The following is a 57671-nucleotide window of genomic DNA, read 5'->3' as shown; positions in this document are numbered from 1 at the left end:
GTGTCGGCTGAGGTGGGGGAGAGCGCTCAGCCCGCAGTGGCGAGCAGGGCCTGGGCCTTTTTTTCCACCAGACCGGCGCCCATGACCAGCATCTGCGGGAGGTCGAGCTGGTCCTGGGCTGACGCAGGCCCCAGATGCTCATCCCCCTGCCACAGCTCGTTGGCGACGATTCTGCGATCCAGGCCGCGTTGGGGGGCGGTGAGTGCCTGGTTGCCGACCTGCAGCCAACGTCCGGTGCGGATGGGGGCTTTGGAGGTGTATAGCGTCAGGCCGAAGCCGTCCGGCAGGTCCGCGGGCATGTGCACTGAGTTGACGGTCGTGGCGTAGAGCCCAAGCAGGAGGGTGTCTTTGTAGCGCTGCGACACATACAGGACCTTGGCCGGCCGAAAGCCCTGGGCCAGGGGAATCAAGACAATGTCACCGACTGCGGTTTTTCCGGGCTTCATCAAGGGGGCTCTTCAAGCGGGTGGCGCAATGGGTGGGTTCAGGACACCGATTGCAGAAAGCGTGTCAGGTGCTGCGCCGCCTGGTCCGGGGCAGCCTGCAGCAGGCAATGGGGGCCGTCGAGGGTGACGATCTGCGCGTCCGGCCGCAGGCGTGCCACCGTTTCGCTGGCGCTGGCCGGCACCAGAAGGTCTTGGCCGGCCCGCAGGTACAGCACAGGGACACGGCTGGCAGCCAGTGCCTGACTGACATCCACCTCCACCACCGCTTTGAGCCGGGCCTGCATCACCCGTGGCGCGACCTGGGCCACGGCCTTGGCCAGCGCCTGGCGCAGAGCCGGCGTGGCGAAGCGGCCGAGCAGGACTTTGCTGATCGGCGCCAGCGGTGCCCGGGCCAACGGCAGCAGCTTGAGCAGGAAACTCAGGCGTCCCAGGCGGGGTCGCGGATTGCGCACGAAGGTGCAGCACAGCACCAGGCCCTTGAGCAGTGGCGTGTTCGTGGCGGCAATGGCCACGGCGATCGGGCCGGAAAACGACTCGCCGAGCACTACGAACGGTCGCGCCTGGGGCAAGGCCTGGCGCACCAGGGATTCCAGGGCCGGGTAGTCCAGGGGCTGGTCGCTTGGATAGCGCAGCACAATCACCTCGAAGCGCCCATCCAGGGCGGCAAGCAGCGGCTGAAAAAGCTCTCCGGTGCCGTCCATGCCGGGCAGCAGGATCAGCGCCGGTGCGAGGGTATCAGTCATGGGTATCGCGGTCCTTTGCGGGCGGTTGTTGCAGGCGCTCGCGGGTGGGCGTCGAGCGCGCGCAGCATAACAGGCTGAAACGCTTCCCGGGCAAGGCGCGCGCCGCACATTGACGATCGCGCCCGGAGCCTTGGGGGCGATGCACAGGCGGGTGACCGATGGGGGTTCGGCAGCGCAGTTTTTCACAATTTTGAGTTAACTTTTGGTTACAGAATGTGGCTAAATTGCCAACCAATGGCCAGATGCCAATGAGTGAGGCGGTTCCATAACCTGCCTGCAGACTGCGCTTTTTTAATTCAGACGCTGCAATTTGCCCTTCAACCATCGGTTTGCAGGGGCGCGGCATTTTCTTTTCTGACGTGTGACGATTTCCGTGAAACTCATTATTGCTGCTGTTTATGTTCTCTCTATCGCCTACGTCCACCTGCGCGGGCGTGTGCGCCATAAGCTGGGCCGCCAACTGAGTGATCACTCAAGCTTCCTGGCCCCGATCAACTGCTTGCTCTACCTGTTTTCGAAGAACCCCAACCGTCCCTACCTGGACCCGGCCCAATTCCCCGAATTGCAGGCGTTGCAGGAGCACTGGGAAGAAATTCGCGCCGAAGGCCAGAACCTGCTCAGGGCAGGGGAGATCAAGCGTTCGGACACCTATAACGACCTGGGCTTCAATTCCTTTTTCAAAAGTGGCTGGAAGCGCTTCTACCTCAAGTGGTATGGCGACAGTCACCCGTCGGCGATGAAGCTCTGCCCGCGCACCACCGAACTGGTGCAAGGCATCGGCTCGATCAAGGCCGCGATGTTTGCCGAATTGCCGCCGGGCTCCAAGCTGGTGCGCCACCGCGACCCTTACGCCGGCTCCTATCGTTACCACCTGGGCCTGGACACGCCGAACGATGATGGCTGCTACATCAATGTCGACGGCGAGAGCTACTCCTGGCGTGACGGCGAAGCGGTGATGTTCGACGAGACCTACATCCACTACGCGGAAAACACCACCCCGCACAATCGCATCATCCTGTTCTGCGACGTCGAGCGGCCGATGAAGTACCGCTGGGTCGCGGCCTTCAATGCCTGGTTCAGCCGCACGGTGATGGCCGCTGCCGGCTCGCCCAACGATGCCGGGGACAAGACCGGTGGCCTGAATCGCGCCTTCAACAAGCTGTACAAGATCCGCCTGCGCGGCAAACAGCTGAAGAAGCGCAACCGTACGCGCTATTACCTGGAAAAGTGGGCCATCTTCGGCGGCCTGCTGTTGCTGTTCATCCTGATCTGACCCCGCCCCGGGCGCCTGCACCCTCGCTGCAGGCGCCGCTGCCGCCCCTCGTCTCAGGGGGGACTGGCGCCCAGTTGCTGCCACATTTTTGCGCTGATCCGCTGCCGATGGGCATAGCCGGCCCAGGGGTCGTGCTTGAGGGTTTCCAGGCGTTGCCAGAGGGTGCGGATGTCCCATTGCTGGGCGCTGCGCAACCCTGGCAGTTCATCGCGGCTGATGGGCACCGACACCGGCAGGCCGGGCCTGGCCCTGACCGAATAGGCCGCCACGGTGCTGGCGCCACGGGCGTTACGCAGGTAGTCGACGAATATTTTCCCGACGCGGTTCTTCGGGCCCATGGTGGCGCTGATCCGCTCAGGCAACTGCTGCGCCATAAAGTGCGCGATGGCCTTGGCGAAGGCCTTGACCGTGGCCCAGTCATGGACCCGCGCCAGGGGCACGATCAGGTGCATGCCCTTGCCGCCACTGGTTTTCAGAAACGCCTGCAGCCCCAGTTCGTCGAGCACTGAAAGGGTCAACTGGGTCGCTTCGAACATGGTTTTCCAGGGCAGGGCCGGGTCCGGGTCAAGGTCCAGGACAAACTGGTCCGGGGTGTCGATGTGCTCGGTGGTAGCGCCCCAGGTGTGCAACTCGACCGTGCCCATCTGCGCGGCACCGATCAGCGCCGGCAGGCTGTCGATTTCCATCAGGCGTGCATGGCCGGGGTCCAGGGCCGGGTCCAGGTGCTTGATGTGGGGGATGGCCAGGTGTTCGGCGTGTTTCTGGAAGAACTGCTCGCCCTCGACCCCTTCGGGGGCTCGCAGCAAGGACACCGGGCGCCGCCGCAGGTGGGGCAGGATCCAGTCACCGATGCTTTGGTAGAACTGGGCCAGCTCAAGCTTGGTGGTGCCGCTGCGGGCATCGATGACCCGTTCCGGGTGAGTGATGCGCACCCCGGCGACGCTGTCCGGGGGCTGGCTCGGGGTGCTGTTGTCCGCTGGGGCTTGTTGCTCCCTGGGGGCTGGCGCCTGTTCGCGAACCACCTGGGTCGCCGGTTTGTCGCTGCGCAGGGCAATAAAGGCGGCCTGGCGCACCAGGTCTTCACGGGTCCACTCGGCAAACTCCACTTCGCCCACCAGTTGCGGTTCGATCCAGTGCACGCCCCGGGCCTGGGCCGCGGTCAGTGGCTTGGCCAGGGGCGAGGCAGGGCGCTCCAGTGGCTGCATCTGACCGTGCAGCTGTTTGAGCATGGCCTGGTTGAACCCGGTGCCCACGCGCCCGGCGTAGACCAGCCCGGACGTGGCGTACACCCCCAGCAGCAACGCACCAAAGCCGCTGCGCGAGCCTTGAGGGCGGGTGTAGCCGATGATCACGAATTCCTGGCGCAGGCGGCATTTGAGCTTGATCCAGTCCGGGCTGCGCCGCGACACATAGGGGCTGCCGGCGCGCTTGCCGATCACCCCTTCCAGGGACAGGGCGCAGGCGCTCTCGAAAATATCCTGATGGTGGGCAGCGAAGGCCTCGGAGAAACGCAGCAGCTTGCTGTTCTTGCGCCCCAGGGCCTGTTTGAGCAGGGCTCGACGCTCTTCCAGCGGTGTCTGGCGCAGGTCGGCGCCTTGCAGGAACGGCGCGTCGAACAGGTAGTAAATAATGTCCAGGCTGCGGCCGATGTCGAAGGCGCTCTGCAAGGCCTGGAAGTCCGGCAGGCCCTTGTCGTTGAGCACCACCACCTCGCCATCCAGCCAGCTGTCGCGCAACTTCAGCGCCGCCAGGGCCTTGGCCTGCAACGGCAGGCGCGGAGTCCAGTCATGGCCGTTGCGGGTCAGCAGGCGCACCTGGCCTTTTTCGATCCGCGCCATGATCCGGTAGCCGTCGAATTTGATCTCGTAGCGCCAGTCGCCGTTGGGTGGCTGTTCAGCCAGGGTCGCCAGCTGCGGTGCCAGGCGTTCGGGCAGGGCCGTGGCGGCCGCTGTGGCGCGCGTGGATTGTTTGGCTTTGGGCGCGGACTTGGGCGTACTCCGGCCGGCACCGACCGTGGCCTGGCTGATCACGCTTTTAGGCAGGTCTTGGAGGACATCGTATTCATCGGCGGGGCGGGCTTGCGCGTCGTTTTCCTTGATCAACAGCCACTGCTGTTTGTCGCCACTGCCGCGTAAATGGGTGCGGACCAGGGCCCAGTCACCTGCCAGCTTCTCGCCGATCAGGCGGAACTTGAGCTTCCCAGCCTGGTAGCCGGCCTGCGGATCGCCATGGGGCTGCCACACGCCATGGTCCCAGACGATCACATCGCCGGCGCCATATTGGCCGGCGGGGATGCTGCCCTCGAAATCGCGGTAGCTCAGGGGGTGGTCTTCGACCTGTACGGCCAGGCGTTTCTGGGTCGGGTCCAGGCTCGGGCCCTTGGGCACCGCCCAGCTTTTCAGGGTGCCGCCCAGCTCCAGGCGAAAGTCGTAATGCAGGTTGCGTGCATCGTGTTTCTGGATCACGAAACGCAAGGCCGAGGCCCCCTGCCTGTCCTTGGCCGACGGCGCGTCCGAGGGCTCGGAGGTGATGTCGAAATTGCGTTTGCGGCTGTATTCACTCAGGGGTCTGGCCATGACGGACTACCTTGTGCTGCGCGCCTATGCGAGGTTCGGGCGAGGTTCAGGCGCGGGTCTTGTGCGTGGACTTTTTGCTGGGGGCTTTCTTGCTGGCGGGTTTGGCCGGTGCGCGCCGGGTGGCCGGTGTGGCGGATTTGGCCGAAGCCTTGACGCTGGGCCGCGAGCCGAGGCTGCGCTTGAGCATTTCGGTGAGGTCGATAATGTCGGCGCTTTTGCGTTGCTCCTCGCCGGCCTGGGTCTCGACGTCCTCGATCTTGCCGGCGCGGGCCTTCTTCTCCACCAGGGCGTTGATCTTGTCCTCGAAGCTGTCGCGGTACTGCTCGGGCTCCCAGTCGGCGCTCATGTCTTGCACCAGGCGCTTGGCCATTTGCAGTTCACCTTTGGCCAACTGCGGCTGGGTGACGTCGGCCCCCAGTTCGAGTTCGTCGAGGCTGCGCACCTCGGCCGGCCAGCGCAGCATCACCAGCACCAGCGCCGACTCCAGGGGCATCAGTGCCGCCAGGTGCTGGCGGGTGTGCAGCACCACGTGGGCGAGGGCGACCTTGTCGGTGCTGGTCAGGGTTTCGCGCAGCAGCGCGTAGACCTTGCCGCCGCGTTTATCCGGAGCGAGGAAGTACGGGGTGTCGATGTTTTGCAGGGGGATCTGCTGGCTGTCGACGAAGGCAAAGATATCGATGGTCTGGGTCGACAGCGGGTGCGCCGAGCGGATTTCCTCTTCGCTGAGCACCACATAACGGCCTTTCTCGTATTCCACGCCCTTGACGATGTGTTCCTTGGTGACTTCCTTGCCGGTGACTTTGTTCACGCGCTTGTAGCCCACCGGGTCCATGCTGCGCTGATCCAGCCAGTCGAAGTCGACCCCGTGGGACGCCGTGGCCGACACCAGGGCCACCGGGATATGCACCAGACCAAAACTGATCGCGCCCTTCCAGATTGCCCGTGCCATGGTCGTCGCCTCTGCAGTGTGAGTCTTCAGGTGACCTGCGGCGTTCGGCAAAAGTTTCGCCCAATAACGCGCGGCGATTCCCGGATGATTCTCGGACCCGGGCGGCTCCGGATATTCGGTGTTACATGTTCTGACGGATTATTTAATTAACAAAGGCGAACCCCGGGCGTAGCGTGGACTCGAAACTGATATCTGCTTGCTATCAACGAGGGCCCTATGAACAGACTGATGGGATGCCTGGCCGCGCTCACCCTGGCCGCATGTGCCAGCGCCACGCTGCAGGCCGCGCCACAGGCCACTGCTGGCGAAGCGAGATTATTGCTGGCGCAGAGCCTGCCCAATAGCGGCAACGACAACCCCTACAACAGCCCGACGCGCCGGGCCAACCCCAATAGCATGCAGGGCACCCAACCCAGTGCCCCGGCCATTCGCGGGCCGAACACCGTTCCGGTGCCGCGTCCACCGACCCTGGAAAACGGCGGCATCGGCAACGGCTACCCACGCACCGGCACCCCGCCCAGAGCCAATCCGCAGCCCCAACCCGGTAGCCGTGACCCTCAATCGAATGACAGACGCTGAGCGCTGCCGAGGACGTTGACGGTCCTTGGCGCGCCGGACTTTCAAGCAACGGAAGGAATAGTGCATGTTGCGTAAAACTCTCCTGGCCACGTTCTGCGCCAGTGTTTTCCTGACCACCGTACCCGCCGCCTCGGCTGCCACCGCGCAGCAATACGCCAGCGAGCAGGGCACCCTCAGCGTGACCCCGATCACCCAGAACCTCGATCATCCCTGGGCCCTGGCCTTCCTACCGGACAGCCAGGGCATGCTGGTGACTGAGCGCCCCGGTCATCTGCGGCTGGTCAACGCCGACGGCCGGGTATCGGCGCCACTGACCGGCGTGCCGCAAGTCTGGGCCAAGGGCCAGGGCGGCCTGCTGGACGTGGTGCTGTCGCCGGACTTCAAGCAGGACCGCATGGTCTACCTGTCGTACGCCGAGGGCGGTGGCGAAGGCGGCACTGCCGGCACGGCGGTGGGCCGTGGCCGGCTGTCCAGTGACCTGAAGAGCCTGGAGGGGTTCCAGGTGATCTTCCGCCAGGAACCCAAACTCTCCACGGGCAATCACTTCGGCTCGCGGCTGGTGTTCGACCGTGACGGCTACCTGTTTATCACCCTCGGTGAAAACAACGATCGGCCGACCGCCCAGGACCTGGACAAGCTGCAAGGCAAGGTCGTGCGCCTCTTTGCCGACGGCAAGGTGCCGGACGACAACCCCTTCGTCGGCCAGAGCGGCGTGCGTCCGGAAATCTGGTCCTACGGCCACCGCAATCCCCAGGGCGCGGCCCTCAATCCCTGGAGCGGCACCTTGTGGGAGAACGAGCACGGGCCCAAGGGCGGCGATGAAATCAACATCATCGAGCGCGGCAAGAACTACGGCTGGCCCCTGGCGACCCACGGCATCAACTACTCCGGCCAGCCGATCCCCGAGGCCCAGGGGCAGAGCGCACCGGGCACCGTGGCCCCGCACCATGTCTGGGAGAAGTCCCCGGGCATCAGCGGCATGGCGTTCTATGACGGTGACCGCTTCAAAGCTTGGCAGCACAACGTGTTTATCGGCGCCCTGGCTTCGCAGGAGTTGATTCGCCTGCAATTCGACGGTGAGCAGGTGGTCCATGAAGAGCGCCTGCTCGGCGAACTCAAGGCGCGCATCCGCGATGTGCGCCAGGGCCCGGACGGTTACCTGTATGTCTTGACCGACGAGGACAAGGGCGGGTTGTACCGCGTCGGCCTGAACTGACTGCCAGCAGCGCCCAGGCCAGGCTCACGGCTGGCCTCCGGCGCCTGTGCCGGGCGGGGCGTACAGCACCACCGCTGCCCGCAGCTTGCTGCTGCCGAAGCTGCACATCTTGGCGAACTCGGCATGGCTCACCGGCAAGTGCTGGCAGTCCACGGCCTGGCGATGCTGGCTGTGGTCGATGTCCGGGTCGTGCAGGTAGACAAAGTCCGAGTCACAGTCGGTGACCATCACCCAATGCGGCGCCTTGGAGCGGGTCAGGCGATAACTGCTGATCAGCACCAGGGGCTGCCCGCCGTCGTGCAGCAGGCGCGGCAGGTCCAGCGGTCCGCCCAGCACTTGCTGCACCGAACTCTGGGCCAGTTGCGCGCAGAACTCTTCGTGCACCAGGCGCATGACGTCCTTTTTACCCTCGTCGCGCACGCCGTTGAGAAACAGCGGGCCCACGGTATTGACCTGTAACCGCACCCGAAAACCCCGCTGCCAGGCCGCCAGCGCCAGGCCCTGAGGGCTGCAGCCGCCGTGGCCTGCGGTCATGAACACGGTGGTGGCCTCACGCCAGATCTGCAGTTCTTCGCGGCGCTCCAGCAGCCGGCCGGGCTGCAGGGCGCCCATGGCCATCAGCAGGCAGGCCGGGCCGCAGGTGAAGTCGGTGGTCTGGGGGTAGTAGGGCACGCGGATGTTGCGGGTTTCGCGGTGCTGCAGGATGCGTTTTTCCAGGCGCAGGGCGTCGGCGTGGTCCTGGTAATAGTCGTGGATCAGGGCGAAGCGCCGATAGCCGTTGCGCTCGTAAAGGGCAATTGCCGACGGGTTGTCGCTGCGCACCTCCAGGCGCAGGTAGGCGCAGTCATGTGCCAGGGCCCGTGCCTCGATCTCTTGCAGCAGGCGCTGCCCCAGGCCCCGGCCCCGTGCCTGCACGGCGATGGCAATGGAATACAGGCGTGCCAGCGAAGTGCCGCGATGAAACAGCACCAGGGCGTAGCCCTGAATGCTTCCCAGGTGTTCGGCGACGATCAACTGGCCGTGGGCCCGGCTGATCATCCATTGGAAGCTGCGCGGCGTCAGCCGATCGCTGGTGAAACATTGCTGTTCCAGCGCCAGCAGACTGGGCAGGTCGTCGAGGGTTGCAGTGCGAAAGACAAGATCCATATAACCGCCGTAAAAGTTGCGTAATGAAACGGGACTTTTAAAAAACTTCATGCTTAATAGAAACGGTCTTGTTCTTCAGCGGATCAATCACTATGTCAGCGGTACAGGGTCAATGGCGTGAAGTATCCGAGCAAAGTTTGCCGGAAACAATAACGACAACTGCTTATTTTTCCGAGGCGGCTAGAACTTCCAGCCAGCTGGTTATTATTGTCGAACGCAAGGAAGACTGGGCTTCCTACTTCCCCAGCGAAGACCTGGTCACGGCTCAGGAATATCTTGAGCAAACCCGGGGCAACGAGCCGGGCAAGCGGGTTCAGGTGATCAACCTGTGCCGCAGCTACAAGTACCTGGGCCATGGTTACTACTGCTCGTTGCTGGCCGAGGCGCGGGGCCATCGGGTGATTCCTTCGGTGCGAACCATCAGCGAGTTGACCCGTAAATCGCTGTATGGCCTGGCCTTGGATGACCTGGATAAAACCCTGGAAAAGGCCCTGAGTAATCATGCTTACAGTGACACTGAAGCCTTTACCCTGACCTTGTACTTCGGCAAAAGCAGTATCGAGCCATTGCAGGATCTGGCGCGTCAGTTATTCGAGTTGTTTCCCTGTCCCATACTCTTAGTTGAGTTCAAGAGAACTAACGGCTGGCACATTGAAGGGGTCAAGTCCGGCACTTTGCATAAAGTGCGCGACGATCAGGAAGATCAATTCGCCAATGCCCTGGACAGTTTCAGCCGCAAGATCTGGCGCCTGCCACGCTCGCGGCGCATGGCCCGTTATGACCTGGCGATCCTGCATGACCCGCAGGAAGCCTTGCCGCCGTCCAACGCCCTGGCCCTGGAACGTTTTATCCGGGTCGGCAAGGGGCTGGGCATCGATGTCGAGCTGATCGAGAAAAAGGATTACTCACGCCTGGCCGAATACGACGCCTTGTTGATCCGCGAAACCACCAGTGTCGACAACCACACCTACCGCTTCGCGAAAAAGGCCGAGAGCGAAGGGCTGGTGGTGATGGATGACCCGGCGTCGATCCTGCGCTGTACCAACAAGGTGTACCTGACCGACCTGCTCAAGAGCCATCAATTGGGCATGCCGGCCACCGAGATTCTGTACAAGGAGCGACCGCAGGATTTCGAGCGCGTGGGCGAGCGCCTGGGCTTCCCGCTGGTGCTGAAGATCCCCGACGGCTGTTTCTCCCGTGGGGTGATCAAGGTCGAAAGCCAGCAGGCGCTGCTGGAGGCCACGGCCGAGTTGTTCGAGCATTCGGTGCTGTTGCTGGCCCAGGAGTTTTTCTACACCGAGTACGACTGGCGCATCGGCGTGCTCAACCGCAAGCCGATCTTTGCCTGCCAGTACTTTATGTCCAAGGGCCACTGGCAGATCTACAACCACAAGGCCAAGGGCCAGGACATCAACGGCGAGTGCCGGACCCTGGCGGTGCACGAGGCGCCGCGAGCGGTGGTGGAGCTGGCGGTGAAGACCGCCAACCTGATCGGTGACGGCCTGTATGGGGTCGACCTCAAGCAGTCCGGCGACAAGGTGGTGGTGATCGAGGTCAACGACAACCCGAACATGGACGCCGGCATCGAAGACGCCTACCTGCAGGACGACCTGTATTCCCTGGTGCTGGAGGAGTTCGTCCGACGCCTGGAGCTCAAGCGTCGCGGCCAGGCCTGGTGAGGTCGCGATGATCCAGAGCTACCGCTTGGCCCAGGGGCGCCTGCTGCCCGTGCAGCGGCTGGACGCCGAAGTGATGCTGTTCTGCAACCCCGACCTGGGCGAGCGCGACCTGCTGCACAGCGCGTTCAAGCTCGATGAGCATGCCCTGGCCTCGGCCCTGGACCCGGACGAGGTGTCGCGCATCGAGTTTCATCCCGACAACCTGTTCCTGATCTGGAAGCGCCCGGAGAACTACTCCGGTGGCGGCAGCCTGGCGTTCGAGGTGTCGTCCTGCGGGTTGCTGTTTTCGCCGGATCGCCTGCTGGTGATCGCCACCGACGACGGCCAGCTCGACGGCCTGGGCCAGCGCCAGGCCCTGCACACGCCGCTGGATGTACTACTGGACCTGCTGCTGGGCAATATTCACCACTACCTGGGGCACCTGAAGGTGATCAAGATGGTCGCCCGGGAGTTGCAGCAGCAGTTCAACGCCTCCATGGAAAACCGCCACCTGGTGCAGATGTTCAACCTCAGCGAGAGCCTGATCTATTACATCAACGCGATCCACAGCAACGGCGCGGTGCTGACCCGGTTGCGCAACCACGCCGAGAAGGAGCATTTCAGCCCCCAGGCGGTGGGCCTGATCGACGACCTGATCATCGAAAACAACCAGTGCTACAAGCAGGCGGAGATCTATTCCACGGTGTTCTCCGGGTTGATCGATGCCCGCGGCAACCTGATGAACAACAACATGAACAGCCTGTTGCGCAAGCTGACGCTGATCAACGTGGTGTTTCTGCCGCTCAACCTGCTGGCCAGCATCGGCGGCATGTCGGAGTTCAGCATGATGACGGCGGGCACGCCGTGGTGGGTGTCGTACCCGTTGTTTCTCAGCGCCATGGGCCTGGGGGCGGGGGCCATGGTGCTGGGGCTGAAGCGGCTGGCGAAAACCCCTTGAGCATGGATTTATCCAGGGGTTTATTCAGATAAAGCGCGGATTAGTGGAGAAATGTCCATTGACGGGTCAGCCTTTTGCCGGGTAATTTCCGTGCATGACTTCCCCAGCATTCCGTTCCCAGCCAAGCATTATTACCGCCATTCCTTATTGGCGGGCTTGCTGACGACTGCACCCAACCCGCCCTGGAGGCGGGTTTTTTCTCTCTGTCTTCCGGGCTTCGAACACCACCCAGGAGACCTCCCATGACCCGCGCCAACCGCCAGGACCCGCAACTCGGGCTGCTTGAAGGCTATGTGAAGAAAATTCTCGCGGCGCCGGTCTATGACCTGGCGGTGCGCACGCCGCTGCAACGGGCGCCGGCCCTGTCCCAGGCGCTGGGCAATCAGATCCTGCTCAAGCGCGAAGACCTGCAACCGACTTTTTCCTTCAAGATCCGCGGCGCCTACAACAAGTTGGCACAGCTCAGCGAGGCCCAGCGCCAGCGCGGGGTGATCACCGCCTCGGCGGGCAATCACGCCCAGGGCGTGGCCCTGGCGGCGCGGGAGCTGGGCATCGAGGCAACCATCGTCATGCCCACCCAGACCCCGGAGCTGAAGGTGATCGGGGTGCGCAGTCGCGGGGCCGAAGCGGTGCTGCACGGGCCGAGCTTTCCGTTTGCCCTGGCCTACGCCCTGGAGCTGGCGGCGCAGACCGGGCGCACCTTTGTCTCACCGTTCGACGACCCGGACGTGATCGCCGGGCAGGGCACCGTGGGCATGGAGATCCTGCGCCAGCAGCCCGGGGCGCTGGATGCGATCTTTGTACCGGTGGGTGGGGGCGGGCTGATCGCCGGGATTGCCGCCTACGTCAAGTACCTGCGCCCCGAGGTGCGCATCGTGGGCGTGGAGTCCGAACACTCCAATTGCCTGCAAATGGCGCTCAAGGCCGGGGAGCGGGTGGTTTTGCCCAGCGTCGGCACTTTTGCCGATGGGGTCGCGGTGGCCCAGGTCGGTGCCCATGGATTCGAGATCTGCCGTCACTATGTGGATGAGGTGTTGACCGTCAGCAATGATGAACTCTGCGCCGCGATCAAGGACATCTACGACGATACCCGCTCGATCACCGAGCCTTCCGGCGCCCTGGCTGTGGCCGGGATCAAGCGCTACGTGGCGCAGCGGCAGGTGCGCGGGCAAACCCTGGTCGCCATCGACTCGGGGGCCAATATCAACTTCGACAGCCTGGGCGGCATTGCCCAGCGCGTGGCCCTGGGCAATGCCGTGCCGGCCTGATCAGGCCAGCAGCGGGCGCATGAAGCTGCGTTCGTAGCTGAGGATGAATTTCTTCTCCAGCAGCGAATCCACCAGGGCCACGCTTTGCGGGTCGGTGAGGGCGATGTGGCGGTAGCTTTCGTAGTCGGCCAGGGACGGGAAGCTGAACAGGCAGTAGGCGATATTGCTGGCGCCCTCGGACGGCAGGAAATAGCCGTGGTGGGTGCCACCGAGGCGCTCGACCACCTCGATCCAGGTCTTGGCGTAGGCCTCGAATTCGGCGAGTTGGTAAGGGTCGATCACGTATTTGACATGGCAGGTAATCATGTTCGGCAATCCTTGAAATTCGACGGGGACCTGAATCGGTCAGGGGGCTGCGGCGCCGGCAGCCGACTTACTCGACACGAGCGCGGTCGACTTTTTTCCCGGCGCTCCAGATCCGGTAGCGCACTTCGACGTCCTTGGGCGTGTAGATCACGATGGGCAGCTTGCTGTTGTAGCGCAGCATGAAACCGTCACCGATCACCGGGACGAACGCGCGATGGCTCTTGCCATCGGGGCAGGCCATCAGGGTGGTCATGGGCCCCGTCACCTGCTCCAGGCGGTAGTACGAATAGCCCCAACCCTCGAGGGTTTGCTCTTGCAGGTTGCCGCCCAGGCGTTGCTGGTTGCAATCCACGGTCAGGGTCTTGCCCGCCAGGATCTCGACCTTGTAGTCCTGTTCCTGGTTTTTTTGGGGCAGCTGGATGACTTGACGGCTGAAGCCGGATTCGGCCTTGGGGTAGGGGGCAACGTCTTCGAGTTTGGCGGCGGTGGCCATTGAGGCAGTACCCCACAGCAACAGGGCAATGCCGGCGGAATGGATGGGTGTCGAGCGCATGACGCCTCCTTGCGGATAAAAAGAAAGATCCACTCATTTGCGTGGATCAGGGCCGGGGCCCGGGCCAGGCATTCTTACCGGCTGCGCTGGGGCAATGCAAACCGTCCGTCTGCGGTCTGGCAATTTGCAGGGCGCGATGGAGCCTTTGTTGCAGATTGCATGATGTCGGAATGATATTTAAGGCCCAAGCCCTTGATTGTCCTAGGCATGGCCGGCGGTCGTCGTGGGCATGTTCCGTGCTTCTCATACCCTCAAGCCTGATCTCTGTGTCACACCCGGAAACAGCCTTTCGCAGGGCCATCCCTCCAAATGGATCGATACCTGCAATCCTGGGTAAAAAGCGTGGAGCTCAGAGCGAAATAGAATTTAGCGGGAGCGGGAAAGCGGCCTAGTCTTGGAGTTGGCCCTGTCTTCATGGAAGGTCAAGACACGGCCCGGATCGCACTCGAACACGGAAGTCACTGCAGCCCTGCTGTTTTGTCCATTGATTGGCCGTCTCAAATAAAGGAGAGAGTCGCCATGTTTTTATCTGCCCTTGAACTACGCAACATTATTGAAAGCAGTTTTCTGCCCAAACGCTGCCAATGCACCTTGAGCCCGGACTTGTCCATGACGGTGAAAGTCTTTGGCGACCATGAAACCGACCGCGTGGACCTGGTCGTGACCGGCATCGATGCCTCGGGCCTCAATGGTTGCCGGGAAATCAACGAGCTGATCGCCGAATTGCGCTATGACCTGGCCCACAATCCAGGTCAGCAGAGCCTGCCCCAACGAGCCCGTGCCTACTAGTCAATCAGTAGGTCACCGGGTTTTGTCACCGTACGCCTGGCTTGGCTAAACCCCAGGCCCAGTCTGGTTTTTTGCCATGCAATGCGGCGCCGAGCCGGTTTACCGGTTTGGCGTTGCATTCAGGTCATTTCCTTTATTTCATTCAGCCGATTCGATAGCGCCCAAGGTGCAGCCGCGCCTGATGACATTTGGTGGGCGCCTCCGGCTGGAGGTGGACAGTGGGTGAATCAGGCGCTCAGGCCGGGGTCAGGGGCAGGAGGTGGCGCCTGACCCCGGGGCTGTTTCAGTTCTGATCGCTGCAGGCTTCGGACAGTTTGCTGTAGCTGATGTCTTCAAGCTTGCCGGCGTTGTCGATGAACTTCATGTCAGCCGTCACCACCTTGCATTCCAGGGTCGTAGGCTCGGTCATCGACACCACTTTGGCCACGTGCAGGGGCATGCCGTAGTGATAGGGCACGGCGTGGGTGGGGGTGGTATCGGCCTGGGCCAGCCCGGTCACGCCCGTCAGGGCCAGGGTTGCGCCGATCAGCAGGATGCGCGCGTTCATAATGAATCTCCGATGCAGACAATAGGTCGCTCAGCGCCGGATGGCCGCTGAACCTGCCGCGGAGGGCATCAGAAATATCTGAGCTAGCGCGGTCCAGTACAGCTTTGGACCGCGGGATTAACCAATGATTAAGTAGGGAGCTAAGCAGTTATAGAAAAAACCACTCAGTATTCAAGGCCCCGGGGCTGCGGGTTTTGCCCCGAGAGCTCCAGTGCCGGCGTCGGCTGCACACTGCCGGGCCGGTAATAGGCCTGAAACCACTCGACGAAATGCCCCAGCCCCTTGGCCAGCGGTGTCTGCGGGCCGAAGCCGGTGAGGTTTTCCAGGGCACTGATGGCTTCCGGCCCTGGGCTCCGGTCAGCACCCGGCAAGCTCAGGTACTCAAAACGGGCCTTGCGGCCCAGCAACTGTTCCAGGGTGGCCACGTAATCCTTGAGCTGCACCAGGCGCTGCCCGCCGATATTGAACAGGCGCCGGGGCAGGGTGCTGTCGAGCCAGGCCGGCGATTCGCCCTGCAGTTGGGGGTGGCCCGAGGGCGGCTTGTGCAGCAGGCGGACCAGGGAGTGGACCACATCGTCGATGTAACTGAAGTCGCGCTGATGCAGGCCGTGGTTGAACAGTTTCAGCGGCAACTCCTCGCAAATCGCCCGCGCGAACAGATGGGGCGCCATGTCCGGCCGCCCCCAGGGCCCATACACCGTCAGAAAGCGCAGCGCGGTGGCCGGCACACCCTGCAGGCGGCCGTCACTGTCCACCTGCAAGGCACTGCCTGCTCCAAAGGTGCAATGGCTTTCGGGGGCGGCGTAGATCAGGTGTTCAATGGCATGACGCCGGCAGGGATCCAGGATCGGCCGCAAACCCGCCAGGCTGCAATCGGGCTGCCCGTGGGCGGTCGCTTGGCTACAGCGGCCACCGGGCTGAGTGGCAAGGTGGATCACCACCTGCGGGCGGACTTCGGCAAACAGCCGCTCCAGGGCCGGGGCGTCATTCAGGTCCAGCTGTCGCAGGGGGAATTGGCCGACCTGTTCGGCGACCCAGCGCACCCGGTCATGTTTGAGCTGCGGGTCGTAATGGGCATTGAAGTTATCCAGCCCGGTCACCTGGTGCCCATCCTTGAGCAGGCGCAATGCGCTGTGGGCGCCAATGAACCCGGCAGCCCCGGTGATGAGTATGTTCATGTGCGGCCGCCCCCGTGTTGCGCTGCCCCTGAACGAACGGACGCTGCGCGAGCATACGGCTTGCCTGCAGGATTGCCGGCTAAAGCTCTGATATCCAAGGGAACGACCTCGTCCGTGATGAGCATGATGGGGTTAATGGTCAGGCAGCGGGTGCACGCCGAAAAAACACCTTTTTCGTATTTTTGACGCTATCACATGCTAAAGACGGTTAATTGACGGTAAGGCGTGTTGTATAAATGACAAGGGCGTAATAAATAAAAAACTAACCGCGTATTTATATTTAATATCAATAAGTTAAAAGATATTTCTAATCCAATATGTAACTAAGAGAAAGCTGCATCTCCTGTAAGAGAATGCCGACGAGCGGTCATGAATTCGGATCCAAACGGCAGGCTGTTTCTCCGTTCCCGACCTTTGCTGCCCGCTGAAACCCTCTGCACCGTCAGACTAAGGTCGGGTTTGGTGTCATAAAGCCATCTGCGATCATTGCCGCCCCTCATTGATTCAATCAATTTTGCCCCTGCATTCGAATTCGTCGAGTGGATGGGGCCGCTTGTTTTTATCGCTGTATCGATTGGCTGTTGGAGCTTTTTCATGTGTTGCCCATTTTTGTTGTCCCCTGCGCGCCCGGTCCTGGGTTTCGGCGCTGCCTTGCTCTGCGCCGGTTTTGCCGCCCAGCTGCGGGCTGAAGGTTTTTTCGACGACAGCAGCGCGCGGCTGGAGTCGCGCACGGTGTACTTCAACCGGGATTTTCGTGACGGCCATACCAGCGCCGCGCAAGGGGCCTCCAAGCGTGAGGAGTCGGCCCAGGGGTTCATCCTCAATCTGCAATCGGGGTACACCCAGGGCACCTTTGGCTTTGGCCTGGATGCCCTGGGCATGCTCGGGCTCAAGCTCGACTCCAGCCCGGGTCGCAGCAACAGCGGGCTGTTGCCGTCCCACGGCCAGGACCCCAGGGGTTCCGAGGATCAATACGCCAAGCTGGGCCTGACAGCCAAGGTGCGTTTCTCCCGCAGCGAGCTCAGATACGGCGCGTTGCTGCCGGACCTGCCATTGCTCAAGTACAACGATGGTCGCCTGCTGCCAACCCTGTTCAACGGCGCCTTGCTGACGTCCCGGGAGCTTCAGGACCTGACCTTTACCGCCGCGCGCCTGGATCGCTACACCGCCCGTGATTCCACCGATGCCCAGGACATCCGCGTGCATTGCAAGAACAAGCGTTATGCCTGTAACACCACGGCCGATCATTTCGACAGTTACGGGGTCGACTACCGCTTCAATGAGCGCCTGAGCGCCCAGTACCACTACGCGCAGCTGGATGACGTCTATCGCCAGCACTTTATCGGCCTGCTGGCCAATCAGCCCCTGGGCAGCGGCGTACTCAAGGCTGACCTGCGTCTGTTCAAGAGTGCCGACAGCGGCGCCCAGCGTGCGGGTTCAATCGATAACCGCGCCCTGAGCGGCCTGCTGGGCTACGCCATCAGCGGCCATACCTTCAGTGCCGGCTGGCAGCGCATGAATGGCGCCAACTCGATGCCGTATCTGGATGGCAGCAACCCGTACCTGGTGAACTACGTCCAGGTCAACGATTTTGCCGCCGCCCAGGAGCGTTCCTGGCAGCTGCGTTATGACTACGACTTCAAGGCTCTGGGCCTCAATGGCCTGAGCTTCCTCACCCGTTATGTCAGCGGCGACCACATCAGCGTGCCCGGCAGTGCCCAGGCCGGTCGCGAGTGGGAGCGTGACAGCGAGCTCAAGTACGTAGTGCAGCAGGGCGATTTCAAGGGCCTGAACCTGCGCCTGCGCAATGCCACCTATCGCAGCAACTACGAGAAGTTTGCCCGGGACACCGACGAAACCCGGCTGATCCTGAGCTACAACTTCTCGATCCTGTAGCCGCCCGAGTCTCAGGCCAGTTGCTGCCGATAAGGCAGGTCCGGCCCGGTGCGGGTGCAGGTCAGGGCGGCGGCGCCGACCGCAAAGTCGAGCAGGGCCTCGACCTGGGCTTTGCTCAGTTGTGCCAGGCCTGCTGGAGAATCCAGCTGCTGCTCGGTCAGCCAGGCAATCAGGGCGGCCTGGAAGGTATCGCCGGCACCCACGGTGTCGGCAATTGCCACTGGCCGCGCCGGCACCGACCAACTGCCGTGGGCACGGCTGAAGACCGTTGCGCCCTGGCCGCCCCGGGTCAGGAAGGCCAATTGGCAGCGCTGCTGCAGCCAGCCCTGGATCACTTCGGCGGGGTCCTGGCCGGGGTGGAGCAGGCTCAGGTCCTCGTCGCTGACCTTGATCAGGTCGGCGTGCGGCACCAGGCTGCCGATACGCTGGCGCCACAGGCCGATATCAGGCTGCGGGTTGAGCCGGACATTGGGGTCGAGGCTGATCAGGCGCTTGCCGCTTTCGCGTTGCACCAGCGCTTGCAGGGTGTCGCCAATGGGCTGCACCACCAGGGAAAACGAGCCGATATGCAAGCCGCGAACCTCACTGCCCAATACCGGCAGGTGGCTCGGTTGCAGTTGGCGGTCGGCGCAGCCTTCACCGCGAAAGCTGTACTGGGGTGAGCCGTCAGCCCCCACGGCCACCATGGCCAGGGTGGTCGGCGCCTCGAACTGCACCAGGAAATCGGTGCGCACGCCTTCCTCCTGCAGCACCTGATGCAACCGGCGTCCGAGGAAGTCGCTGGACAGGCCGGCCAGCAGGCCGACATCCACCCCGAGCCGGCGCAGGCCCACGGCCACGTTGAATGGCGAGCCACCGGCAATGGCCTGGTAATTCACCTTCGAGGCCTGGCCACTGGCGTCATCTTTGCTGAAGAAATCAAATAGCGCTTCGCCGCAAACAAGGTACATAAGTCATTACTCATCAATGGTTTACGAGTTTTTGTTAAAGCTTTTTATGAATCTGTGGCCGAATCCCGAGGAATTGACCGCTCCGAACGCTCCAATAAAGCGTTTTTCAGCAGCTGAAAGCCTGATTTAATTAACTATAAATCGTTATAAATCAAATAGATAAAACGTAATCATGATGTCGTTTGTAGAGTGTGTGATAAGCGCTCACATTCGCCGCAATCGGCCGTGTTTCACTGCCCGGGTCGAGAGTGACACAGCGTTCACACAATTCCTCCAGGCGAGTGTCGAGCCCGCTCTGGCGGGCCTGGCACCAGGCGGCCTGGATCGCCGCGCCCAGGGCTGCCGCTTCGCTCTGCTGGGTGCAGACCACCGGGGTGTCCATGATGTCGGCGACTATCTGCCGCCATACCGGGCTTTTCGAGCCGCCGCCGATCAGGCGGATGCTGCGGCTTTGCAGGCCATTGTGGCGCAGCAGGTCCAGGCCATAACGCAGCCCGAAGGTGGTGCCTTCCACCACGGCGCGGCACAGATTGGCCTGGGTCAGGTTGTCCATGGTCAGCCCCAGCAGGCTGCCGGTGGCGTGGGGCAAGGGGGGCACCCGTTCGCCATTGAGGAACGGCAGCATGCACACCCCTTGGGCGCCGATCGGTGCGTCCTGTACCCGCCGGTTGAAGGTTTCCAGGTCCAGGCCCAGCAGTTCGCGCACCGCTCCGGTGGCATTGGTCAGGTTCATGGTGCAGATCAACGGCAGCCAGCCGCCGCTGGATGAACAGAAGCTCGCGACCGAGGCATCACGGCTGACCGGGGGCCGGTCGGCATAGGCGTACACGGTGCCGGACGAGCCGAGGCTGATGGTGATCGCCCCCGGCTGGATATTACCGGTGCCGATGGCGCCCATCATGTTGTCGCCGCCACCACTGGAAACCAGGGCGGCAGGGTTGAGTCCCAGGTGCCGGGCGATGTCCGGAAGGATGCTACCCACCGCCTGCGCGGACTCGATCAGTGGCGGCAGCGCCGCCTGCAAACCTCCGCTGGGGTCGATATGGGCCAGCAGTTCCAGGTCCCACTGGCGGCTGCGCACATCGAAGTAGCCGGTGCCCGAGGCATCGCCGTATTCGCTGCAGGCGCGCCCGGTGAGCCAGAAGTTCAGGTAGTCGTGGGGCAGCAAAATCCGCGCGATACGGGAGAACAGCTGCGGATGCTGCTCCTTGGTCCAGAGCAGCTTGGACACCGTGTAGCCTGGGGCGATCACCAGGCCCAGGCGCTCCAGCGAACCGGACTCGCCCCCCAGCCATTCCAGCAGCCGGTCGTTTTGCGCGGTGGATTCGGTGTCGCACCAGAGTTTGGCCGGACGCAGCACCTGGCCCTGGTCGTCGAGCAGCACCAGGCCGTGCTGCTGCCCGGAAACCCCAATGCCGAGGATTTGCTGGCCATCGACCCCGGCCGCCTGCAAGGCCTGTGCGGTGGCGCGGCTGAAGGCTTGCAGCCACTGCTGGGGCTCTTGTTCACGCCGACCATTGTCGCCGCTGATCAGGCTGTGGGGGGCTGCGCCCAGGCCCAGCACCTGACCGCTGTGGCTGTCGAGAATAATCGCCTTGGTGCCCTGGGTGCCGCAGTCGATCCCCAGAAACAGCTGCTGTGTGCTCATGAATCACCCTGCGCAAACTATCAAATCCAGCGTTTCAGCCGTGGCTGGCCAGCACCCGTTCCAGGGTCTTGCTCACGCCGTGCTCGCGCAGGCTGGCCAGGCAGCGTTCGAAGGCGGCGACAAAGGCCGGCGAGCGGGCAAGGGCGCTGCCGAAGATTTCCTCGACCCCCAGCAGGCGCTGGGTCAGCAGGCCATCGTCGGCCACCAGGCCCTGGCAGAACTCGGCGCGCGGGTCGGGAATGCTGTAGCGCGTGCCGTTCTCGTCGACGCCCTTGAGGTACAGGGCCCAGGCCGCCACCACCAGGGCCGCGCGCTCGGTGTCGCGGCCGTCGGCCAGCAGGCGGTTGAGGGTGGGCACGGTGAACTTGGGAAACTTCGAAGAGCCGTCGGAACAGACCCGCTCCAACTGGTCGGCAATCGCCCGGTTGGAGAAGCGCGCCACCAGGGTGTCCTTGTAGTCGGCCAGGTCGATGCCCGGCACCGGCGCCAGCTGCGGGGTCACGTCCAGGTCCATATAGGCGCGCATGTAGGCGACGAACAGTGGGTCGGCCATGGTCTCGTGGACAAAACGGTAACCCTTGAGGAACCCCAGGTAGGTCAGGGCCAGGTGGCTGCCGTTGAGCAGCTTGATTTTCATCTCTTCGTAGGGCGTGACGTCGTCGGTGAACTGCACGCCGACCTGTTCCCAGGCCGGGCGGCCATAGACGAACTTGTCTTCCAGTACCCACTGCACAAAGGGCTCGCAGACCACCGGCCAGGCGTCGTCCACCCCGTGCTGGTCGTGCAGCTGCAAGCGGTGGGCGGTGCTGGTCATGGGCGTGATGCGATCGACCATGGCGTTGGGAAAACTGACGTTGGCGGCAATCCAGTCGTGGAGGTCGGCGTCGCGCAGGGCGGCAAACGCCAGCAGCGCCTTGCGGGTCACCGCGCCGTTGTGCGGCAGGTTATCGCAGGACATCAGGGTAAAGGCCGGAGTGCCGGCGGCCCGGCGCCTGGCCAGGGCCGCGCAGAGAAAGCCGAACACGGTTTTCGGCTGGGTCGGGTGGGCCAGGTCGTGCTGGATCTGCGGCAGATGGGCCATGAACTCGCCGCTGCTGTCGTCGATGCAGTAGCCGCCCTCGGTGATGGTCAGGGACACGATGCGGATTTCGGGGCTGGCCAGTTTCTCGATCAGGGCCTGGGCGCCGTCCTCGGCCAGCAGCATGTCGCGGATCGCGCCGATGACCCGGACCTCGGTGTCGTCGCCGTCGCCCAGCTCGAACAGGGTGAACAGGCAGTCCTGTTCCTTCAGGTCATCCCGCGCGCGGCGGTCTTCGGCGCGCAGGCCGATGCCGCAGATGGCCCAGTCCAGGCCGCTGCCGGTGTTCATCAGGGCGTCGGTGTAATACGCCTGGTGCGCGCGGTGGAAACCGCCAACGCCGATATGGGCGATGCCTTGGCGCGTGTCATCCAGGGCGTAGGCGGGCAGTTGTACGTCGGTGGCGAGGCGGTGCAGGTTGGCGTGGTTGAGTTTCATCGCAGGTTCTCGGCTGTCAGGCGGCGGCGCGCAGCGGGCGGGTCAGCGCCACGCCGTCGGCATCGAATAAATGGCAGTGTTCGGCGTCCAGGTGCAGGCTCAGGGTTTCGCCGTAGCGGCTGGCCAGGTCGCCGCGCACGCGCATGGTCAGGGCTTCGCCGGAAGCGGTCAGCACGTGGCAGAAGGTATCGCTGCCCAGGCGTTCGCTGACGTCGGCTGTGACCTGCAGGGCGCAATCACCGGGTTGGGCCAGGTTCAGGTGTTCCGGGCGGATGCCCAGGGTCACGGCGCCGCCGACGCTCAGCTTGGCGCCGCTCAGGGGCAGGCTGATACGGGTGCCGGCCTCTAGCAACACTTCGCAGCCCTGGCTGTCGATGCGGGTCACCTGGCCCTTGAGAAAGCCCATCTTCGGCGTGCCCAGGAACCCCGCGACAAACAGGTTGGCCGGCTGATGGTAGAGCGCAAGCGGCGAACCGACCTGCTCCACGCGGCCGCTGTTGAGCACCACCACCTTGTCCGCCAGGGTCATGGCTTCGACCTGGTCGTGGGTCACGTAGATCATGGTCGCCTGCAGTTCCTTGTGCAGGCGCGCCAGTTCCAGGCGCATCTGTACCCGCAGCGCGGCGTCGAGGTTGGACAGGGGCTCGTCGAACAGGAATATTTTCGGGTTGCGCACAATCGCCCGGCCAATGGCCACGCGCTGGCGCTGGCCGCCGGACAGCTGCTTGGGCTTGCGTTCGAGCATCGGCCCCAGTTCGAGGATCCGCGCCGCTTCATTGACCTTCTTCTCGACCTCGGCCTTGGCCACCCCGGCCAGGTCCAGGGCGAACGACATGTTCTTGCGCACGCTCATGTGCGGGTACAGGGCATAGGTCTGGAACACCATGGCCAGGTCGCGCTTGGCCGGGCTGACCTCGGTGATGTCGCGCCCGTCGAGCTCGATGGTGCCGCCGCTGACTTCCTCCAGCCCGGCAATCAGCCGCAGCAGGGTCGACTTGCCGCAACCCGACGGGCCGACGAACACCACGAACTCCTTGTCGTTCACCTCCAGGTCGATGCCCTTGATGATGGAGAACCCTTCGAAACCTTTTTGCAGATTGTTGATTTTCAGGTGGGCCATGATGGGCCTCCGCTTCTAAATTCGTGGTTGTTTGAAGGTGCGGTTATTTCACGGCGCCGAAGGACAGGCCCCGGACCAGCTGTTTCTGGCTGATCCAGCCAAAGATCAGGATCGGCGCACAGGCCAGGGTCGACACGGCGGACAACTTGGCCCAGAACAAGCCCTCGGGGCTGGAGTAGGAGGCGATCAATGCGGTCAACGGCGCGGCATTGGAGGAGGTCAGGTTCAGCGACCAGAAGGCCTCGTTCCAGCACAGGATCAGCGACAGCAGCACGGTCGAGGCCAGGCCGCCCTTGGCGATCGGCAGCAGCACCCGGAGCATTTCCTGCAACAGGGTGGCGCCGTCCAGGCGCGCGGCCTCGAGGATGTCCCGGGGGATGTCCTTGAAGTAGGTGTAAATCATCCAGACCACGATCGGCAGGTTGATCAGGGTGTAGATGATGATCAGCGCGAGCCGTGTATCCAGCAGGCCGAAGCTCTTGGCCAGCAGGTAGATCGGCATCAGCACCCCCACCGGCGGCAGCATCTTGGTCGAGAGCATCCACAGCAGCGTGCTCTTGGTGCGCTGGGTTTCGTAGAAGGCCATGGAGTAGGCCGCCGGCACCGCAATCAACATCGCCAGGGCCGTGGCGCTGAAGGAAATCACCACCGAGTTCCAGGCAAAGGCGAAGTAATTGCTGCGCTCGTTGATGTGCAGGTAGTTCTCCAGGGTCGGGGTGAAGATGAACTGCGGCGGCGTGGCGAAGGCGTCGATTTCGCTCTTGAAGCTGGTCAGCACCATCCAGAAGATCGGGAAGAAGATCAGGATCGCGATGGCCCAGGCCAGGGTGCCGAGCAGCAGGCTTTGCAGGCGGCGGGATTGTTGAAGCGTCATGGCGCGGCCCTCAAGGCTTGTCAGTCAGGTTTTTGCCGAGCATGCGGACCAGGATGATCGCCGCGATATTGGCGATCACCACCGCGATCAGGCCGCCGGCCGAGGCCATGCCCACGTCGAACTGCACCAGCGCCTGGTTGTAGATCAGGTAGGCGAGGTTGGTCGAGGCGTAGCCGGGGCCGCCGTTGGTGGTGGTGAAGATTTCGGCGAACACCGAGAGCAGGAAGATGGTTTCGATCATCACCACCACGGCGATGGGGCGCGCCAGGTGGGGCAGGGTCAGGTGCCAGAAAATCGCGATCGCCCCGGCCCCGTCCAGGCGCGCGGCTTCCTTCTGTTCCTGGTCCAGGGACTGCATGGCGGTCATCAGGATCAGGATCGCGAAGGGCAGCCACTGCCAGGACACAATGATGATGATCGACAGCAGCGGGTAGTGCGCCAGCCAGTCCACGGGCTCGGCGCCGAACAGCTTCCACAGGGCGGCGAGAATCCCCGACACCGGGTGGAAAATCAGGTTCTTCCAGATCAGCGCACCGACCGTGGGCATGATGAAAAACGGCGAGATCAGCAGCACCCGCACCAGGCCGCGGCCGAAAAACTCGCTGGCCTCCAGCAGGGCGCTGATCAAGACCCCGAACACTACACTGATCAGCAGCACGCTGCCCACCAGCAGCAGGGTGTTGGTGGCGCCGGGCAGGAAGCCCGAATCGGTGATGAAGTAAGTGAAGTTCTCCAGGCCGACGAACTGGTTTTCGCCGGGGTAGAGCAGGTTGTAGCGAATCAGCGAGAAGTACAGGGTCATGCCCAGGGGCACGATCATCCACAGCAGCAACAAGGCCACCGAAGGGCTGACGAGGAACCAGCCGGGGTTGATCAAGCGGCTTTTACGCGGCTTGTCCGGGGTCGCGGTTTGCACGGGGGCAGCGGTGGTATTCATGGTGATCACAGGCTCGTTAGGCGGCGGGGCCTTGCGCCGTGGGGCAGGCTCCCGCGGCGCAATCGGGGCAGCTACAGACTATTTGGGGTAACCGGCGCGCTTCATTTCGCGTTCGGTGAAGGTCTGTGAATCCGCCAGGGCTTTTTCCACGGTCGAGCCGCCGGTCAGTGCGCTGGAGAAGAACTTGCCGACCTGGGTACCAATCGCCTGGAACTCAGGAATGGTCACCAGCTGGATGCCCACATACGGCACCGGCTTGGCCGACGGGTCTTTGGGGTCGGCGACTTTCAGCGATTCGAGGGTCACCTTGGCAAAGGGCGCGGCCTTCATGTATGCGTCGCTGTAGGTCGAGGTGCGGGTGCCTGGCGGGACGTTGGCAATCCCGTCGCTCTTGGCGACCAGTTGGCTGTATTCCTTGGACGTGGCCCAGGTGGTGAAGACCTTGGCGGCATCCTTGGCTTTGGAACTGGTCGGAATCCCCAGGGACCAGGAGTACAGCCACGAAGCGCCTTTTTCGGTTTTCTCGTGGGGGGCAAAGGTGAAGCCGACGTGGTCCGCCACCTTGCTTTGGGTCTTGTCGGTCACGAACGAGCCGGCCACGCTGGCATCGACCCAGATCGCGCACTTGCCACTGTTGAACAGCGCGAGGTTTTCGTTGAAACCGTTGCTGGAGGCACCCGGCGGGCCGGATTTCTTCATGTTGTCGACGTAGAAGTTCAGCGCGTCCTTCCATTCCGGACCGTTGAATTCGGGTTGCCACTTCTCATCGAACCAGCGCGCACCGTAGCCGTTGGCCAGGGTGGTGATCAGCGCCATGTTCTCGCCCCAGCCGGCCTTGCCCCGCAGGCACAGGCCGTATTGCTCTTTGCTCTTGTCGGTGAGTTTGGCCGCGAATTCGCCGATCTGGGTCCAGGTCGGGTGCTCGGGCATGCTCAGCCCGGCGTCCTTGAACAGGTCGGTGCGGTAGTAGGTGATCGAGCTTTCGGCGTAGAACGGCAGGGCGTACAGCGCGCCCTTGACGGAAAGGCCATCGCGCACGGAAGGGAAGACATCGTCCAGGTCGTAGTTCGCCGGCAGGTCTTTCATCGGTTCCAGCCAGCCCTTGGCGCCCCAGAGTGCGGCTTCGTACATGCCGATGGTCAGCACGTCGAACTGCCCGCCCTGGGTGGCGATGTCGGTGGTCAGGCGTTGGCGCAGCACGTTTTCTTCGAGTACCACCCAGTTGAGCTTGATGTCCGGGTGTTCGCTCTCGAAGGTTTTCGAGAGGCGTTGCATGCGGATCATGTCGCTGTTGTTGACGGTGGCGATGGTGACGGTCTGTGCCGCGAAGGTGACGCTGCTGAGGGTCATGCAGGTGGTGACGAGCAGAGCTTTTACCGAAGGTTTCATCGTGCACTCCTCTTCCGGGCCCAGGGGGCGACAGAAGGACGGTTATTGTTTTTGTGTCTTCCGCAGACCAGGAAGATGTGCGCTGATTACAGCCCTCAAACCCGCTGCTGACAAATCATCCCTGACACTTCAATCGATACTTTTTTGCACTCGCTGCCAACCGCCATATCCCCAGCGATCGCTGTTTGAGCGGGCCCGGGCTCAATGGGCGCTGCAAGAAAGGCGCAAAAAGCGTATTGGTTTTGGGGTGGGCATAGCCCTCTCAGCCAAAAGGCCACTGGCTTTTTGGCCGCCACTGCCTAAGATGGCCGACCAACCCCCCCTGTGCAGGAAGCTGTTAAGCGCGATGTCGGAAAAAGACACCATTTCCATTCACCTGGTGCGTGAAGCGCTGTTGCAGAGCTGTGCCCGTGGTGCGGCCAGCGTTGAAGCCCTGAATAAGGTCGGCATCGACCCGCAGTTGCTCGATGACCCCACCGCCCGGGTCCCGGCCACGGCCTATGCGCGCCTGTGGCGCTTGCTGGCGCGGCGCCTGGACGATGAGTTTTTTGGCATGGACCCGCGCAAGCTCAGGTCCGGCAGCCTGGCGTTTCTATGCCGTTCGTCCATGGCCCAGCTCAACCTGGCGGCGGGCCTGGAGTCGGGGCTGGGGTTTCTGTCGCTGATGCTCGAACGCCTGCCGGCGCAACTGGTGCGCCAGCAGAGCCTGGCCGAAATCGTGCTGCTGGAGGACGACCCGCAGCCGGGGCGCGCCTTCACTTACTTCACCTACTGGATGATCGTGCATGGCGTGGCCTGCTGGCTGGCCGGGCGGCGGATCCCGATCCTGGCCATCGAGCTGCGGTGTCCCGAACCGGACTTCTGCGACGACTACAAGGTGATGTTTTCCGAAAACCTGCGTTTCGACCGGCCGCGCACGCGGATGATCTTTGCCGCCGACTGCCTGGACCTGCCGATCAAGCGCAGCTTTGAAGAGCTCAAGCGCTTTCTGGCCCATGCCCCGGCCAATATCCTGGTCAAGTACCGCGACCCGCAGAGCCTGGCCAGCCGCATCAAACACGACTTGCGCCAGCTTGCGGCCGAGCAGTGGCCGGAAACCGAGAGCCTGGCCCTGAGCCTGTGCATGTCGGCCTCGACCCTGCGCCGGCGCCTGGCGGAAGAGGGCCAGACCTACCAGGGGCTCAAGGACAGCGTGCGCAAGGAGCTGGCGATCATCTGGCTGGCCGAGCCGCAGATCAGCTTTGCCGAGATCGCCAGCCGCCTCGGGTTCGCCGATGCCAGCTCGTTCTACAAGGCGTTTCGCAAATGGTCCGGTTCCAACCCGGGGCATTACCGCAGCCTGATCCTCAACGAAGCCCACTGACCCCGCGCAGCGGTCAGGCCGAGCGCACGTGGCGGCGCGCGGCCTCTTCGCGCACGGCGGGGATGATCCAGCGCCCGTAGTCGACGGTGTCGTACAGCGGGTCGTAACCGCGGTTGAGGAAGGTGGTGACCCCCAGGTCGACGTAGTCCAGCAGGGCCTGGGCCACGGTTTCCGGGGTGCCGACCAGGGCGGTGGTGTCGCCATAGGCGCCGACGGCGGTGGCGGTGGGCATCCACAGCGCGCGGTCATGGCGGTCACCCCGGGCGGCGGCGGCCAGCAGGCGTTCCGAGCCGGTGCCCTTGATCCGTTTCTGCCAGGGGCTGCCGGCGGCGAACTGCGGGTTGGCCTTGATCTGCGCCAGGATCTGCTCGGCGCGTTGCCAGGCCAGTTCTTCGGTGGCCCCCAGGATCAGCCGCACCGAAAGGCTGACCCGGGGGGCCGCGACCCCGGCGGCCTGGGCGGCGGCCTTGAGTTTGGCGATCTGCTCGGCGACCCCGCTCAGGGGCTCGCCCCACAGCGCATACAGGTCCGCATGCTTGACCGCGATCTGGTAGGCGATGTCCGAGGACCCGCCAAAGGAAATCGGGATGTGCGGCTGTTGCAGCGGCTTGACCGGGGAAAACGCACCCTTGATGTTGAAGTACTGCCCCTCGAAATCGAATGGCTCCTCGGCGGTCCAGGTCCGGCGCACGATCTCCAGGTACTCGTCGGTGCGTTTGTAGCGCTCGGTCTTGTCCAGCAGGGTGTCGCCTTCCTGGGGTTCGGCGGTGATGCCGGTGATGGCGTGCAGGCGAATCCGCCCGCCGCCGGTGGTGTGGTCCAGGGTGGCGAAGGCCCGGGCCGCGACGGTTGGCGCCGTGAGGGCCGGGCGGTGGGCAATCATGAAGCCCAGGCGCTCGGTGTGGGCGGCGGCATAGGCGGCGATCTGCAGGCTGTCGGCACTGCCCGGGCCGCTGGCGATCAGCACCCGGTCAAAGCCGGCGTGCTCATGGGCGCGGGCGTGGTGGCGAATAAACTCCAGATCAAAATCCGGGCTGCGCACGCCCCGGGTCTCGGACCATTGGCGAGGGAAAATCATGCCGACAAATTCAATGCTCATCTTGGGTTTCCTGAGGGTGTGATTAATAAATCGGTAGCGGCTACAGCTGTTAGAACTGGTAATCCACCTGGGCCAACAAGGTGCGGCCCGGCATGGGTTGCAGGAAGGTGTTGGTGGAGCCGGCGAGGCCGCTGACGAAGTTCAGTTCGTTGGTCAGGTTGAGCACGCGCAAGGTGGTGCTCCACTGGGGCTGGCGGTAGTACAGGGCCAGGTCGAGGTTGTATTCGTCGGGGATCTTCACGGTCTTGCTCAGGTTCAGGTACCAGCTGCTGGTCCACCAGCCGGAAAGCTCGGCGCCAAAACCTGAGTCGAAGCGGTAGTCGACATAACCACTGGCGGTGTATTCCGGGATCTGCACCGCGTCGAAGCGCCCCGAAGGCCGCTGGTTGAGGCTGTTGTTGTCGCCGAACACGGTGCCGTTGTCGGCGACGAAACCGGCCGAGGCAAAACCTGCCTGGGAGGTGAACTCGTTGTAGGCGTTGAGCTTGGACAGGTTCAGGCCGCTGCGCAGGTGGTCGTTGGGTTGGTAGCGCAGGGTCGATTCCACGCCCTTGATCACCAGCCGCGCAATGTTGTTATTGCTGTCCGGGGCCTGGTCGCGGGCCTGTTTGAACGCGGCCAGGGTCATGAACAACTGGTCAGGCACGGCTTCGACCTTCAACCCGACTTCATGCAGCACGCTCAGGCTCTGGAAGGCCAGGGGGTTGAGTTGGTTGGCGCCCGCGCCGCTGCCCCAGCCCAGGCCGTTGGAGAAGAACCCGGTATTGACCGCCAGGGAGCGGTCGAAGGTGTAGTACAGGGTGCTGTTTTCGGTCGGCTTGACGTAGGGGCTGACCTGGAACGAGAACAGCCGGTAGTTGTTGCTGTCCTTGCGCGGGTTGCCGCCGGCGAGGACGAAGGGGTTTTCGATCTCGGCGTCGATCCAGCTGCGGCTGGCGCCGATGTTCAGGCCCAGGCGCTCACCGAAGTGCAGGTTGTGCTGGCTGAACAGGGTGCGGGTGGTCCAGGTGCTTTCGGCGGTGTAGGGCGCCACGGATTCGGCGTACAGGCCGTGGCCGGCCGGGTACATGGCCCCCAGGTTGAGCCAGCCGTAATAGCTGGAGTACTGGGGCACCCCGGGCTGGCCGATCCAGGCGCCATTGCCGCCGGCCGGGTTGCTGCCGCTGAGCCCCAGCAGGTCGCCGGGGTTCTTGCCCGATGGGTCCTGAGTCAGGTCGTAGGCGTTGATGGTGTTGCCGAAGTTGTTGTTGGCGGCAATCGACTGGTTGAACTCGCGGCGGTAGATCAGCCCGCTGTTGCTGTCGTCGCGCAGGGTCCAGCCGCCGAGCTGGGTCTCATTGCGCGAGCGGAACTCGAAACGGTTGTCGAACAGGTTGTCCCTGGACTGCACCTGGAACGAACCCACGGCGTCGGTCAGGTCCCTGGAGCGCTGGTAGAAGGTGCTGTTGGCCAGGGTGATGCTGGGCGACAGGTCGGCTTCGACCCGCAATTGGGTGGTGAAGCGCCGCGAGCTGTTTTCGTCCTCTTTGCGCTGCCCGGTCTGCGACGACAGCGAGGTCAGGCCGTTGCCCGCCAGGGTCGGGTCATAGACCCAGCCGCGCAGGCTGCCGGGGCTGGCCTGGGTGTTGGGCGAGGCGCTCTGGAAGCTGCCATCCACCACTGCGTACTGGCCCTGGGCGTTGCGCTGGCGCTGGACCCAGCCCAGGGTCGGCGCATCGGCTGCGCCCGAGGCCAGGACGGGCGACCACAGGGTCGCGCCGTTCTGGATGATTGGCGTGGCGCGCCCGGCATAGTACTGGCCGCTGTCCACCAGTTGCTGGGTGGCGCGGTTCCAGCCGTGGGTGATGTTGTAGTCGTAGTAGTTGTCGTAGCTGGCGTTCCAGTCGACCCGTACGCTGTCGTTGCGCCAGGCCAGGGCACCGTAGAAGGCGTCGAAGTTATTGTCGACGTTGTCGTAGAAGTCCTGCTGGCGCTGCTTGGTGATGCTCAGGCGGTACGCCAGGTTGTCGCTCAATGGCCCGGTGTTATCGATGCTGAATTTGCTCGAGTCCCGGGACTCGCCATCGGGAATCCACGACCCCAGCTCGCCGCTGAGCTTGGTCTTGAACTCGTTGAAATTGGGTTTCTTGCTCAGGTAGTTGACGTAGCCGCCGCTGCCGGACACCGAGCCGTAGGTCACGGAAGAGGGCCCGGCGACGATATCGGCGCCTTCGTAGGCGTTGAAGTTGGCCGGGTGGCGCACGCCATAGGCGCGCTGGCCATCCTGGAACACTTCCGAGCCCTGGGCCCGGAACTGCGGGGCGATGCCGGCGTTCTGCCCGCCACCGCGGGTGATGCCGGGTGCGTACTTGACCAGGTCATCGGCGCTGCGGATCGAGTCGTTGGCCAGTTGCTCGGCGTTGACCTGGGTCACCGAGCGCGGGGTGTCGAGCACTTTGCCCTCAAGGCCGCCATAGACCGAGGTCGGCGGGCGGGTGGGAAGGGCGTCGTCATCGGACTCGCTGGCGCTGGCCTGGACCGTGACGGTTTGCAGCTGGGTATCGGCGGCAAACGCCTGGATCGGCAGGCTTGCAGCCAGCAGCAGTGGTAAACGCAAGGCGATAGCGTGCATGGCAGAAGTGCCCCTTGAACAATGGGAGGTCGATGTCGAGTCGCGAGTGGGGCGAGGCAGCAGGCTGCCTCGCCAGCCTGTCAGGCGCTGTCTTTGAGCCAGAGCTTTTCAAAACGCCAGGTGCTGAACAGCGACTGCTCGGCTTCGGCGCCGCCGACCCGGGTCGCCACGCTGTCCAGCAGGTCGGCGTAGCCCCAGATCAGCATGCCGCCGCGCTCGTACTGGATCTGCTGCACCTGGTGCACCAGGGCCTTGCGTTTCTCCAGGTCGGGCTGGGCCATGGCCGCCAGGAACAGCTCGCTGAAATGCGGGTCGCTGAAGTGAGTCTTGTTGGCCACGGCAAACGGCGCATCGGTGTGAATCGCGCTGGCCAGGAACGGCGCGCCGATGCTGCCGCCGGTGCTCAGGGTCCAGTCGTTGCGCAGCGGGCCCTGGAAGGTCGCGAGGTCCACCTGCTTGACCTTGAGGGTCACGCCAATGCGCTTGGCCTGTTCCGCCAGCACCAGGGCCGAGGTCAGCCCCGGGCCGGGGGTGGTCACCAGTTCCAGCTCCAGGTGTTCCTGGCCGGCTTCCTTGAGCAGTTGCGCCGCGCGCTGCGGGTTGTGGGCCCGTGGCCCGAGGCTGTGGTTGAAGGTCGGGTCGCTCGGCGCATACAGGTCGTTGGCTACCCGGCCCTGGCCGTTGAGGGCGCGGCGTACCAGCTCCTCGCGATCGGCCAGGAGGCGAAACGCTTCACGTACCCGCGGATCGTTGAAGGGCGGCTTGTCCAGGTTCATGTCGAATGACAGCCAGTTGCCGGTCACCGACTTCAGCACCTTGAGCCGCGGGTCGCGCTGCAACACCTCCAGCTGTTCGGTGGGCATGATGTTGGCCATGTCGATCTGGCCGGAACGCAGGGCCGCCAGGCGCGACACCTGATCCTTGAAGTCGATGATCTCCAGCTCATCGGCGTAGGGCTTGCCGTCCTTGTAGTAGTTCTCGAAACGGGTGAACAGCGAGCGCTGGCCGGGGGTGAAGCTTTTCAGCTTGTAGGGGCCGGCACCCACCGGGTTGGTCACCGGGTGGTAATCCACCGGGACGATGCCGCCAAAGTTGACCCAGGTTTCCGCCAGGGGCATGTAGCTGCGGCCTTCGCGAAAGCTCAGGCGCACCGTGCGCTCGTCGAGCCGCACCAGGTTGTCGCGGTCCACCCAGTGCAGCAGCGCGGCGTAGGGCGAGGCCAGTTGCGGGTCGGTCAGGCGGCGGATGGAGAAGATCAGGTCATCGGCGTCGATGGTCTTGCCGTGGTGAAACTCCAGGTCCGGGCGCAGGCGCAGGGTCCAGCTGCTGGCGTCGGCATTGGGCTCGGCGAACTCGGCCAGGGCCAGGCGCGGCTGCATCTGCTCGTCCCATTCCCAGAGCTTGCTGTACAGCGCAAAGCCGCGAACGATGCCGCTGCCGATGGGCTTGTGGGCGTCCAGGTTGCCGCTCTGGTTCGCCCGCCATAACGCGGCGTGTCGTCGTTCAGGGCCCCGGCGACGGCCGCTGCGGGCGGGTCGCTGCGCTGATCGCAACCGGCCAGCAGGCTGCCGCCCAGCAGCAGGCCGCCGCCGAGGGCGAGACTGTGGCCGATAAAGTCCCGCCGACTGATGAACAACCGATGATCCTGGCTCATGGCATCAGGCTCCGGCCGGGCCGTTGGCAGAACGCAGCTCCAGCGGCGCTTCCTGGGGCCGGCTCAGCTCGGCCCGTTCGCCGCGAAAGTGCGGCAGGATGTGCTCGCCCAGGCGGTAGGCCTCTTCCAGGTGCGGGTAGCCGGCCAGGAAGAACAGATCGATGCCCAGGGCGTTGTACTCACGGATCCGCGCCACCACGTTTTCATAGCTGCCGACCAGGGCGCAGCCCGGCGGGATGCCGATGTAGCCGAAGCCGGTCCAGACATTGGGGTGGATGAAAAAGTCGTCGAAGCCCTGGGTCTCGTCCTTCTGCGCGAATTCCGTCTCGTAGCTGAGCTTGCGCGCGGTGCGCAACCCGGCGTGGGCGGCCACCGCCTTGACCGCGCCACGGGCGATGCCTTCGTCGAAGAAGCGCTTGGCTTCCGTGCGGGCCAGTGCTTCGGTCTCGCGGGTGATGACGTCGATCGACAGGCCGAAGCGGATATCCGTACGCCCGTATTTCAGGGCGCGCTGGCGAATGTCGGCGATCAGCGCGGCGATCTCGTCCGGGTGCTCGGCGCGCATCAGGTAGAAGTCCGCATGCTTGGCGGCGAATTCCCGGGCTGGAATCGACGAACCAGCGGTGCAGATCAGCGGCAACTCGGCCTTTTTCAGCGGCCCGCGCAGGCCGCCGCCTTCGGCCCGGTAGAAGCGGCCCTCGTAGTGGAAGTTCTCGTTGTGCCAATAGCCCTTGACCACGTCCATGAACTCGATGGCGCGCGCATAACGCTCGTCGTGGTCACTGAAGTCGCCGACCTGGCGCTGAATCGCATCCGAGCCGCCGTTGATGATGTTCCACACCAGGCGGTTGCCGGTGGCGCGCTGGTAGGTCGCCGCCTGCTGCACCGCGACCCAGGGCGTGTAGTGATAGGGCTGGAAGGCGGTGACGAACTTCAGGCTGCGGGTTTCCCGGGCCAGCAGCGAGCACACGGTCCAGGGCTCTTCTCCGGTCGGCGCGTTGACCATCAGCGCGCCGCCGAAGCCGTTGATTTCCGCGGCCCGGGCGATCTGCCCCAGGTAGTCGATGTAGGTGAAGTGGTCGCCGACGCTGAACCCCGACACCGCACCGGTGCTGGGGCCGCCCCGGTGCCAGTCGCCACGGTTGCGCGGGTCGCCGGGGAGGAACTGGGTTTCGCCGTGCAGGGGCAGGCGGGTAAAGAATTCAATGCTCATGGGCGGATCTCCGGCTTACTGCACGCTGGGGTTGCAGATGGGGCTGATGGGCTGGTCGTTGATCACCTTGTGGGCAAAGGGCACCGAGTCCTTGAGCGAGGCGTTGACCGTCTCGCTATGGCCCAGGCCCTTGTACAGGTGGCCTTCGACCACCGAGCCGGTCTTGCAGGCGTCCTGCATCAACGCCACCTGGGTCGAGGCGGCGGGGGTTTTGTCCTCGGCGCCGGTGCCGATGAAGATCGGCTGCGCCAGCTTCAGGGTCGGGTAGGAGACCTGCTTCTGCCAGGCGGCCAGTTGATTGCCCTGGTAGTCCTTCTTGGCGTTGGCCGGGGTCAGGCCGACGCCGACCACATCACTGACCAGCGCCGCCAGGCAACTGGTGCGGGCCTGTTCGAACAGCGGCAGGGCCTTGTCGGTGTAGAAATCCCGGGGGTCGATGCTCGGGTCGTACTGCTGGGCGGCCAGCAGGGTGTAGAAGCCATAGGCCAGGGAGGCGTCAACCTTGTTCGGGTCCTGTTCGCCGACGTTTTTCGCGCCCACGGTGTAGATCACTCCAGTGCCGATGCTGCCCTTGACCCCCAGGGTCGGGGCGTAGGTCGGGGCATAGGCGGCCGAGGCGAAGGCGCCGGCGCCACCCTGGGACTGGCCGATGATCAGCACCTTGTTGGCCAGCCCGGGAACCCCGGCGACCACCGCCTTGGCGGCGTCGAGGATGCCGTAGGCGGCCATGCGGTTATTCAGCAGCGGGTGCCCGCCCGGGACGCCGAGGCCCTGGTAGTCGCTGGCGACAATCGCGTAGCCCTCATCCAGCCAGCGGCTCAGGTACTGCACGTCGCGGTAGGAGCGGCCTTGCCAGGAGGGCGCGCAGACATCCGCCACGCCCACCGTGCCATGGCCCCAGCTGGCCACCGGCCAACCGCCGGCCGGCGCCTTGCCCTTGGGCAGGAACAACGTGCCGGAGACCACGATCGGGGTCTTGTTGTCGATGCCGTCGGTGGAGCTGTAGAGAATCCGCTGGGCGCTGGCGGCATTGGGCAGGCTCAGGGTCTTCTCCAGCGGTTCGCTGCGCAGCAGTTTGCCCGGGGTGGCGGGGATCGCCTGCTGCCAGGTGTAGAAGGCCGAGACGCGGCCGTCGCCTTGCAGCGGGTCGGGTTTCGGGGCGTGGGTCTCGGCAGCCAGGGCACTGAGGGACAGCGTCAGGATGCTCAGGCCGAAGGCCAGTCTTGGGGCGAGTTTCATCGGGATTTCCCTATCAAGGTTGGGTCGTGACCGGGCCACGCAGGGCCGGCCAGTAGTCGGTGAGGTTGAGGTCGATCAGGGCCTGGCGGGTGTAGCCGGTGGCCAGGGCCGGGCCGATGTCGTAGTGGTCGCGAATCAGTTGGTTGGCCAGGGCATAGGCGGTCAGGGCCTGGTAGTGGGCCTTGAGCTGGGCATCGCTTTTGGGCGCCCAGCGTTGTTTCCAGGCCACCGGGTCGTTCTGGTCGTCGCGGCGCAGCACGCTTTCGGCGGTGCCGGCGCGGGACGACAGCTGGTAGTAGGCGTCCTGGTTCTGTTCCTGGGAGATCCACCAGGCCGCCTTGACCCAGGCCGTGGCCAGCAATTGGGTCAGGTCCGGGTGCTGCTCGATAAAGCGGTCGGTGCCCCAGAGGTCGGAGACCAGGCGCCAGTCGTTGGCGCCTTGCTTGGTCGACCAGATGATCTTGCCCACGCCCTTGTCTTCCAGGGCATAGGCCTCGCTGAGCAGCACCGCGGCATCGACCTTGCCGGCGGCCACGGCTGCGGCGCCGACCTGGGGGTTGAGGTTGGCGATCTTGAAGTCATCGAGCTTCAGGCCCTTGCTGGCCAGAAAGTTGCTGAAGGCAAACTCCCAGGGTCGGCCGCGATGCAGGGCCAGGCGCTTGCCCTTGAGGTCTTCGATGCTCGTGGCGGTGGAGCCGGCGGGGACCACCAGGTAGATGTTGTTGCCGCTGCCGCCGGGCACGATCAGCTTGCCGGGCACGCCGCCCGCGCCGGCGATCACCGACGGCAGGTCGCCGCGGACCGCGAAGTCGATGCTGTTGTTGCTGAAGCCTTCGTTGATCTGTGGGCCGGCGCCGGCATGGGGCAGGGCGATCCACTCCAGCTTGACCCCGCGCTGCTTGAGCTGTTGTTCGAGCCAGCCATCCTCGATGACCCGCCCGGCGATGCCGCCGAATACCGGTTTGCCGCCCTGGGTAAAGGCGACGATGGCGATCTTCACCGACGCCGGCGCCTGCGCCGTTTCGGCCAGGGCCGTGATACTCACCAGCAGCGCGGCCGCGGCGGCCAGGCTGTTGCGCCAGAAACCTTTCATTGCAATCCCCTTAATGGCTGGCCGACGCCAGTGCGTCGGTCATCAAGTTGCCGAACCCGCAGGTTGGCTGTCGCAAGGGAGAGAGCAGATTGCATGCCAGCGCCTGGAAAAAGCCCTGCAGGCCTTGTGCGCCAAGGCTTTGCGCGTGCGACCAGGCGCTCGGGCGGCGGCTGCGTTGCTGATCTGTGAACAGTGCGGCTGCTGGGCGGTTGCTGCTCCAGCAGCAATGGGTGGGCTGCAGGTAGGTATATCTCTTTATGGAATATACAAATACGAATTGATAATTTTTTGGTCTAGCTTTCTTCGTGCACTATTGAGCCCGCGCTTTTACTGCCAGGAATGCACCATGTCGCTGATCACCCATCCCCACGCTCGCGAATTGACCAAGTCGGTGCGGGCCACCGTCCTGGTGTTCAAGGACCCGCGCTCCCAGGAATTGCTCAGCCGCATCGAGCGCCTGGCCCCCAGTGAGGCCAACACCCTGATCATTGGCGAGACCGGCACCGGCAAGGAGCTGGTGGCCCGACATATCCATCACCTGAGCCGCCGCGGACGCGAGCCCTTTGTCGCCGTGAACTGCGGCGCCTTCGCCGAAAGCCTGGTGGAGAGCGAGCTGTTCGGCCACGAAAAAGGCGCCTTTACCGGTGCCACCACGAACAAGGCCGGCTGGTTCGAGGCGGCCAATGGCGGCACGCTGTTTCTCGATGAGATCGGCGATTTACCGCTGAACATGCAGGTCAAGCTGCTGCGGGTGTTGCAGGAGCGCGAAGTGGTGCGCCTGGGGTCACGCACGCCGATCCCGATCAATGTGCGGCTGGTGGCGGCGACCAACGTCAACCTGGCGGACGCCGTGGTGGCCGGGCATTTTCGCGAAGACCTGTTCTACCGCTTGCACGTCGCCACCATCCGCCTGCCACCGCTGCGCGAGCGCCCGGGGGACATTCTGCCCCTGGCGGAGTTTTTCCTCGAGGAGCACTGCCAGCGCCTGGGGTACAACCGCGCCTCGCTGACCATCGAGGCTGAGCGCAAGCTGCTGGAACACAGCTGGCCAGGCAACATCCGCGAGTTGGAAAACGCCATTCACCACGCCTTGCTGGTGTGCCGCAACCAACGGGTGGCGCCAGCCGACCTGCACCTGGTGGACATGCGTTCATCCGGCATTCGCCAGGACCAGGCGGCCCAGGCCGTGCACGCCATCGCCGGCCCGGTGGATCTCGAAAGCGCGCTCAACGCCCTGTTCGAGCAGAACATCCCGGACCTCTACGAGCACATCGAAGAAACCATCTTTCGCGCCGCCTACCGCTACTGCCACGGCAACCAGCTGCAAACCGGGCGCCTGCTCAATATCAGCCGCAACATCGTGCGTGCGCGCCTGGAAAAAATCGGCGAACTGAGCCGTCCGGCCTCGGGGGAATAACCACCGACCTGCCCGGTGCCCGGCCTGGAGGCCAGGCCGAGGCAGGGCGGGTTTTTTACCTGGGGTGATTGACGGCTGGGGAAGCTTGCTCTAGTTTGTGGAACGTTCATTCCAGTACAGGTGATTACCGTGCGCCCCAAGGAGTTCGACCCCGAGCAGATTGCCGATGCCGCGATGCAGGTGTTCTGGCAGCGCGGTTACGCCGCGACCTCGATCCAGGATCTGGTGGAAGGCACCGGTCTGAGCCGCAGCAGCCTGTACAACGCGTTCGACAGCAAGCACGGGTTGTACACCTGTGCCCTCAAGCGCTATCAGGAGCGGAGCAACGCCAATATCGTTCTGCTGGCCCAGGACGCACCGGCAAAGGAGCTGGTGCGCCAGTTGCTGCTGCGCATCGTCGACGATGAACTTGATGACACGCAGCGCCTGGGATGCCTGGCGGCCAATGCCGCGCTGGAGGTGGCGGGGCAGGACCCAGTGGTGGCCGAACTTGTGGCGCAGAACTTTCGCCGGGTCGAAGCCGCGCTGGAACGGGTGTTGCGCCGGGGGCAGGAACAGGGCGATATCGATCCCGATAAAAACCCACGGGCCCTGGCCAGTTTTGTGGTCTGTACGGTCCAGGGCCTGCGGGTGCTGGGCAAGGGCAGTGCGGCCGATGAGCGCCGTGAACGCTTGTCGAATGTGCTTGAGGTTGTTCTGCAAAGCCTTTGATTAATAAGTAAATAAAATTTTATACGGGTTGAAGCCTGGGCTTCGTCGTGAAAAATTTTGCCTAATTCTGGAATGATCATTCCATAAATTGCATGGCCCTTCGCCGAGGCTCATCGAGCCTGGCGACCGGCCCTTTATCACCCCCAAAAAAGGAGAGTCTTCGATGCCCATCCCTAATCCCGGGTTGCCGATCTGGCGCCTGTTGGCATTCACCGTGGCCGGCTTTATGACCATCATGACCGAGACCATGCCCGCCGGCCTGCTGCCTCAGATCAGCCAAGGACTGGGTATTTCCCAGGCCATGGCCGGGCAGTTGATCAGCCTGTATGCCCTGGGTTCGGTGGCGGCGGCGATCCCCCTGGTGGCGGCGACTCGCAGCTGGCGCAGAAGGCCGCTGTTGTTGCTGGCGATCGGCGGCTTGCTGCTGTTCAACAGCCTGACCGCACTCTCGACCTATTACCCGCTGACCCTGGCCGCGCGGTTTATTGCCGGTATGGCCGCGGGGCTGATCTGGGGCCTGCTGGCCGGTTATGCCCGGCGCATGGTGCCGGAATCGTTGCAGGGCCGGGCCCTGGCGGTGGTCGGGGTCGGCCAGCCGCTGGCCCTGTGCCTGGGGGTGCCACTGGGGGCCTGGCTGGGCAGCATGATCGAGTGGCGCAGTATTTTCTGGATCATGTCGGCGCTGGCCGCGCTGCTGTTGCTCTGGGTGCGCTTGGCAGTGCCGGACTACGCCGGCCAGGCGCCGACCCGGCGCCAGCCGGTGGCGCGGATCTTCCTCACCCGGGGCATTCCTTCGGCGCTGCTGGTGATCTTTGTCTGGATACTCGCCCACAACATTTTGTACACCTACATCGCGCCATTCCTGGCCACGGTGGGGCTGGGCGAGTATCTGGATCGGGTGTTGCTGCTGTTCGGCCTGGCATCGATTGTCGGCATCTGGCTGACCGGCCTGCTGGTCGACCGCTGGCTGCGGGTCCTGACCCTGTGCAGCCTGGCGGCCTTTGCTCTGGCCGCGCTGGTACTGGGCATCGGCGCGGGCCAGCCGCTGGTGATCTACCTCGGGGTGGCGGCCTGGGGCCTGACCTTCGGCGGCGCGCCAACCCTGCTGCAAACCGCCGTGGCCGACGCTGCGGGTGACGGCGCGGACGTGGCGCAGTCGATGCTGGTGACCATCTTCAACCTGGCGATTGCCGGCGGTGGCATGGTCGGTGGCCTGCTGTTGAAGCCTTCCCCTGGGCCATGGCCGCCCTGGCCCTGGTCGGCCTGGCCACGGTGTGGGTCGCCAGCAGCCACGCCTTCAAGCCCGGGCAGCGTCTGGCGGGCTGCGGCTGATACCACGCCGAGGCCCGCCGCCGGCTATTGGCCGCGGGCCTCGGCCTTGGTCAGGGCGATGGCGTCGACCAGGCCATCGATGCCCTGCAGCAGTTCGCGGTTGTCGTGGTCCCAGGGGTGGAAGCCCGGCTTGAAGAACTGCAACCAGGGCAGGGCGATATTCGGGAACACGCCGCGTCGGCCGTACAGGTACTTGACCACCCGCCACAGGCCGCGCAGATGGCCGCCACGCTTGCGGTCGGCGATCAGCATGCGCAGGTGAAAATCAAACACCACCAGCCAGAACATCAGGGTGGTGAACAGCATGCTCGAGGTGCGGATCAGGTAGCGCTTGGGCCCGGGCTTGAGCACGGTGTTCCAGACGTCGTAGGACACCGCCTTGTGTTCGGTTTCCTCCAGTGCGTGCCACATCCACATCTGCCGGTAGCCTTCGACCGAGTTGCCGAAGCGCGTCGGGTCGCGCAGCAACAGGTCGGCGAGGATCGCCGTGTAATGCTCCAGGGCCACGGTCACCGCCAGGTTGAATGCGGCCGGGAAGTGTTTTTTCTGGAAGTCGAGGATCGCCCGCAGCCGCCGGTCGAGCGTGTGCGCCGGCAGCCCGGCGGCCTGCAACAGGTCGTTGTAGCGCAGGTGCTCGCGGCTGTGCATGGCTTCCTGGCCGATAAAACCCTGGATCTGCTGTTTCAACAGCGGGTCGTGAATCTGCTCGCGGTAATGGCGCACGCTGTCCATGAAAAACAGCTCGCCGGCGGGAAACAGCAACGAAAGCGCATTGAAGAACTGGGTGACGTGGCTGCCTTGTTCATGCCAGTCGCAGGCGCGGTCGGCGGGCAGTTCAGGCTGGATGTCGCGGCGGATGGGCAGCATGGCTGGCGCTCCTCTAGACAGTAAGGGTCGGGCGGCTCACAGGCCGCGTTCGTTATTGGCCTGGTAGACCTGGTGCTTGCGCCGGTGGGCCACCAGGCGCCGGGTGGCGAACACCAGCAGCGCCTGATAGGCGCCGGGCAGCAGGCGCACGAACAGGTCGAGAAAACGCGCGTCGCGGCCGATCAGCACCCGGCGCTTGTTCTTGCGCACCCCATGCAGAATCACCTTGGCCGCCTGCTCGGCGGAGGTGATGAAGAGTTTTTCGAAGTCCTCCCGGGCCTGCTGCTCGCTGTCGATCAGAAACCCCTTGAGGTTGTCGGTGATCCGGCTGGAGCGGGCGATATCGGTGCGGATCCCGCCGGGGTAGACGCAGGTGGCGGACACGCCGTTGGCTTGCATGTCCAGCTCCTGGCGCAGGGAGTCGGTGAAGCCGCGCACCGCGAACTTGGTGGCGTTGTAGGCGCTCATCCCCGGTTGGGAAAACAGCCCGAAGACGCTGGAGGTGTTGACGATGTGGCCTTCGCCGGCCTGCTTGAGGTAGGGCAGGAAGGCCTGGGTGCCATGCACCACGCCCCAGAAGTTGACGTCGACGATCCACTCCAGGTCAGCCAGGCTCGACCCTTCCACCGTGCTCGACAGCGCCACCCCGGCGTTGTTGAACAGCAGGTGGACCTGCCCATGCTCGGCGGCGCTGTGGGCGGCCCAGGCGAACATCGCCGCACGGTCGCCGACGTCCAGCTCCTGGGCCGTGATGCGCAGCGGCAGCAGGGTGGCGGCGCGGGCCAGCTCCACGGTGTGGGCCAGGCCCTGGGCATTTTTATCCGCCAGTGCCAGGTGGCAGCCTTCGCGCGCCAGGTTGATCGCCAATGCGCGGCCCATGCCGGACGCGGCCCCGGTGATGGCGGCGACTTTGCCGTTAAAGTTTTTCATCGGTGGCGGCCTCGTGCAGGTGGGAGTGGCTGGGCGCGTGCTGGGGGGCCGGATGGGCGTCGTGCCGGGCGCCGGCGTTCAGGTAGTCCTTGAGTTCGAAGCGGGCGGTGGCCTGGCGAAAGCGCCAGGTCGACCCCGGCCACAGCGTGGTGTTGTGGCCGGTGCGCGGGTCCAGGTACCAGCTGCGGCAGCCGCCGGTGGACCAGATCGCGCCCTTGAGTTGTTGCTGCAGGCGTGCGTTGTAGAGGCTCTCGACCCCGGCCTTGACCTCCAGCGTGGCCAGGCCCTGGCCGCGCATCTGCGCCAGGGCCTTGAGGATGTACTCGACCTGGGCCTCGATCATCAGAATCATCGAGTTGTGCCCCAGCCCGGTATTGGGCCCGATAATCATGAACAGATTGGGGAATTGCGGCACGCAGGTGCCAAGGTAGGCGTGGGCGCCGTTGGCCCAGCTGTCCATGATGTCCACCCCGCCACGGCCGATCAGCAAGCCGCGGGGCAGGGGCTCGGTGGCCTGGAAACCGGTGCCGAAGATGATGCAGTCGACCGGGTGCTTGACCCCGTCGGCGGTCACCACGCCATCGGCTTCGACCCGGGCAATGTCCTGGGTCACCACCTGCACGTTGCGGCGTGACAGCGCCGGGTAATAGTCGTTGGAGATCAGGATGCGCTTGCAGCCGATGGTGTAGTCGGGCGTCAGGCTGCGACGCAGGGCCGGGTCGGCGACCTGGCGCCGCAGATGGCGCAGGGCCATGCGCTGCACCAGGCGCATCAGCCTCGGGCGATGGGCGAAGGCGATGACCCGGCTTTCCAGGGCCCAGTAGATGGCCGAGCGCACCAGTTTCTGGGTCCACGGCAGGTGCTTGAATGCCCAGCGTTCGGCGGGCGACAGCACGCGATCAGGTTTGGGCAGGATCCACGGCGGGGTTCGCTGGAACAACGCGAGTTGCGCCACCTGCGGCGCAATCTGCGGCACGAACTGAATGGCGCTGGCCCCGGTGCCGATCACCGCCACGCGCTTGCCCTGCAGCGGGTACTGGTGGTCCCAGTGCTGGGAATGAAAGCGCTGGCCCTGGAATGCGTCCAGGCCCGGGATCGGCGGGATGGCCGGGCGCGACAGGCCGCCCATGCCCGACACCAGCACCCGTGCACTGACCTGGCAGCCGTTGCTGAAGTGCAGCGCCCAGCGCTGGCGCTGTTCATCGAAGGTGGCGCGCTGCAAGCCCATGCCCAGCCGCAGGTGCGGGGTCAGACCAAAGCGCTGCGCGCAGTCTTCGAGGTAGGTGCGGATTTCCGCCTGGGGCGCGAACTGGCGGCTCCAGTTCGGGTTGGGCGCAAAGGAAAACGAATAGACATGGGACTGCACGTCGCAGGCGCAGCCCGGGTAGTGATTGTCGCGCCAGGTGCCGCCGAGGGCGTCGGCCTGTTCGGCAATAAAGAAGTCGGCAAGGCCTGCCTGCTTGAGTTTGATGGCCATGCACAGCCCGGCGAATCCGGAGCCGATGATCGCGATGTCAACGGTTTCCCAATCCTGGGGCGGCGAGTACGCATTCATGGTGTGTACCTCGATTGTGGTGACGCCTGAGGGTGACTTTCGTCGGTGGATGAAATCTCAGCATTGCATAATTAAAATTTATGTTTTAAAAAATAATTTAAATAATGTACCTGAAAAATTCACCGACGCCAGTGGCCTGTACCCGGCAAGGGATTCATCGCAGCGGCTGCGATGGCCTGAAACCGGACAGCAGGCCCGGGGCAGGGGGATCGCCGTCATCAGGATCAATTCCGGTCCGGGGCATGGCGCAGGGAAGCCGAGGGGGCGCACGTTATGGAATGGCTTGTGGCTGTTGTGCTGCTGGGGGTAGTGAGTGTCGGGCTGTGGGTGATCAGTTTCCGCATCACCCGCCGAATCGAGACTGCGGTGCCGATAAACGGGCGCTTTCTGGAGGTCGGCGGCGAGCGCCTGCATTACGTGGATGAAGGCAAGGGCCCGGTGCTGCTGATGATCCACGGGCTTTCAGGCTGTGGTCGCAACCTGACCCATTCACTGTCGCCGCGGCTGCGGGAGCAGTTCCGGGTGATCACCATCGATCGCCCGGGTTCGGGCTATTCGACCCGCTCCCGGGGTGCGGCCGCCGATCTGCCGGCCCAGGCCAGCATGATTGCCAAGTTCATTCGCACCCTGGACCTCGGGCAGCCGCTGGTGCTCGGCCATTCCCTGGGCGGCGCAGTGGCCCTGGCACTGGCCCAGGACCACCCGCAATCGGTGTCCGGGCTGGTGCTGGTGGCGCCCTTGACCCATCCGCAGCGCATGCTGCCCCTGGTGTTTGTGTCGTTGGCGGTACGCCCGGGCTTTGTGCGGCGCTGGGTCTCGCTGACCCTGGCCACGCCCCTGGCGATGCTCACGCGCCATAGCCTGGTCAAGGCGGTGTTCGCGCCCGATGAGCCACCGGCGGACTTCGCCGAACGCGGCGGCGGGCTGCTGGGCATGCGCCCGGACAACTTCTATGCCGCCTCCAGCGAGATCGCCCTGGTCAACCGCTCGCTGGCCACCATGCTCAAGCATTACCCGAGCCTCGACCTGCCGGTGGGGCTGGTCTATGGATCCGCCGATCAGGTGCTGGATTACCGCAAGCATGGCCAGGCCATGGCAGGCCGGGTGCCGGGAATCATGATCGATATTGTCGAAGGCGCCGGGCACATGTTGCCGATCACGGCGGTGGAGCGCGTTGCCGCCATGGTGCACCGGGTCGCAGCCCAAGCCAGGCCGCAACGCACGGCAACGCTGCTGCATCCGCCCTTTGCCATGAACCAGGCAGGCTAGGGTGGTTCGGGGTGGTTCAAGCCCCGGACGGCCTTGGCGGCACGCTGCAAATCCGCAGCGTTGGCAACATTCAAAATGGATCCAAGAAAATAGTTGACGAGCTAATGAACCCGGGCTATTTTTTTAAAAAAATGTTTTGAATGTTTTTTTTGAAAGTGCAATTGAGCGATTAAAATAATGAAAATAACGCCTTTTGACGCATCTTGTATTTCTCGCTGCACCGCTGCCCACGGCGCCTGTGCGCCGATCCTCCGTTCGCCCCGCGCGGCCCTGACCCTGCGGAGGCTGTCATGAATTCCACCGTAGCAGCACCTGGCGTCTGGACCGACAGCAAGCGCCATCTGTGGTGGCTCGGCATCATGCCCCTGGCAACCCCTCTGCTTTCTGGATCCCTGGCGATTGTCAGCGGGGTGCAGGAACTGTGGTGGGTGGGGGTGCTGGTGATCTTCGGCCTGATCCCGCTGATCGACGGCCTGCTCGGCGAAGACGTCAGCAACCCACCGGAGTCGGCCGTCGGCGGCCTGGAAGCACAAAGCTATTACCGCTGGATTGTCTACACCGGGGTGCTGTTGGTGATTGCCTCGGTGGTGATCACCGGCTGGCTGGCGGCGGGGGGCATCGACTGGATCATCGCCGGCGGCCTGTTGCAGGCCACGGCGTCACTGGCACCGGACAGCTTCCTGGCCAGCGCCGCGGGTTACCTCACCGAACGCGTGCAGGTTCATGGCGCGGTCAGCTGGTTCACCTACCTGGGCATGGCCATGTCCACCGGCGCCGCCACTGGCATCGCCATCAACACTGCCCATGAGCTGGGACACAAGCCGCGCCTGCTGGAGGTGGTGCTGGCCAAGATCACCCTGGCGCCAACCTTCTACGGCCACTTCTATACCGAACATAACCGGGGGCATCACGTGCGGGTCGCCACCCCCGAGGATCCGGCCAGCTCGCGCCTGGGGGAGAGCTTCTGGTCCTTCCTGCCGCGCTCGGTATGGTTCAGTGCCCGCTCGGCCTGGCACCTGGAACGGGAACGCCTGAGCAAGCAGGGCCTGTCGGTGTGGCACTGGAAGAACGGGGTGCTCAGTGCCTGGTGCTACAGCCTGGTGTTGTGGGGCGCGATGATCGCCTGGCTGGGGTGGGCGGTGTTGCCATTCCTGGTGATCCAGGGCATCTACGGCTTCTCGCTGCTGGAAGTGGTCAACTATGTCGAGCATTACGGCCTGCAACGTCAGAAGTTGCCCAACGGTCGTTATGAGCGCTGTTCGCCGCGCCACTCCTGGAACAGCAATCGGATTGTCACCAACATCTTTCTGTTCCAACTCCAGCGCCATTCCGATCACCACGCCAACCCGACCCGCAGTTACCAATCCCTGCGCCACTTCGATGAGTCGCCGCAACTGCCCTATGGCTACGCGAGCATGATCGTCTGGGCCTACGTGCCTTACCTGTGGCGCCGGCGCATGGATCACCGGGTGCTCAAGCACTACGGCGGTGATGTGCTGCTGGCCAATATCCAGCCCTCCAAACGCTCGAAAATACTCGCCAGATACGGCAACAGCAGCACCTTTTAAGTGAATTGAACGCTGGTTACAGACACTCGGGATCAACGTATCGCGCAGGCTTTTTGCGCCCCGGATTCGTCGATTTCGAGCGCCCTGAAGTTTGAACAAAGTGGCTTGCCCTCAACAACAATAAGTAAAGGGAAGGACTTCATCATGCTGATCACCGCCAAATTGGCTGCCCCTCTGGTACTGGCCGCGTTCGGCCTGGTTGCCTACAGCCAGGCGCAAGCCGCGCGGATCGAACCCGCCGGCAGCGAGTTCACGGCCAAGGGCCCCATCAGTTTCGCCAAAAGCATCATCAACGCCGATTGCACCATTGAAGTCAGCGGCAAGGTCAGCCCCGACGGCGCCTTTGCCAGCGTGGAAAAGGTCGGCTTCAGCGGCGGCTTCAAGTGCGGCCAGGTCGAGGCCACCCATCTGCCCTGGAAGCTGGTGGCCAAGGATGAGACCCGCGGCGCCATGTCCGGGATCCAGGTCACGGTCAATGCGCCCCTGGTGGGCGGCGATTGCGGCCCGACCACCGCCGAAGGCAGCTGGAACAACAGCAGCGGCAAGCTCCAGGCGTCCCAGGTGGCGCTGGACGGCGGCTGCACCATCAAGACCGTGTCGATCCAGATGCCGCCGACCTTTCGCGTCGTGCCCTGAACACTGACCCACAGAATTTGAGATTTGGCTGAAAGGGAAGCTCGGTCGCTGTCGTTGTACTCCGTGTTGTCTCACCCGAGGCCATTAACCCGGCGAAATGAATCGCCCTACATGTGAGGAAAAATAACAATGAAAGGCATCAAAACCCTCGTTTCTGCTGCTGCTATCGCTGTTTGCCTGGGCGCTGCATCCATGGCCAGTGCCGCGAGCATCATCATCAAGGATCCAGACGCTCCAACCGGTCCGGTGGACGGTCCATTCTCGACTTCGGCTGGGCAGATCGTGGTCAAGTCGCCATCGTCGCTGCAAGCCCCTGTCACCTGCGGCATCACCTTTACCGGCAACGTGTCGGGCGGGATTGCCACCATCAACGGCGCGAGCCTGACCGGTGGCGGGCTCTGTGCATTGCCCGTGCTGAAAAACATTCCATCGCCGGGCTGGGTGCTGACTGCCTCGTCGCTGACCAACGGCACCGTGACCAACGTGGGTTACACCATCGCATCGTTCCCTTCCACCAACTGCGGGCCTAACACCATCGCGGTGACCTGGAACGAGAGCACCAAGACCCTTTCCGGAAGCAACATCGGCCTGACCGGCAACTGCACAATCGTGTCGCTGTCGGCCACTGCTCCGAAGCTGAGTGTCACCAACCCGTAAGCATTTGATTGATCAATGTTGCAAGGCAAACGCCCCTGACCGGGCGTTTGCCCAGGTCGAATAAGCAGTGCTCAAGAATAATAAGGAGTGGGGCATGAATAATAAGAAACAACAGGCACAGGCGCTTTTGGGGCTGGCCTTGGTAGCGGGTTGCATGGCAGTCGGCAGTCAGGCTCAGGCTGGCGGCTTTTCTACCCCCACTTACGGTGCACCGGGATGGGGTCGTGCTTTCGGCGGCGGCTCCCTGTTCAAGAATGACCCCAGTGCCGCCTTCAACAACCCGGCGGCCATGGCATTCATCGACCACAACGTGGCGCAGATGACGGTGGACTACGCACGGATCAATCTCAAATACAAAGGCGATGCCTACGACTATCAAGGCAACCCGGCATCCACCGCGCCGGTAGACGACTTTGGCAACTCGACGCCTCTCTCGGGTGACGGCGGCGAGGGCGGGTTCACGGCCTGGCTGCCGACCGGCTTCCTGGTGATGCCGATCAACGATCGCTTTGCGTTCGGTCTCAGCCAGGTTGTGCCGCTGGGTATGCGCAGCACCTGGGATGAAGGCTGGAAGGGCCGCGACTTCGCGGTCGACACCAAAATCGAGACGGTGGGTTTGACCGGGTCCTTGTCCTTCAAGGTCAACGATCAGTTCTCCCTCGGCCTGGGCGCCATCGTCCAGCACAGCAAGGGCTTCGTCAGCCAGAACCTCAACGTCACCGGCGCGGCGGGGATGTCGATTCTGCCCGGGGCACCCTCCGGCGTGGGCGCCAACCTGATGCGGGTCAAGGTGGACAACACCTCGGTCGGCTGGTTTACCGGCGTTACCTGGAAGCCCACCGAGCAAGACACCCTCGGTCTGAATTACCACGCCAAGATCAAAAACAAGATGGAGGGCAAGTACAACATCCGCGCCGATGCGATCGGCCGCAGCTTCATGACCGATACCGACACCAACGGCACCACGCTGATCGAGCTGGCCTATCCGGGGCTCAAGTTGTATCCGGACGGCGCCAATGCCGAAACCCAGCTGGATGTACCGGCTACCGCCGGCCTGGACTGGGTGCACGTGTTCAACGATCGCCTGACCCTGGGCGCCAGTGCGACCTGGACCCAGTGGTCGTCGTTCAAGGACCTGACGCTCAAGTCCAACGGCGCCACCATCATCGCGATCCCCTACAACTACAAAGACACCATGATGTACTCCCTGGGGGGCGACTACCGCTTCACCGATCAACTGACCTTGCGTGCCGGTGTGGCATTCGATGAAACCCCGACCCGCAATTCAACCCGCGACCCACGTATTCCCGATAACGATCGCTGGTTCACGTCCCTGGGGTTTGGTTATGACATCAAGGCGATTCCGGGGCTGGTGATCGATGGCGCGTACTCGCGGCAATTCGTCAAGGAAGCGCGGATCAAAACCGTGAACCAGGACCGCCTTGGCGGCTCGCGGCTCGACGGCAAGGTGGACGCGAAGGGTGAAGTGGTCAGCGTGTCTGCCACCTACAACTTCTGATCGCCACCCTCTGATCCACCCCGGTGCATGGGCATGCGGCGGTACAGGGTTGCCTGTATTGCCGTAGCCTGAAAAGGCACTGGCGACCCATTCCTGATCAACTCTTGCAAGCCTGAGGCTGACGTTGTTCGGCCGTTATCATTTCGCCAAAGAACTAAATAAATATTTAAAAATAAAATTTGAAACGTCTATCTATCCTTTGTAGGGTGATCTTCGAGAAGCCGGCACAACGCCCAGGTTTCCACGGGTTGTCTGCACGAACCAAGAGAGGTATTCCATGATTGTCTGGTTATTGGTGGGACTCGCTGCGGCGCTCACACTGGCCTATCGGCAGGCGGCTGCGGCCATGTGGCTGGGGGTTGGCCTGGTCTGGCTGGCGGCCGGTTATCTGTTTGACCTGGTGGCTTCGCTGGGCCTGACCCTGGGGGCGCTGCTGGTGGTCGTGCCAGCGGCGATCCTCAGCCTCAAACCCCTGCGCCGCACCCTGCTGACGCGCAAGGCCCTGGGCCTGTTCCGGCAGATCATGCCGGCGATGTCCGAGACTGAACGTGCGGCCATCGAGTCCGGCAGTGTCTGGTGGGATGCCGAATTGTTCAGCGGCACGCCGCGCTGGGAGCGCTTGCTGCAGGCCGCACCGGCGGCGCTGAGTGCCGAGGAGCAAGCGTTCCTCGACACCGAAGTGGAGCAGCTGTGCGACATCGCCAACGACTGGGAGACCACCCAGATCTGGCAGGACCTGTCGCCCCAGGCCTGGCAATACACCAAGGACGCGGGCTTCCTGGGGATGATCATTCCCAAGCAATACGGCGGCAAGGGCTTCTCCCACTACGCCCATTCCCAGGTGGTGATGAAGCTTTCGACCCGTTGCTCGGCGGCGGCGATCTCGGTGATGGTGCCCAACTCCCTGGGCCCCGCCGAATTGCTGCTGCACTACGGCACCGAAGCCCAGCGCCAGCACTACCTGCCGCGCCTGGCCCGGGGCGAAGACATCCCGTGCTTTGCCCTGACCAGCCCTTACGCGGGCTCCGATGCCGGGGCGATTCCCGATCTGGGGATCGTCTGCAAGGGCCTGCATGAAGGCCAGGAAGTCCTGGGTTTCAGCGTTACCTGGGATAAGCGCTATATCACCCTGGGGCCGATTGCCACGGTGCTGGGCCTGGCCTTCCGTGCCGAGGACCCGGACGGCCTGCTGGGCAAGAAGGGCAGCCTGGGCATTACCTGCGCGCTGATTCCCACCAGCCACCCCGGGGTGCAGAGCGGGCGTCGGCACTGGCCGTTGAACGCGGTGTTCCAGAACGGCCCGACCCAGGGCAAGGATGTGTTTATCCCCCTGGAATGGGTGATCGGCGGTGCCGAGCAGGTCGGCAACGGCTGGCGCATGTTGATGGAGTGCCTGGCGGCCGGGCGGGCGATTTCCCTGCCGTCGGCCAACGTCGGCCTGGGCAAGGTCGCGGTGCGCGGCACCACGGCCTATGCGGCGATGCGCAAGCAGTTCGGCCTGCCCATCGGCAAGTTCGAAGGGGTGCAGGCGCCCCTGGCGCGCATGGCCGGGCATCTGTATGCCTGCGATGCGGTGCGCAAGGTCTCGGTGGCGTCCCTGGATGCCGGGGAAAAACCCTCGGTGATCTCGGCCATCGCCAAGTACCACGTCACTGAGCGCGCGCGGATCATCGTCAACGACGGCATGGACATCGTCGCCGGCAAGGGCATCTGCATGGGGCCCAATAACTTCCTGGCCCGTGCCTACCAGCAGAGCCCGATTGCGATCACCGTGGAAGGCGCGAACATCATGACCCGCTGCCTGATCATTTACGGTCAGGGCCTGATCCGTTGCCATCCCTATGTGTTCCGCGAAATGGAAGCCGCCCGCGACCCCGGTCGCCAAGGGCTGGAAGCCTTCGACAGCGCGATGTTCGGCCACATCAGCTTCTTTATCGCCAACAGCGTGCGCGCCGGCGTGCACGGCTTGACCGGCGGGCGCCTGCTCAAGGCCCCGGGCAACACCGACAAGGCCCTGGCCCCTTACTACCGGCAGATCAATCGGCTGTCGGTGGTGCTGGCCCTGGCCTCGGATATTTCCATGGGCGTACTGGGCGGCGCCCTCAAGCGCAAGGAAAGTATCACCGGGCGCCTGGGGGACATTCTTTCCCAACTGTACATCCTGTCCTGCGTCCTGAAGCGCTTCGAAGACGACGGCCGGCCCCAGGCCGACCTGCCGCTGGTGCATTGGGCGGCCCAGGATGCCTTGCTCCGGGCCCATGAAGCCCTGGCCGAAGTGCTCGACAATTACCCGTCCAAGGCTGCGGCCCGGGTGATTCGGGGCTTGAGCTTTCCGTTGGGGATTCCCCAGCGCAAACCGTCCGACCGGCTGCTGGCCCAGGTCGCCGAACTGGTGCAGATCCCGGGGGCGACCCGCGACCGCCTGCTGGCCGACTCCTACATTCCCCAGGCCGATATCGACAAGCTGGCCTACGGCGAACTGGCGTTCCGCCTGCAACCCCAGGTCGACCTGATCGAGGCCCGGCTCAAGCCGCTGATCAAGCAGGGCACCCTGGCGCCGCTGCCGATCTCCCGCGAAGCGTTTGTCATCTGGCGCGCCAAGGCCCTGGAGGCGCAATTGATCAGCAGCGACGAGGACGAACTGCTCGGGCGCTACGTCGAGTACGGCGACCATGCGATCCAGGTCGATGACTTTCCGCAGGACTTCGGTCTGCTCGAAGCCTTGCAGCAGCGCCAGGCGCACTTCGATCAGGCCGGCAAGGCCACGTCCCGGCGCCGGGTGGCCAGCAGTGAAGGTTCGGCGGTGTCGAGCGACGCGCTCTCTTGAGGTTTTTCGGCTTTTTAACGGGGTTTCTCCATGTCTGACGGTTATCTTTCGTTCGTCAATTCCCCTTGGGGGCGCCGGCTCGCGCAAACCGCGGGCCTGCCACAACCCTTGGCCCTGCAACGCCAGCGCGAGGGGCAGGGCGGCAATCTGGTCAACCCGGTGATTCTCGCAAGCGGCTCCGAGGGCCGGTTACTGGGCGAACTGCAACGGATCTTCGCCGCCACCGATACCGTGGCGGCCCAGGCGGCGAGCATCAAGGCGCCGTCCACGGTCAAGGTCCAGGGCGCGGTATTCGATGCCAGCGGCCTGCGTGATGTGGCCCAGTTGGATGAGCTGTATCGCTTCTTCCATGCCAATGTGCGGCGCCTCGGCGCCCATGGCCGGGTGCTGGTGCTGGGCACGCCGCCGGAGCAATGCAAGGAACTGGCGCAGGCCGTGGTGCAACGGGCCCTGGAAGGTTTTGTGCGTTCCCTGGGCAAGGAGCTGCGTCGGGCGATTACCGTGCAGCTGCTGTATGTGGAGCCGGGGGCCGAGGCCGAGCTGGACAGCAGCCTGCGGTTCTTTTTGTCGCGGCGTTCGGCCTACGTTTCGGGGCAGGTGGTGCGGATTGCCGAACCGGTGGACGTGCCCAAGCCCATCGCCTGGGACCAGCCCCTGGCCGGACGCCGGGCGCTGGTGACCGGTGCCAGCCGCGGCATTGGCCTGGCCATCGCCCAGGTGCTGGCGGCCGAGGGCGCGCACGTGGTGTGCCTGGATATCCCGCAGAACGCGGCGGCCTTGCAGCAGGCGGCGACGGCGGTGGAGGGCAGCGCGCTGACCCTGGACATCACCGCCGCCGAGGCCGGCAGCCAGCTGCTGGGTTTTGTCGGTGAGCATGGGGCGTTCGACATCGTGGTGCACAACGCCGGCATCACCCAGGACAAGACCCTGGCCAAGATGACCGAAGCGGCCTGGCGCCAGGTGCTGGCGGTCAATCTGCAGGCGCCGCTGCTGCTGAGCCAGGCGCTGCTGGAAGGCCAGGGCCTGAACCCGGGGGGGCGGATTGTCTGTGTGTCGTCGATCTCCGGGATCGCCGGCAACCTCGGGCAGACCAACTACGCCACGTCCAAGGCCGGGGTGATCGGCCTGGTGCAAAGCCTGGCGCCTTTGGCCGCGCGCCAGCAAGTCACGGTCAATGGCGTGGCCCCGGGGTTTATCGAGACCCAGATGACCGCCAGGATCCCGCTGCTGATCCGCGAGGCCGGGCGCCGCATGAACTCGCTGTCCCAGGGTGGGCAAGCGGTGGATGTGGCACAGACCATCGCCTGGCTGGCCCATCCGGCCTCGGGCGGGATCAACGGGCAGGTGGTTCGCGTCTGCGGCCAAAGCCTGCTGGGAGCCTGAGCCATGACTGTCGACTCTGCCATTCGTATCATCGAGCCGCTGCCGTCCCGGGGCCAATTGCTCTACGACGGTCTGCGCAGCTTGCGCAAGCCCAAGCCGGACGCTGCGCCGCAGTTGCCCACCGAGCGCCTGGTGCGCCCGGCGGTGGAGCTGCAGGCCGCAGAGGTGGCGCGCTACGCCCAGGCCTGCGGCTTTCGTCGCGAGCATGGGGTGCCGCTGTCGTTTCCCCACACCCTGGCCTTTCCCCTGCACCTGTTGCTGCTGACCCGGCCGAGTTTTGCCTACCCGGCCAGCGGCATGGTGCACCTGGCCAATCGCATTCGGCAGTACCAGCGTCTGGAGGAGGGCCAGGCCCTGCGCCTGGAAGTCTTCGCCGAACGCTGGCTGGCGCACCCCAAGGGCCAGGCGCTGTCCATCGCCACCCGTGGCTACAGCAACGGCAGCCTGGTCTGGGAGGGCGACAGCCTGTATCTGCGTCGTGGGGTGGCGGCGCCGCTGGGCGAGCCCTGGCAAGGCGCCCCGGCACTGGCGCCCGAAGCCTTGCGCCGCACCCAGCGCTGGACCTTGGCGGCGGACCTGGGGCGACGCTTTGCCAAGGTCAGCGGTGACTTCAACCCGATCCACACGTCCTGGCTGGGGGCGCGCCTGTTCGGTTTTCGGCGGCCCATCGCCCATGGCATGTGGACCCTGGGCCGGGCCCTGGCGGCGCAGCAACCACCCCAGGCGCTGGAGGCGGCGCAGCTGGAGTGCGAGTTCAAGCTGCCGATTTTCCTGCCGGCGGCCGTGACCTTGTGGAACGCGCCGCCCAGCGGATCACGCCATGAGTTTGAAGTGCGCAACCAGGCGGGCGACAAGCCGCATATGCGCGGGCTGTTTATTTGGGGAGCGGGGCAATGAGTGAATACAGTTTCAACCCGGCGCCGGTGCGTCGGGTGGCGATCCTGGGGGGCAATCGGATTCCATTCGCCCGCTCGAACACGGTGTACGCCAATGACAGCAACCAGGACCTGCTGGTGGCAGCGCTGCAGGGCCTGGTGGACCGCTACGGCCTGCAAGGGCAGCGCCTGGGGGAGTTCGCCGCGGGGGCGGTGATCAAGCATTCCCGGGACTTCAACCTGGCCCGCGAGACCCTGCTGTCCACCACCCTGTCCGCGCAAACCCCGGCCTACGACGTGCAGCAGGCCTGTGGCACCGGGCTGGAGGCGGCGTTGCTGGTGGCCAACAAGATCGCCCTGGGGCAGATCGAAGTCGGGGTTGCCGGCGGGGCCGATACCACCTCCGATGCGCCGATCGGGATCAATGAATCCCTGCGCCGCACGCTGCTCCAGGCCAATCGGGCCAAGGGCGCTGGCAACACGCTGCGGACCCTGCTCAAGGTGCGCCCGTCGATGTTTTTCAAACCGCTGCTGCCGCGCAATGGCGAACCGCGCACCGGGCTGTCCATGGGCGAGCACTGCGAGGAAATGGCCAAGCGCTGGCAGATCAAGCGCCTGGCCCAGGATGAACTGACCCTCAACAGCCATCGGCAGTTGGAGGCGGCCTACCAGCGTGGGTTTTTCAATGACCTGATCACCCCGTACCGTGGCCTGGCCCGGGACAACAACCTGCGGGCCGATGCCAGCCTGGAAAAGCTCGCCGGCCTGAGCCCGGCCTACGACCGCCAGAACGGCACCCTGACCGCCGGCAACTCGACGCCCCTGACCGATGGCGCCTCGGTGGTGCTGCTGGCCAGCGAAGCGTGGGCGGCGGCGCACAACCTGCCGGTGCTGGCGTACCTGCGCACCGGGGAGACGGCGGCGGTGAACTTTGTCGACGGCTCCGAGGGCCTGCTGATGGCCCCGGCCTATGCCGTGCCGCGCATGCTGGCCCGGGAAGGCCTGAGCCTGCAGGACTTTGACTTCTACGAGATTCACGAAGCCTTCGCGGCCCAGGTGCTGTGCACCCTCAAGGCCTGGGAAGACCCCGACTACTGCCGCGACCAGCTCGGGCTGGAGGCGCCCCTGGGCAGCATCGAGCGCGGCAAGCTCAACGTCAACGGCGGCTCCCTGGGTTGCGGTCATCCATTTGCCGCCACCGGTGGCCGGCAACTGGCGACCCTGGCCAAGGCCATCGCCGAGCGCGGGGGCGGCCGGGGCCTGATATCCATCTGTGCCGCAGGCGGGCTGGGTGTTACCGCCATCGTCGAAAAATAACAACAAGGAGACTGCCATGAGTGTCGTAAGCCTGCACCCCGCTGAACGCATCTGGTTGAACGCTTATCTGCCGGGCGTGCCGACCGATATCGAAGCCGAGATCGACCGCTACCCATCGCTGCGGGAAGTGTTCCTGGAGCATGTGGAGAAATACCGCCAGCGCGTGGCTTACGTCAGCATCGGCACCGAGATGGGTTATGACCAATGGGAGAAACGGGTCTTTGCCTTCGCCGCCTGGCTGCAATCGAAGGGGGTGAAGAAAGGCGACCGGGTGGCGCTGATGATGCCCAACTGCCTGCAATACCCGATCTGCCTGTTCGGCACGCTGTTGGTCGGGGCGGTGGTGGTCAACGTCAACCCGCTGTACACCGCCCATGAACTCAGGCACCTGCTCAAAGACAGCGGTGCCGAGACCGTGGTCATCTTCGAAAACTTCGCCCACACCCTGGAGCAGGCGCTGCCCGGCAGCCGCCTGAAAAACATCGTGGTTGCCGCCATTGGCGACCTGCTGGGCACCTTCAAAGGCGCGGCGCTGAACTTTGCCCTGCGCCACGTGCAGAAACAGGTGCCGCGCTTCAACTTGCCGGGTTCGATCCGCTTCCCGCAGCTGATGAAACTGGCCAGCGTGCTCAGCCATCAACCGGTTGCGCTCAAGCACGACGACATCGCCTTTTTGCAATACACCGGCGGCACCACCGGCGATGCCAAGGGCGCGATGCTGACCCATCGCAACATCCTGGCCAACCTGATGCAGGCCAAGGCCTGGGTCGGCAATCAGCTGGACGAGAACCAGCAGGAAACCAACGTCACCCTGTTGCCGCTGTACCACGTGCTGTCGCTGACGGTGAACTGCCTGATGTTCATGTGCCTGGGCGGGCGCAACATCCTGATCGCCAACCCCCGGGACGTGAAGCGGGTGCAGATGATCCTGCGCAAGGAGAAGTTCAGCGGCATTGTCGGGGTCAACACCCTGTTCAACGGCCTGCTGGAAAACGAGGAGTTTCGCGGCCGGGATTTTTCCGGGCTGAAACTGGCAATCGCCGGCGGCATGGCCACCCATACGGCGGTGGCCCGGCGCTGGAAAGAGGTGACCGGGGTGCCGATCATCGAAGGTTACGGCCTGACCGAGTGTTCGCCGGTGGTGAGCATCAGCCCGATCGACATTGCGCGCATGCGCGAGGGGGATTTCACCGGCACCATCGGCGTGCCGTTGCCGTCGACCTGGGTGCGCTTCGTGCGTGAAGACGGTGAACTGGCGGAGCTGGGCGAGGAGGGCGAACTGCAGGTGCGCGGGCCGCAGGTGATGAAGGGTTACTGGCAGCGCCCGGAAGACACCGCCAAAGTCCTGGACCGCCATGGCTGGCTGTCCACCGGTGACATCGGGGTGATGAACGAGCAGGGGTTTATCCGCCTGGTGGACCGCAAGAAAGACATGATTCTGGTCTCGGGTTTCAACGTCTACCCCAACGAGATCGAAGACGTGGTGGCCCTGCACCCGGGAGTGGCCGAAGTGGCGGCGATCGGGGTCGAGGACGGGGTGAGCGGCGAAAAGGTGAAGATCTTCGTGGTGCGCAAAAACCCCAGCCTGACCCAGGAACAGCTGCTGGCCCACTGCCGCGAATACCTCACGGGCTACAAGGTGCCGCGTTTCGTCGAGTTCCGCACCGAAGAGTTGCCCAAGACCACGGTTGGCAAGGTGCTGCGTAGAGCCCTGCGATAGGGGGGGCGAGCCTGAGGCAGCGGCTACAGGTGTTGTAGCCGCTGCCGCCAGGCTCGGGCCGCGTTCGGACTCTGGCCCTGAAGATCACCGCCAGGCATCAGCTGTACCCGCGGCATACCCCATGACCCGCTCAATCCTCGGTTTTGCGCCGCCCCACCAGCTTCATCACCACCACAAAAAACACCGGCACGAAGATCACCGCCAGGGTCGCGGTGATCATGCCGCCGATCACCCCGGTGCCGATGGCTTGCTGGCTTGCCGAGCTGGCACCGGTGGCGATGGCCAGGGGCACCACGCCGAG

General features: G+C 64.1%; 47 protein-coding genes and 2 pseudogenes (1 of these 49 cut by a window edge). 22 read left to right on the top strand and 27 right to left on the bottom strand.

All coding sequences use genetic code 11. The annotated features are described in order from the left end of the window. Positions 1-26: 26 nt before the first annotated feature. The 3 genes from CF161_RS18250 to CF161_RS33170 are packed head-to-tail and all read right to left on the bottom strand — an operon-like array spanning position 27 to position 1661. Positions 27-446, bottom strand: a complete 420-nt coding sequence (locus CF161_RS18250; RefSeq protein WP_020298069.1) for a hypothetical protein — start codon at positions 444-446, stop codon at positions 27-29. A 38-nt stretch (positions 447-484) separates the two neighbouring features. Beyond that, a complete protein-coding gene (locus CF161_RS18245) occupies positions 485-1189 on the bottom strand; it encodes an alpha/beta fold hydrolase (protein ID WP_020298068.1) in 705 nt (234 codons plus the stop codon). Next, the gene (locus CF161_RS33170) at positions 1182-1661 is read right to left on the bottom strand and encodes a hypothetical protein (RefSeq protein WP_177326787.1); all 480 of its coding nucleotides are present in this window, start codon (positions 1659-1661) and stop codon (positions 1182-1184) included. The genes CF161_RS18245 and CF161_RS33170 overlap by 8 nt, the downstream gene beginning before the upstream one ends. On the opposite strand from CF161_RS33170, the gene lpxO reads away from it, so the two are divergent. Beyond that, positions 1563-2462 (top strand): lipid A hydroxylase LpxO, encoded by a 900-nt coding sequence (lpxO, locus tag CF161_RS18240; protein WP_043229751.1) that lies wholly within the window; start codon positions 1563-1565, stop codon positions 2460-2462. The two genes, CF161_RS33170 and lpxO, sit on opposite strands and share 99 nt — an antisense overlap. 53 nt (positions 2463-2515) lie before the next feature. Here the strand turns inward: lpxO and ligD are convergent, their stop codons facing one another. Together ligD and CF161_RS18230 are read right to left on the bottom strand one after the other, a co-directional pair. Then, positions 2516-5038, bottom strand: coding sequence for a DNA ligase D (ligD, locus tag CF161_RS18235; RefSeq protein WP_020298066.1), 2523 nt, complete (start codon positions 5036-5038; stop codon positions 2516-2518). 46 nt (positions 5039-5084) lie between these two features. Then, a complete protein-coding gene (locus CF161_RS18230) occupies positions 5085-5987 on the bottom strand; it encodes a Ku protein (RefSeq protein ID WP_020298065.1) in 903 nt (300 codons plus the stop codon). A gap of 216 nt (positions 5988-6203) precedes the next feature. Here CF161_RS18230 and CF161_RS18225 point away from each other — a divergent pair, with 216 nt between their 5' ends. Then, the gene (locus CF161_RS18225) at positions 6204-6566 is read left to right on the top strand and encodes a hypothetical protein (protein ID WP_020298064.1); all 363 of its coding nucleotides are present in this window, start codon (positions 6204-6206) and stop codon (positions 6564-6566) included. A gap of 64 nt (positions 6567-6630) precedes the next feature. Beyond that, positions 6631-7782 carry a PQQ-dependent sugar dehydrogenase gene (locus tag CF161_RS18220; protein ID WP_020298063.1) on the top strand — a complete coding sequence of 384 codons (1152 nt, stop codon included), beginning with the start codon at positions 6631-6633 and terminating at the stop codon, positions 7780-7782. Between the two features lie 24 nt (positions 7783-7806). Here CF161_RS18220 and CF161_RS18215 read toward each other — a convergent pair whose 3' ends face one another. Then, entirely contained in the window at positions 7807-8928 is a 1122-nt protein-coding gene (locus CF161_RS18215; RefSeq protein ID WP_043229800.1) for a GNAT family N-acetyltransferase/peptidase C39 family protein, read from the bottom strand. A 92-nt stretch (positions 8929-9020) separates the two neighbouring features. Here CF161_RS18215 and CF161_RS18210 point away from each other — a divergent pair, with 92 nt between their 5' ends. The 3 genes from CF161_RS18210 to ilvA all read left to right on the top strand — a co-directional run bounded on the left by CF161_RS18210 (position 9021) and on the right by ilvA (position 12812). Beyond that, positions 9021-10607 (top strand): RimK family protein, encoded by a 1587-nt coding sequence (locus CF161_RS18210; protein ID WP_043229749.1) that lies wholly within the window; start codon positions 9021-9023, stop codon positions 10605-10607. A gap of 7 nt (positions 10608-10614) precedes the next feature. Continuing rightward, positions 10615-11544 (top strand): magnesium transporter CorA family protein, encoded by a 930-nt coding sequence (locus CF161_RS18205; protein ID WP_020298060.1) that lies wholly within the window; start codon positions 10615-10617, stop codon positions 11542-11544. A 242-nt stretch (positions 11545-11786) separates the two neighbouring features. Beyond that, positions 11787-12812 (top strand): threonine ammonia-lyase, biosynthetic, encoded by a 1026-nt coding sequence (gene ilvA / locus CF161_RS18200; RefSeq protein WP_020298059.1) that lies wholly within the window; start codon positions 11787-11789, stop codon positions 12810-12812. Here the strand turns inward: ilvA and CF161_RS18195 are convergent, their stop codons facing one another. Next, entirely contained in the window at positions 12813-13118 is a 306-nt protein-coding gene (locus CF161_RS18195; protein WP_020298058.1) for an NIPSNAP family protein, read from the bottom strand. A gap of 67 nt (positions 13119-13185) precedes the next feature. Beyond that, positions 13186-13671, bottom strand: a complete 486-nt coding sequence (gene eco, locus CF161_RS18190; RefSeq protein ID WP_020298057.1) for a serine protease inhibitor ecotin — start codon at positions 13669-13671, stop codon at positions 13186-13188. A 519-nt stretch (positions 13672-14190) separates the two neighbouring features. On the opposite strand from eco, the gene CF161_RS18185 reads away from it, so the two are divergent. Next, entirely contained in the window at positions 14191-14460 is a 270-nt protein-coding gene (locus CF161_RS18185) for a DUF1652 domain-containing protein (protein ID WP_020298056.1), read from the top strand. 283 nt (positions 14461-14743) lie between these two features. On the opposite strand, the gene CF161_RS18180 is transcribed toward CF161_RS18185, so the two are convergent. After that, positions 14744-15007, bottom strand: coding sequence for a DUF2790 domain-containing protein (locus tag CF161_RS18180; protein WP_020298055.1), 264 nt, complete (start codon positions 15005-15007; stop codon positions 14744-14746). Positions 15008-15171: 164 nt separating this feature from the next. Continuing rightward, positions 15172-16185: an NAD-dependent epimerase/dehydratase family protein gene (locus tag CF161_RS18175; protein WP_020298054.1), complete on the bottom strand. Its 1014-nt coding sequence runs from the start codon at positions 16183-16185 to the stop codon at positions 15172-15174. Between the two features lie 594 nt (positions 16186-16779). Between CF161_RS18175 and CF161_RS18170 the strand changes: the two genes are divergently transcribed. After that, the gene (locus CF161_RS18170) at positions 16780-18081 is read left to right on the top strand and encodes an OprD family porin (RefSeq protein ID WP_020298053.1); all 1302 of its coding nucleotides are present in this window, start codon (positions 16780-16782) and stop codon (positions 18079-18081) included. A gap of 11 nt (positions 18082-18092) precedes the next feature. Here the strand turns inward: CF161_RS18170 and CF161_RS18165 are convergent, their stop codons facing one another. The 7 genes from CF161_RS18165 to CF161_RS18135 all read right to left on the bottom strand — a co-directional run bounded on the left by CF161_RS18165 (position 18093) and on the right by CF161_RS18135 (position 26515). Continuing rightward, positions 18093-19031 (bottom strand): carbohydrate kinase, encoded by a 939-nt coding sequence (locus tag CF161_RS18165; protein WP_020298052.1) that lies wholly within the window; start codon positions 19029-19031, stop codon positions 18093-18095. Positions 19032-19182: 151 nt separating this feature from the next. Then, the gene (xylB, locus tag CF161_RS18160; RefSeq protein WP_020298051.1) at positions 19183-20679 is read right to left on the bottom strand and encodes a xylulokinase; all 1497 of its coding nucleotides are present in this window, start codon (positions 20677-20679) and stop codon (positions 19183-19185) included. Between the two features lie 34 nt (positions 20680-20713). Continuing rightward, positions 20714-22195 (bottom strand): mannitol dehydrogenase family protein, encoded by a 1482-nt coding sequence (locus CF161_RS18155; protein ID WP_020298050.1) that lies wholly within the window; start codon positions 22193-22195, stop codon positions 20714-20716. A 16-nt stretch (positions 22196-22211) separates the two neighbouring features. Continuing rightward, positions 22212-23315, bottom strand: coding sequence for an ABC transporter ATP-binding protein (locus CF161_RS18150; protein WP_020298049.1), 1104 nt, complete (start codon positions 23313-23315; stop codon positions 22212-22214). Between the two features lie 43 nt (positions 23316-23358). Further along, positions 23359-24189 carry a carbohydrate ABC transporter permease gene (locus CF161_RS18145; RefSeq protein WP_020298048.1) on the bottom strand — a complete coding sequence of 277 codons (831 nt, stop codon included), beginning with the start codon at positions 24187-24189 and terminating at the stop codon, positions 23359-23361. 10 nt (positions 24190-24199) lie between these two features. Then, on the bottom strand, positions 24200-25126 hold the full coding sequence (locus CF161_RS18140) for a carbohydrate ABC transporter permease (protein WP_020298047.1): 927 nt from the start codon (positions 25124-25126) through the stop codon (positions 24200-24202). A gap of 78 nt (positions 25127-25204) precedes the next feature. Further along, positions 25205-26515 carry a sugar ABC transporter substrate-binding protein gene (locus CF161_RS18135; protein WP_020298046.1) on the bottom strand — a complete coding sequence of 437 codons (1311 nt, stop codon included), beginning with the start codon at positions 26513-26515 and terminating at the stop codon, positions 25205-25207. A 346-nt stretch (positions 26516-26861) separates the two neighbouring features. On the opposite strand from CF161_RS18135, the gene CF161_RS18130 reads away from it, so the two are divergent. Further along, the gene (locus CF161_RS18130) at positions 26862-27878 is read left to right on the top strand and encodes an AraC family transcriptional regulator (RefSeq protein WP_020298045.1); all 1017 of its coding nucleotides are present in this window, start codon (positions 26862-26864) and stop codon (positions 27876-27878) included. A gap of 13 nt (positions 27879-27891) precedes the next feature. Here the strand turns inward: CF161_RS18130 and CF161_RS18125 are convergent, their stop codons facing one another. The 6 genes and pseudogenes from CF161_RS18125 to CF161_RS18100 form a co-directional block, all read right to left on the bottom strand. Beyond that, complete coding sequence (locus tag CF161_RS18125; RefSeq protein ID WP_020298044.1) at positions 27892-28977, bottom strand: LLM class flavin-dependent oxidoreductase; 1086 nt, start codon at positions 28975-28977, stop codon at positions 27892-27894. A gap of 49 nt (positions 28978-29026) precedes the next feature. Next, positions 29027-31588 carry a TonB-dependent receptor plug domain-containing protein gene (locus tag CF161_RS18120; protein ID WP_020298043.1) on the bottom strand — a complete coding sequence of 854 codons (2562 nt, stop codon included), beginning with the start codon at positions 31586-31588 and terminating at the stop codon, positions 29027-29029. An 80-nt stretch (positions 31589-31668) separates the two neighbouring features. Beyond that, positions 31669-33242: pseudogene (locus tag CF161_RS18115) on the bottom strand (ABC transporter substrate-binding protein). Positions 33243-33246: 4 nt separating this feature from the next. Continuing rightward, complete coding sequence (locus CF161_RS18110) at positions 33247-34455, bottom strand: LLM class flavin-dependent oxidoreductase (protein WP_020298041.1); 1209 nt, start codon at positions 34453-34455, stop codon at positions 33247-33249. Positions 34456-34470: 15 nt separating this feature from the next. Then, positions 34471-35694: a lipase family protein gene (locus tag CF161_RS18105; protein ID WP_020298040.1), complete on the bottom strand. Its 1224-nt coding sequence runs from the start codon at positions 35692-35694 to the stop codon at positions 34471-34473. Between the two features lie 13 nt (positions 35695-35707). Next, positions 35708-36787: an ABC transporter substrate-binding protein gene (locus CF161_RS18100; protein ID WP_020298039.1), complete on the bottom strand. Its 1080-nt coding sequence runs from the start codon at positions 36785-36787 to the stop codon at positions 35708-35710. Between the two features lie 346 nt (positions 36788-37133). Between CF161_RS18100 and CF161_RS18095 the strand changes: the two genes are divergently transcribed. The 3 genes and pseudogenes from CF161_RS18095 to CF161_RS18085 all read left to right on the top strand — a co-directional run bounded on the left by CF161_RS18095 (position 37134) and on the right by CF161_RS18085 (position 40247). After that, entirely contained in the window at positions 37134-38204 is a 1071-nt protein-coding gene (locus tag CF161_RS18095) for a sigma-54-dependent Fis family transcriptional regulator (protein ID WP_020298038.1), read from the top strand. 129 nt (positions 38205-38333) lie between these two features. Next, positions 38334-38915, top strand: a complete 582-nt coding sequence (locus tag CF161_RS18090; RefSeq protein ID WP_020298037.1) for a TetR/AcrR family transcriptional regulator — start codon at positions 38334-38336, stop codon at positions 38913-38915. A gap of 163 nt (positions 38916-39078) precedes the next feature. Then, a pseudogene (locus CF161_RS18085) lies at positions 39079-40247 on the top strand (MFS transporter). A gap of 24 nt (positions 40248-40271) precedes the next feature. On the opposite strand, the gene CF161_RS18080 reads toward CF161_RS18085, so the two are convergent. The 3 genes from CF161_RS18080 to CF161_RS18070 are packed head-to-tail and all read right to left on the bottom strand — an operon-like array spanning position 40272 to position 43599. After that, positions 40272-41114 (bottom strand): metal-dependent hydrolase, encoded by an 843-nt coding sequence (locus tag CF161_RS18080; protein WP_020298035.1) that lies wholly within the window; start codon positions 41112-41114, stop codon positions 40272-40274. Positions 41115-41150: 36 nt separating this feature from the next. Then, positions 41151-42044 carry an SDR family oxidoreductase gene (locus CF161_RS18075; protein WP_020298034.1) on the bottom strand — a complete coding sequence of 298 codons (894 nt, stop codon included), beginning with the start codon at positions 42042-42044 and terminating at the stop codon, positions 41151-41153. Next, positions 42031-43599 carry an NAD(P)/FAD-dependent oxidoreductase gene (locus CF161_RS18070; RefSeq protein ID WP_020298033.1) on the bottom strand — a complete coding sequence of 523 codons (1569 nt, stop codon included), beginning with the start codon at positions 43597-43599 and terminating at the stop codon, positions 42031-42033. Before CF161_RS18070 ends, CF161_RS18075 begins: the two co-directional genes overlap by 14 nt. Positions 43600-43872: 273 nt before the next feature. On the opposite strand from CF161_RS18070, the gene CF161_RS18065 reads away from it, so the two are divergent. The 10 genes from CF161_RS18065 (at position 43873) to CF161_RS18020 (ending at position 57370) form a co-directional block, all read left to right on the top strand. After that, a complete protein-coding gene (locus CF161_RS18065; protein ID WP_020298032.1) occupies positions 43873-44868 on the top strand; it encodes an alpha/beta fold hydrolase in 996 nt (331 codons plus the stop codon). A gap of 290 nt (positions 44869-45158) precedes the next feature. After that, a complete protein-coding gene (locus tag CF161_RS18060; protein WP_020298031.1) occupies positions 45159-46436 on the top strand; it encodes an alkane 1-monooxygenase in 1278 nt (425 codons plus the stop codon). 144 nt (positions 46437-46580) lie between these two features. Further along, positions 46581-47072 (top strand): alkane oxidation protein activator PraA, encoded by a 492-nt coding sequence (gene praA / locus CF161_RS18055; RefSeq protein WP_020298030.1) that lies wholly within the window; start codon positions 46581-46583, stop codon positions 47070-47072. Between the two features lie 129 nt (positions 47073-47201). Continuing rightward, positions 47202-47729, top strand: a complete 528-nt coding sequence (gene praB, locus CF161_RS18050) for an alkane oxidation protein activator PraB (RefSeq protein ID WP_020298029.1) — start codon at positions 47202-47204, stop codon at positions 47727-47729. Positions 47730-47823: 94 nt separating this feature from the next. Continuing rightward, on the top strand, positions 47824-49248 hold the full coding sequence (locus CF161_RS18045; protein ID WP_020298028.1) for an outer membrane protein transport protein: 1425 nt from the start codon (positions 47824-47826) through the stop codon (positions 49246-49248). 277 nt (positions 49249-49525) lie between these two features. Continuing rightward, positions 49526-52075 (top strand): acyl-CoA dehydrogenase, encoded by a 2550-nt coding sequence (locus CF161_RS18040; RefSeq protein ID WP_020298027.1) that lies wholly within the window; start codon positions 49526-49528, stop codon positions 52073-52075. Positions 52076-52105: 30 nt separating this feature from the next. Then, positions 52106-53458, top strand: coding sequence for a 3-oxoacyl-ACP reductase (locus CF161_RS18035; protein ID WP_020298026.1), 1353 nt, complete (start codon positions 52106-52108; stop codon positions 53456-53458). 3 nt (positions 53459-53461) lie between these two features. Beyond that, the gene (locus tag CF161_RS18030; protein ID WP_020298025.1) at positions 53462-54355 is read left to right on the top strand and encodes a MaoC/PaaZ C-terminal domain-containing protein; all 894 of its coding nucleotides are present in this window, start codon (positions 53462-53464) and stop codon (positions 54353-54355) included. Beyond that, entirely contained in the window at positions 54352-55650 is a 1299-nt protein-coding gene (locus tag CF161_RS18025) for an acetyl-CoA C-acetyltransferase (protein WP_020298024.1), read from the top strand. The genes CF161_RS18030 and CF161_RS18025 overlap by 4 nt, the downstream gene beginning before the upstream one ends. A gap of 16 nt (positions 55651-55666) precedes the next feature. Then, positions 55667-57370, top strand: a complete 1704-nt coding sequence (locus CF161_RS18020) for a long-chain-fatty-acid--CoA ligase (protein WP_020298023.1) — start codon at positions 55667-55669, stop codon at positions 57368-57370. A gap of 130 nt (positions 57371-57500) precedes the next feature. Here the strand turns inward: CF161_RS18020 and CF161_RS18015 are convergent, their stop codons facing one another. Beyond that, positions 57501-57671 carry the end of an efflux RND transporter permease subunit gene (locus tag CF161_RS18015; protein WP_020298022.1) on the bottom strand. It continues 2928 nt past the right edge of the window, so 171 of the gene's 3099 nt are visible here — the last part of the coding sequence; its start codon lies off the right edge, out of view — the gene reads right to left on this strand; the stop codon is at positions 57501-57503.

The sequence above is a fragment of the Pseudomonas sp. CF161 genome (assembly GCF_000416215.1).
Lineage (GTDB): Bacteria > Pseudomonadota > Gammaproteobacteria > Pseudomonadales > Pseudomonadaceae > Aquipseudomonas.
Note: the sequence above shows the minus strand (reverse complement) of the source record. Positions and strands in the feature narration are given on the sequence as shown.

Bases quoted from the DNA above. Each gene is read 5' to 3' on its own strand.
- CF161_RS18175 (WP_020298054.1), bottom strand. From the start codon at position 16,185: ATGAACATACTCATCACCGGGGCTGCCGGGTTCATTGGCGCCCACAGC.
- CF161_RS18065 (WP_020298032.1), top strand. From the start codon at position 43,873: ATGGAATGGCTTGTGGCTGTTGTGCTGCTGGGGGTAGTGAGTGTCGGG.
- CF161_RS18035 (WP_020298026.1), top strand. From the start codon at position 52,106: ATGTCTGACGGTTATCTTTCGTTCGTCAATTCCCCTTGGGGGCGCCGG.
- CF161_RS18040 (WP_020298027.1), top strand. From the start codon at position 49,526: ATGATTGTCTGGTTATTGGTGGGACTCGCTGCGGCGCTCACACTGGCC.
- CF161_RS18080 (WP_020298035.1), bottom strand. From the start codon at position 41,114: ATGCTGCCCATCCGCCGCGACATCCAGCCTGAACTGCCCGCCGACCGC.
- CF161_RS18030 (WP_020298025.1), top strand. From the start codon at position 53,462: ATGACTGTCGACTCTGCCATTCGTATCATCGAGCCGCTGCCGTCCCGG.
- CF161_RS18110 (WP_020298041.1), bottom strand. From the start codon at position 34,455: ATGAGCATTGAATTCTTTACCCGCCTGCCCCTGCACGGCGAAACCCAG.
- CF161_RS18075 (WP_020298034.1), bottom strand. From the start codon at position 42,044: ATGAAAAACTTTAACGGCAAAGTCGCCGCCATCACCGGGGCCGCGTCC.
- CF161_RS18045 (WP_020298028.1), top strand. From the start codon at position 47,824: ATGAATAATAAGAAACAACAGGCACAGGCGCTTTTGGGGCTGGCCTTG.
- CF161_RS18095 (WP_020298038.1), top strand. From the start codon at position 37,134: ATGTCGCTGATCACCCATCCCCACGCTCGCGAATTGACCAAGTCGGTG.
- CF161_RS18205 (WP_020298060.1), top strand. From the start codon at position 10,615: ATGATCCAGAGCTACCGCTTGGCCCAGGGGCGCCTGCTGCCCGTGCAG.
- CF161_RS18120 (WP_020298043.1), bottom strand. From the start codon at position 31,588: ATGCACGCTATCGCCTTGCGTTTACCACTGCTGCTGGCTGCAAGCCTG.
- ligD (WP_020298066.1), bottom strand. From the start codon at position 5,038: ATGGCCAGACCCCTGAGTGAATACAGCCGCAAACGCAATTTCGACATC.
- CF161_RS18150 (WP_020298049.1), bottom strand. From the start codon at position 23,315: ATGGCCCACCTGAAAATCAACAATCTGCAAAAAGGTTTCGAAGGGTTC.
- CF161_RS18195 (WP_020298058.1), bottom strand. From the start codon at position 13,118: ATGATTACCTGCCATGTCAAATACGTGATCGACCCTTACCAACTCGCC.
- CF161_RS18130 (WP_020298045.1), top strand. From the start codon at position 26,862: ATGTCGGAAAAAGACACCATTTCCATTCACCTGGTGCGTGAAGCGCTG.
- praA (WP_020298030.1), top strand. From the start codon at position 46,581: ATGCTGATCACCGCCAAATTGGCTGCCCCTCTGGTACTGGCCGCGTTC.
- praB (WP_020298029.1), top strand. From the start codon at position 47,202: ATGAAAGGCATCAAAACCCTCGTTTCTGCTGCTGCTATCGCTGTTTGC.
- CF161_RS18140 (WP_020298047.1), bottom strand. From the start codon at position 25,126: ATGAATACCACCGCTGCCCCCGTGCAAACCGCGACCCCGGACAAGCCG.
- CF161_RS18245 (WP_020298068.1), bottom strand. From the start codon at position 1,189: ATGACTGATACCCTCGCACCGGCGCTGATCCTGCTGCCCGGCATGGAC.
- CF161_RS18250 (WP_020298069.1), bottom strand. From the start codon at position 446: ATGAAGCCCGGAAAAACCGCAGTCGGTGACATTGTCTTGATTCCCCTG.
- CF161_RS18145 (WP_020298048.1), bottom strand. From the start codon at position 24,189: ATGACGCTTCAACAATCCCGCCGCCTGCAAAGCCTGCTGCTCGGCACC.
- eco (WP_020298057.1), bottom strand. From the start codon at position 13,671: ATGCGCTCGACACCCATCCATTCCGCCGGCATTGCCCTGTTGCTGTGG.
- CF161_RS18225 (WP_020298064.1), top strand. From the start codon at position 6,204: ATGAACAGACTGATGGGATGCCTGGCCGCGCTCACCCTGGCCGCATGT.
- CF161_RS18215 (WP_043229800.1), bottom strand. From the start codon at position 8,928: ATGGATCTTGTCTTTCGCACTGCAACCCTCGACGACCTGCCCAGTCTG.
- CF161_RS18135 (WP_020298046.1), bottom strand. From the start codon at position 26,515: ATGAAACCTTCGGTAAAAGCTCTGCTCGTCACCACCTGCATGACCCTC.
- CF161_RS18165 (WP_020298052.1), bottom strand. From the start codon at position 19,031: ATGTACCTTGTTTGCGGCGAAGCGCTATTTGATTTCTTCAGCAAAGAT.
- CF161_RS18100 (WP_020298039.1), bottom strand. From the start codon at position 36,787: ATGAAAGGTTTCTGGCGCAACAGCCTGGCCGCCGCGGCCGCGCTGCTG.
- CF161_RS18125 (WP_020298044.1), bottom strand. From the start codon at position 28,977: ATGAGCATTGAATTTGTCGGCATGATTTTCCCTCGCCAATGGTCCGAG.
- CF161_RS18230 (WP_020298065.1), bottom strand. From the start codon at position 5,987: ATGGCACGGGCAATCTGGAAGGGCGCGATCAGTTTTGGTCTGGTGCAT.
- CF161_RS18220 (WP_020298063.1), top strand. From the start codon at position 6,631: ATGTTGCGTAAAACTCTCCTGGCCACGTTCTGCGCCAGTGTTTTCCTG.
- CF161_RS18060 (WP_020298031.1), top strand. From the start codon at position 45,159: ATGAATTCCACCGTAGCAGCACCTGGCGTCTGGACCGACAGCAAGCGC.
- xylB (WP_020298051.1), bottom strand. From the start codon at position 20,679: ATGAGCACACAGCAGCTGTTTCTGGGGATCGACTGCGGCACCCAGGGC.
- CF161_RS18155 (WP_020298050.1), bottom strand. From the start codon at position 22,195: ATGAAACTCAACCACGCCAACCTGCACCGCCTCGCCACCGACGTACAA.
- CF161_RS18070 (WP_020298033.1), bottom strand. From the start codon at position 43,599: ATGAATGCGTACTCGCCGCCCCAGGATTGGGAAACCGTTGACATCGCG.
- CF161_RS18180 (WP_020298055.1), bottom strand. From the start codon at position 15,007: ATGAACGCGCGCATCCTGCTGATCGGCGCAACCCTGGCCCTGACGGGC.
- ilvA (WP_020298059.1), top strand. From the start codon at position 11,787: ATGACCCGCGCCAACCGCCAGGACCCGCAACTCGGGCTGCTTGAAGGC.
- CF161_RS18170 (WP_020298053.1), top strand. From the start codon at position 16,780: ATGTGTTGCCCATTTTTGTTGTCCCCTGCGCGCCCGGTCCTGGGTTTC.
- CF161_RS18185 (WP_020298056.1), top strand. From the start codon at position 14,191: ATGTTTTTATCTGCCCTTGAACTACGCAACATTATTGAAAGCAGTTTT.
- CF161_RS18020 (WP_020298023.1), top strand. From the start codon at position 55,667: ATGAGTGTCGTAAGCCTGCACCCCGCTGAACGCATCTGGTTGAACGCT.
- CF161_RS18025 (WP_020298024.1), top strand. From the start codon at position 54,352: ATGAGTGAATACAGTTTCAACCCGGCGCCGGTGCGTCGGGTGGCGATC.
- CF161_RS18105 (WP_020298040.1), bottom strand. From the start codon at position 35,694: ATGAAACTCGCCCCAAGACTGGCCTTCGGCCTGAGCATCCTGACGCTG.
- CF161_RS18210 (WP_043229749.1), top strand. From the start codon at position 9,021: ATGTCAGCGGTACAGGGTCAATGGCGTGAAGTATCCGAGCAAAGTTTG.